We start from the raw sequence: 57,437 nt of genomic DNA, 5'->3' as shown, positions 1-57,437 counted from the left end.
GATTGGCTCTTGGGCAGCGGCGATTTTGTCGTTACACTGCGCGACCTTTTTCAGGCTCAGGCGGTTTTGCCGTCTGAGTTGCGCTGCCCCTGCCAGAGTGGGGCTTCGCGGTCGGTATTGCATGACGCTTAACGTCACTGCCGGCCAGTTTTTTGTCCTCCATATGAGGATTGCCGGTGGCCAAAAAAGCCGCATCCTTCGCCGCCCTTGGTGGCTTGGTATTTTCCACCGACGCAGGTCGTCACTGCCCAGACTGTCGTCAGCCAGTGGACGCCTGTACCTGCAAACAAACCCAGATCCCTGCCGGTGATGGCATTGCTCGCGTGCGTCGCGAAAGCAAAGGCCGTGGTGGCAAGACGGTTACGACGATAACCGGTGTGCCGTTGGCTGAAGACGCGCTTAAAGAGCTGGCCACGACGTTGAAAAAACGCTGTGGCACTGGCGGTGCGTTGAAAGACGGCATCATCGAGATCCAGGGCGATCACGTTGAGTTGCTGTTGGCCGAACTGATCAAACTCGGGTTTACAGCCAAGAAGTCCGGCGGCTAGCAGCCTCTGTGAAAACCACCGTTTAGCACTTCTGTTGCCCGATGCCGGGCTGACAGCTGCTGCTTGTCATGGTTTTCACAGAGCCTGTTATGACGGGTTTCTAAACTCCGCGCTGTTGCCGGGGTCTACCCAGCACAGACGAATCGTCACGTTCACGCCTTAGACTGCGCCAGCCTGCTTTCAGGTTTGGCTATTTGACTTATTTATAGGGGACTTCGATGTCCGTACGACGCACACGCAAAGACGATGGCAGCCAATGGACAGTTGCGGACAGCCGCAGCGTTTATGGGATTCGCCATTGGGGGGCCGGGTATTTCGCGATCAATGAAGCCGGTCGCGTAGAAGTCCGTCCGAACGGCCCGAACAGCTCGCCCATCGATTTGTACGAGCAAGTCGACAACCTGCGTAAAACGGGCCTGTCCTTGCCATTGCTGGTGCGTTTCCCAGACATTTTGCAAGACCGTGTACGTCAGTTGACCGGCGCGTTCGATGCCAATATTGAGCGTCTGGAATACCAGAGCAAATACACTGCGCTGTACCCGATCAAGGTGAACCAGCAAGAAGCGGTTATCGAGAACATCATCGCCACCAAAGACGTGTCGATTGGTCTTGAAGCAGGCTCCAAGCCTGAGCTGCTGGCAGTGCTGGCGCTGGCCCCAAAAGGCGGCACCATCGTTTGCAACGGTTACAAAGACCGCGAGTTCATTCGCTTGGCGCTGATGGGCCAGAAGCTGGGTCACAACGTTTTTATCGTGATCGAAAAAGAGTCCGAAGTTGATCTGGTGATCGAAGAAGCGGCCTCGCTCAAAGTCAAACCCCAGGTTGGTTTGCGCGTGCGCTTGTCGTCGCTGGCATCGAGCAAGTGGGCAGACACCGGTGGTGAAAAATCCAAGTTCGGCCTGTCGGCGGCACAGTTGTTGTCGGTGGTTGAGCGCTTCCGTGTTGCGGGTCTGGATCAAGGCATTCGCCTGTTGCACTTCCACATGGGTTCGCAGATCGCCAACTTGGCGGACTACCAGCACGGCTTCAAAGAAGCGATTCGCTACTACGGCGAGCTGCGCAACCTGGGCCTGCCGGTTGACCACATCGACGTGGGCGGTGGCTTGGGCGTGGATTACGACGGTACTCACTCGCGTAACGCCAGCTCCATCAACTACGACATGGACGATTACGCCGGTGTTGTGGTGGGCATGCTCAAAGAGTTCTGCGACGCGCAAAGCCTGCCACACCCGCACATTTTCTCTGAAAGTGGCCGCTCCCTGACGGCTCACCACGCCATGTTGGTGGTGCAGGTGACAGACGTCGAGAAGCACAACGACGATGTGCCGGTCATCGAAAACAAGGAAAGCCTGCCCGAAACCGTACAGTGGCTGGTTGACCTGCTGGGCCCGACCGACATTGAAATGGTCACCGAAACTTACTGGCGCGCCACTCACTACATGAGCGACGTGGCGGCTCAGTACGCGGATGGCAAAATCACGCTATCTGAAAAGGCGTTGGCCGAGCAGTGCTATTTCGCTGTTTGCCGTCGCCTGCATAACTCGTTGAAAGCCCGCCAGCGCTCGCACCGCCAAGTGCTGGACGAACTCAACGACAAGCTGGCTGATAAGTACATCTGCAACTTCTCGGTGTTTCAGAGCCTGCCCGACACCTGGGCCATTGGCCAGGTGCTGCCAATTCTGCCGCTGCATCGTCTCAACGAAGAGCCGCTGCGCCGCGCCGTACTGCAAGATTTGACCTGTGACTCTGACGGCAAGATCAAGCAATACGTAGACGAGCAGAGCATCGAAACCAGCTTGCCGGTTCATGGGCTGAACGAAGGCGAAGACTACCTGCTGGGTATCTTCTTGGTTGGCGCCTATCAGGAGATTTTGGGCGACATGCACAACCTGTTCGGTGACACCGACTCGGTGAACATCTACCAGAACGCTGATGGCAGTGTTTACCACGCCGGTATTGAGACCCACGACACCATCGAAGACATGCTGCGTTACGTGCACTTGTCGCCGGAGGAGTTGATGAACCACTACCGCGACAAAGTGGCCAGCGCCAACATCAGCGTGAAAGAGCGCACCCAGTATCTGGACGCTCTGCGTCTGGGCCTGACCCGCTCGTCTTACTTGTCTTCGTAATACGTTTGAAGCCTGAAAAAACGCCGTCCCGATGGGGCGGCGTTTTTGTGGCGCTTACCAACGCGGTAGTCGCTGCCAAAGGCTGCGATGGGCTGCCCCGGATTTCAAACGAAGCGTCTTCGGCCCTTATCGCAGCCTTTGGCAGCGACTACACGTTTAGGGTTTATGAGTTAAACCACTGATCCTTGCGCTGCATCCTCCAGGCATAAAGGCCGAGCGTCAGGCTGCGCAACACCATAAACAGCAGAAAACTTATCCACAGCCCGTGGTTGCCAAAACCGTGCAGTGCCCAGGCCACAGGCAAGGCAAGCATCACGCTGAACACCATCGCATTACGCATTTCTCTGGCCCGTGTGGCGCCAATAAACAGCCCGTCTAGCAAGTAACTCCATACCGCAATCAGCGGCAGCAGCGCCAAATATGGCAAGTATTCGAAGGCGGTTTCGCGCACGTTTGGAATGTCGGTTTGCAGCTCGATAAACAGGTGGCCGCCCAATAAAAACAGCAATGCAAATCCCAGGCTTGCCAGCAGCGACCAACCACAGGCCACCACCATCGAACGCCGCAGCGCGTTACGGTCTCGCGCGCCGATGGCGTGCCCGCACAAGGCCTCAACCGCATGGGCCAAACCATCCAGCGCGTGTGCTGCCAGCAGCAAACCATTGAGCAGCAGCGCATTGGCAGCTACTGTCGCATCGCCCAGACGGGCGCCTTGCAAGGTGATGGCAAAAAACACCGATTGCAGCATCAGGCTGCGAATGAAGATGTCTCGGTTAACCCCCAGCAGTGGCTTCCAGTTTTGCCACAAGCGCAGCGCGGCCCACATCACTTTGCCGGGGTACACGCGCAGCGCGCCGCGTGTCAGCCACAGGCCTAGCAAGGCGCCGCTCCACTCAGCGATGACCGAGGCCCGCGCCGAGCCGACAACGCCCCAGTCCAGCCCCAATACAAACCACAGGTTCAATGCGATGTTCACCACGTTAGTGGTGAGCAAAATGGCCAAGGGTGCCCGAGCGTTTTGGGTGCCCAAAAACCAGCCCACCAACGCATAGCTGGCCAGTGCGGCGGGCAAGCCGAACAGGCGGGTGTGGAAGAAGTCCAGGGTCAGAGCATGCAGCTCCACAGAAGGCTGCATCACACTTAACGCTACGCCGCTAAAAGGGATCGCAATAACCCCGAGCAACAGCGACAACAACCCGGCCAGCAATAGTCCTTGCAGCAGAATTTGGCGCAGTGCCGTGCCATCGCCACGCCCGGCGGCTTGGGCGGCGAAGCCCGTGGTGCCCATGCGCAAAAAGCCCATTGCCCAAGCCAAAAAGATGTACATGCTGGCCCCGACTGCCACGGCTCCCAGTTGATGGGCGTGGGGCAAGTGGCCAATGACCGTGCTGTCGACCAGTGCTACCAGCGGGACGGAAATGTTGGACAGGATCATTGGCGCGGCCAACGCCCACACCCGTCGATGGGTTGCACGGTCGCGCCAATCAGCAAGTAGGGAAGACATGTCGACTCCTTCAGGGAGCGGCATTGTAACGAGATCTGTTGCCTGCGAACCAAACCCTGTTTATCGGGTCAATCTGACCGACGCGCCTGCTGTTCAGGGCACGCTGTTATATAGTCGTCCCCCTCACTGCCACGTAAATGAGTACACCATGCTTAACAAAGGACTGTTCCTGGCCTGCGCGCTGGCGCTGCTGAGCGCTTGTGATTCTTCATCCTCCGCCAAGCCTGATGCCGCTTTAGCGCCTGCTGCCACAGCACAAGCCGCCAAGCCAGTGCAGGACGTCAAGGTGCTGGCCGAGCGTTATGCCGGGCGCGAATTAAGTGTGGTGGATGTGTCAGAAGTGCAGTTGGACGGCGCGAGCACCTTGTCGGTGAGTTTCTCGGTGCCGTTAGACCCCGAGCAGAACTTTGGCGACAAGCTGCACGTGGTCGATGCCAAGACAGGCAAGCTTGATGGCGCATGGGAGCTGTCAGATAACTTGATGGAACTGCACCTGCGCCACCTTGAGCCGCAGCGCAAATTGATCCTCACCGTTGACGCTGGTCTGCGTGGCGTCAACGACAGCCAACTGGCGGCCGAATACGTGAGCCGCCTTGAAACCCGAGACCTGCAACCCACGGTAGGCTTTGCCAGCCGTGGCAATTTATTGCCCACCCGTTTGGCCGAAGGGTTGCCCGTTATCGCGCTGAACGTGGACAAAGTTGATGTTGAGTTCTTTCGCGTCAAACCCGAATCGTTGCCTGCCTTTCTCAGCCAATGGGGTCGCAACAGCAGCCTGCAAAGCTATGAGGCCAAAGACCTGCTGAGCATGGCTGACTTGGTGTACGGCGGCCGTTTTGACCTGAACCCGGCACGCAACACGCGTGAAACGTTGATCTTGCCCACCTCGGGCATTAAGCCTTTACAGCAGGCGGGCGTGTACTTGGCGGTGATGAAGGCGTCGGGCAGTTACAGCTATTCAACGCCTGCCACGCTGTTCACCCTCAGTGATATCGGGCTTTCCGTACACCGTTATCAGAAGCGTCTGGATGTGTTCACCCAAGCGCTGGAAGGTGGCAGTGCGCTCAATGGCGTGGAGCTGGAGCTGCTCGACGGCAAAGGCAAAATGCTAGCCCAAGGCAAAACTGACAAAGCAGGCCACGCTGAACTGGCTTTGCCCCCCAAGGCTGAAGTGTTGGTGGCGCGTCAGGGCGATCAAACCAGTGTGTTGCGTTTGAACACGGCGGCGTTGGACTTGGCCGAATTCGACATCGGTGGCCCGCAAGCGCATCCGCTGCAATTTTTTGTGTTTGGCCCGCGTGATCTGTATCGCCCCGGCGAAACCGTGCTGCTCAATGCGCTGCTGCGTGACCGTGATGGCAACCCGGTCAAGCCGCAGCCAGTCAGCGTCGAAGTGCGTCGCCCAGACGAGCAAGTCAGCCGCAAATTTGTGTGGTCGCCCGATGCCTCGGGCTTCTATCAATACCCGCTGCAATTGGCCGCCGAAGCCCCGACCGGGCGCTGGCAGTTGGTGTTCGATTTGGGGGATGGTAAGCCTCAACTGTACGAGTTTTTGGTTGAAGACTTCCTGCCTGAGCGTTTGGCGTTGGAACTTAAAGGCAGCGACACCCCGTTGCGTCCGGATCAAACCGCAGAGATTCACGTCAATGGTCGCTATTTGTACGGCGCGCCAGCGGCGGGCAATCGCCTGAGTGGCCAAGTGTATGTGCGTCCTTTGCGTGAGGCAGTCAAAGCCTTGCCGGGGTATCAATTTGGCTCGGTGACCGAAGAAGAGCTGACTCAGGACTTGGAGTTGGACGAAAGCGTTCTAAACGCTCAGGGCGAAGAGACCATCAGCCTTGAAAGCAAGTGGAGCGATGCCAAGTCGCCCCTGCAACTGATCGTACAAGCCAGTTTGCAGGAGTCCGGCGGGCGCCCGATCACGCGTCGATTGGTGCAGCCGGTATGGCCCGCAGATCGCCTGCCGGGTATTCGCGGCTTGTTTGACGGCACTGAAACCGATGGCGATGGCCCGGCAGAGTTTGAACTGCTGGTGGCAGACAACCAAGGCAACAAGCTGGCCGCTGAAAACCTCAAGGTGCGATTGGTGCGCGAGCGCCGTGATTACTACTGGAACTACTCGGACAACGATGGCTGGAGCTATCACTACAACGAGAAGTTTTTGAACCTCAATGAAGAAACCGTCAACCTCAAGGCCGGAGCAACCGCCAAAGTTAGCTTCCCGGTGGAGTGGGGCCCCTATCGCGTTGAAGTAGAAGACCCTAAAACCGGGTTGATCAGTAGCCTGCGCTTCTGGGCTGGTTATCGCGCCCAAGACAACGCCGAAGGCGGCGCAGTGCGGCCCGATCAGGTCAAGCTGGCGCTGGACAAAGCTGCCTACGCCGATGGCGACACGGCCAAGGTGACCGTCACGCCGCCTGCTGCGGGCAAGGGTTACTTACTGGTCGAGGGCAGCGACGGCCCATTGTGGTGGCAAGAAATTGAAGTGCCCGCAGAAGGTAAAACCTTCGACATCAAACTTGACCCAAGCTGGGCGCGTCACGATTTGTACGTCAGCGCGCTGGTGATTCGCCCCGGTGAGCGCAAAACCAACATCACCCCTAAACGTGCGGTCGGCGTGCTGCACCTGCCGCTGGATCGCACTCAGCGCAAACTGGCGTTGACCTTGGACGCGCCTGAGAAAATGCGCCCCAAGCAACCGCTAAAGGTAAAAATCCACGCTAAAAACGCCGACGGCAGCGTGCCCAAACAGGCGCATGTACTGCTCGCCGCGGTAGACGTTGGCGTGCTGAATATCACGGATTACCCGACGCCTGATCCTTACGCGAGCCTGTTTGGGCGTAAGGCCTATGGTGCCGACCAGCTCGATATTTATGGGCAGTTGATCGAAGCCGGGCAGGGCCGCTTGGCCAGTTTGGCGTTTGGGGGTGATGCGGCGCTGGCCAAAGGCGGCAAGCGCCCAGCGACCAGCGTGACCATCGTTGCGCTGCAAAGCGCCCCCGTCACTCTTAACGAGCAGGGCGAGGGTGAGGTCAGCATCGACATCCCGGACTTTAACGGCGAGCTGCGTTTGATGGCGCAAGCCTGGACCGAGGATCGCTATGGCATGGCCCAAGCCAAAACAGTAGTGGCAGCGCCGCTGGTGGCAGAGTTAGCCGCGCCGCGCTTTATGGCCGGTGGCGATGAGACCCGGCTGGCGCTGGACTTGTCCAACCTGACCGACAAGCCGCAAACCCTGAATGTGAACCTGAGCACCGAAGGCCAGCTCGACCTGTTAAGCCCGCACACCCAGCAGGTCACGTTAAGCCCCGGCCAGCGCAGCACGTTGCAGATCCCGGTTAAAGCGCTCGGTGGTTACGGCACCGGTTTAGTCAAAGTGACCGTCAACGGCCTCGACCTGCCAGGTGAAACCCTTGCCCCGTTTACCCGCGAATGGACATTGGGGGTGCGCCCGGCGTACCCGGCGATGCTCAAGCATTACCGCGCCGTACTCAAAGATCAGCCGTGGAGCTTGCCTGAAGGGGAGTTGCAAGCGTTTGAACCGGCTGGGCGTGAAGCGTTGTTGAGTGTGTCGAGCCGCCCGCCGCTGAATCTGGGCGAACAAATTCGCGCGCTCAAAGCCTATCCGTATGGCTGCTCTGAACAAACCACCAGCGGTTTGTACCCAGCGCTTTACGCCGATGCCGCCTTGCTCAAACGCTTGGGCCTTGAAGGGGAATCTGACGCGGATCGTCAACGCAAAATCGAACTGGGAATCGAGCGCTTGCTGGGCATGCAGCGCTACAACGGCAGCTTTGGGCTGTGGGGCGCAGATGGTCAGGAAGAGTACTGGCTGAGTGCCTACGTGACTGACTTCTTGCTGCGTGCTCGCGATCAAGGCTACGCAGTGCCGCCCGAAGCACTGAAAAAAGCCAACGAGCGTCTGCTGCGTTATGTGCAGGAACGCAACCTGATCGAAGCCGACTACAGCGACAACCTTGAGCACACGCGTTTTGCAGTGCAAGCCTATGCCGCGTTGGTTTTGGCGCGCAGTCAGCAAGCGCCGTTGGGTGCGCTGCGCAGCATTTTTGAGCGTCGCAGCGATGCGCGTTCAGGTTTGCCGTTGGTGCAACTGTCGATTGCCCTGCAGAAAATGGGCGACCAGCCGCGTGCCGATCAGGCGCTGGTGGCAGGCTTGGCCGTTACCCGTAAAGCCAACGAATGGCTGGGTGACTACGGCAGCCCGCTGCGCGATCAAGCGCTGATTTTGGCACTGCTTGAAGAGAACAACTTGATGAGCGGCCAGCGCGAACAACGTGTGTTCGACTTGTCGGACCAACTGGCAGGCAGCCAGTGGTTGTCGACTCAGGAGCGTAATTCTCTATTCCTGGCGGGGCGTGATCTGCTGAGCAAACCCGAGGCCAACTGGAGCGCGCAACTTACCAGTGGCAGCCAAACCCGCGAGCTGAATAACAGCCAGCCGGGCCTCAAGCTTGAAGGGCTATTGCTGGCGTCGCCGCTCTCCTTGCGTAACGAGGGCAGCGAAGCGATTTATCAGCAACTGACCATTTCGGGTTATCCACAGCAGGCACCTGCGGCGGGTGGCGAGAACATGAGTATTCGTCGTGATTACTTGGGCATGAACGGCGAGCCGCTCAACATCAAAGCGCTCAAAAGTGGCGATCTGGTGTTGGTGCATGTGGCTGTGACGGCCAAGCAACAGGTGCCAGATGCGTTGGTGGTTGATTTGCTGCCAGCAGGGCTGGAGTTGGAAAACCAGAACCTGGGCCAAAGTGCTGCGAGCCTCGAAAATGCCAGCAGTCAGGTCAAGCAATGGCGTGAGTCGATGCAAAACGCCAGCGTGCAACATCAGGAATATCGTGATGACCGTTACGTGGCCGCGTTGAAACTGGACGGCTATGGCACCACGCACTTGCTGTACTTGGCTCGCGCTATCACTCCTGGCACGTATCGTGTGCCGCCGCCGCAAGTGGAGTCGATGTACCGCCCCAACTGGCAAGCCGTAGGTGAAGCGCCGGGCGAGATGGTCATTACGGGCCGATAAAAACTGAGTGCAGGCTGCGTTTTTCGCGTTGGAGATCGCAGCCTGCGCCAGGTCTACACAAGCGTGTGTTTTAGCTAATGATCCAGCTAAGCACCCACAGGCCCAACAGCAACCAAATTACCCCGCCAATGATTGAGGCCCTTAAAAAGGCCCGCACGGCGTTGTACAGAAACAGCAGCCCGACGACCAAAATGGCGATGCTGATGATTGAGGTGTCCATGCCCAACGTGCGTCCCAGCCCGTCGATAAAGTTGCCGCCCGCATGGCTCAGGCCATTGAAAATGCCACTTAACCCTTCAACGATAAAACGAATGATCGCCCCGAACATCTGCCCCAGGCTCTCGAAAAATCCTTCAACTTGCATGTGTGTGTCCCGATGAGTGAGGTGGCCACTGTGCCAGAGTTAAGCCTTTGGCTGCTATGTATGAAGCGTAGTTCCGTAAAGGGGCACGTTGCGTGGGTGTGACGTTTAAAAAAGTGCTGCGCTGGGCGGGCGCAACCGGGGTGTTGGTGTGCGCGTTGGTGTGGCTGGCCGACCAAATCTGGCCATTGCCTTTACCCAAGGACGACTTGGCCCGCGTAGTGCTGGCCGAAGACGGCACGCCGCTGTGGCGTTTTGCCGATGCCAACGGAGTGTGGCGCTATCCGGTGCAAACGAGTGAGGTGTCGCCTTATTACCTTGAAGCGTTGCTGACCTACGAAGACCGTTGGTTCTTTCAGCACCCCGGTGTTAACCCGTTGGCGCTGGGCCGTGCGGCGTGGCAAAACCTGAGTGGTGGGCGTGTGCTGTCGGGGGGCAGCACGTTGTCGATGCAGGTCGCACGCTTGCTCGACCCCCATGAGCGTACCTTGCCCGGCAAGTTGCGCCAGTTGTGGCGTACTGCGCAGTTGGAATGGCATTTGTCTAAGGACCAGATTCTCAATCTGTACCTCAATCGCGCGCCGTTTGGTGGCACGCTACAAGGCGTTGCGGCCGCCAGTTGGGCTTATTTGGGCAAGTCGCCGCAGCAATTGACCCGCTCCGAAGCGGCGTTGTTGGCGGTGTTGCCGCAAGCGCCGAGTCGCTTGCGGCCTGACCGCCACCCGCAGCGTGCGCAAGTGGCACGTAACAAGGTGCTGCGCCGCTTGGCTGAGTATCAGGTGTGGCCGCAATCCGTTGTCGATGAAGCCTTGGAAGAACCCTTACTGCTGGCGCCACGCTTGGAGCCCAGCCTTGCACCCTTGCTGGCGCGGCGCTTGAATCGCCCCCACAGCCCACCGCTGATTCGTACTACTTTGGATGCCAACTTGCAGCGCCGTCTTGAAGACTTGCTGCTGGGTTGGCGCGCTCGTCTGCCCGATCACACCTCGGCTGCGATTGTGGTGGTCGAAACTGAAAACATGGCTGTGCGCGCTTATTTGGGCTCGGTAGACATCAACGATGCGCGACGCTTTGGCCATGTGGACATGATCAGCGCCCTGCGTTCACCGGGCTCGACCCTCAAACCGTTTTTGTACGGCATGGCGATGGATGCCGGGCTGATTCACTCCGAATCCCTGTTGCAGGACGTGCCACGACGCTATGGCGATTACCGGCCGGGCAACTTCTCGATGGGCTTTAGCGGCCCGGTGTCGGCCAGCGCTGCGTTGGCCACATCGCTTAACTTGCCGGCCGTGCAATTGCTTGAAGCCTACGGGCCTAAACGCTTTGCTGCGGACATGCGTAACGGCGGCGTACCGCTTAGCTTGCCTGCCTTGGCCGAGCCTAATTTGGCGTTGATTTTGGGCGGCGCGGGCAGCCGCTTAGAGGACTTGGTCAGCGGCTACAGCGCCTTGGCCCGTGAGGGTAAAAGCGCCAGTTTGCGCTTGCAACCACAAGACCCATTGCATGAACGGCGCATGCTGTCGCCGGGATCGGCGTGGGTCATCCGGCGCATTTTGAGTGGGCAAGCGCGCCCGGATCGTGACCCGCGTGCCGAGTTGGTGCAGCGCCCGTTGCTGGCGTGGAAGACCGGCACCAGTTATGGCTTTCGGGATGCGTTGGCCATTGGGGTTGGCCCGCGTTATTTGATCGGCGTGTGGATTGGCCGCCCGGATGGCACGCCGGTGCCGGGGCAATTTGGCCTGGCGTCGGCTGCACCACTGATGCTGCAAGTGCATGACGTGTTGACCAACCGTGATGCTCAGCGCGGCATTGTTGCCCCGCTGCAGCCAGTACCGGGCAATGTTGGGGTGGCAGCTATTTGCTGGCCTTTGGGCCAGCCGTTAAACAAGAACGATCCTAATTGTCGCCGTCAGCGTTTTGCCTGGACGCTGGATCACACCACGCCGCCGACCTTGCTCGCGGCGGATCAACCGCTGGGGGTGGGTTTGCGAGAAAACATCTGGGTCAATGACCAAGGCCTGCGTGTAAGCCCGCAATGCCCTGACGCTCAGGCCCGTGAAGTGGCCTTATGGCCTGCACCGCTTGAACCTTGGTTGCCACGCATTGAGCGGCGTGACTCGCGGTTGCCTAAGGCCTCCACCCAGTGCCCGCCCCCGGCACTGCATTCGGTCACACCGCTGTCGATTGTTGGTGTGCGCGATGGTGATCAACTGCGCAGGCCAGCGGCAAGCCAAGCGTGGCTGCGACTTAAGCTGTCAGCCTTGGGTGGGGACGGTCGCCGCTGGTGGTTCCTCAATGGTGCGCCGCTGGGTGAAAGCGCGCAGCAGGATGGGCTCAGCACCCATCTTAAACAGGCTGGACGTTACGAAATCAGCGTGCTGGACGAAGGCGGACAAACCGCACGGGTTGAGTTCAGCGTGGTGGAGTGAAACTCGCCCGGCGTTCCTGTTGAATTGCGCTTTTAGGGTTTGCGAAGACTGAGCCGCCTTCATTCGCGGCTACAAATTGTGGTTATAACTTTCGTGGAGCGCGCGAACTTGCGAGTTGTTGATGCTGTGCTTAATCGATTCATGCCGTGTTTTAAAGCCGTGAACTTTATTAAGTATTAATCCGAATGAACAAGGCGTACGCGCTTATATAAGGGGTTAATACCAAGTTGTGAATTGTTCGCTTAGACCCTTGGGGTTGTTATGTCTGCAACGGATGGAAGTATCTCTGACGTCAGAGCCGAGAACTTTCGAACTCAGGTGTAACAGGTGCAAGGAATTAATCATGAACACTCAACTGTGGTTAAAAACCAGTACAGCTTTATTTCTAGTTCTGACTGTCAGCTTGTCGGGTTGCAGCAGTGGTGGTGGCGGATCGAAAAGCCATGTGTCCGCAAGCACGCCCGATGACGGCACAGGTGGCGGAACCGATGGTGGCACAGACGGCGGAACTGGCGGTGGCACAGGCGGTGGAACTGGCGGTGGCACAGGCGGTGGAACTGGCGGTGGAACTGGCGGTGGCACAGGCGGTGGAACTGGCGGTGGCACAGGCGGTGGAACCGATGGCGGAACTGGTGGTGGCACAGGCGGCGGAACTGGCGGTGGCACAGGCGGCGGAACTGGTGGTGGCACAGGCGGCGGAACTGGTGGTGGCACAGGCGGCGGAACTGGCGGTGGCACAGGCGGCGGAACCGGTGGTGGCACAGGCGGCGGAACTGGCGGTGGCACAGGCGGTGGAACCGGTGGTGGCACAGGCGGCGGAACTGGCGGTGGCACAGGCGGTGGAACCGGTGGCGGAACCGGTGGCGGAACTGACGGTGGAACCGGCGCGGGCGTGACGCCATTAGTGACAGGTCAAGTCGTCGGGCAAATAGGCACTGCGTTGGGGGGTGTTGGCAGCACAGTCAGCGGTTTGGGTGACACCTTGAGCACGGTTCCCGTGGTTGGCGTGGCAGGTGGTTTGGTGACCAATACTGGCAACGCCGTTTCGTCTGTCACAACAGGCGTAACCGAAGGGCTGGGTTCGCTGGGCACCAATAAAGACTCATTAGGCATCACCGTGGCAGGTGTAACCAACGCCGTGAGTGATGTGGGTAAAGGCGTATCGTCGTTGGGTACGGGTGTCACGACTGTCCTCGACAGTACCCCGATCAGCCAAATTCCGATCGTGGGCGGCGTAACGGGCAAAGTAACGGACGTAGCAGGCGGGCTCGTGGACAAGGTGGGCACTACCGTGACCATGCTCGGCAACACGCTGACTGCGTCTACAACCACAGGGCCTTTGAGCAAAGTCACGGGCGGTGTGAATGACAAAGTGCTGGTACCAGTCATCTCATTGGTCGAAAACGTGACTGGCAAAGTGGGCACCACAACCGGTTTGGGCGCACCAGTGGACGGTGTTTTGAACAAGGTCGGCAGCGTCGTGGGAGGGCTGGGTGACAAAGTGGCAGCAACTGGCAACGGCAACCCCGTTACCAGCTTAGTGGGCGGTGTACTTAACGGCGTGGCCGGTGTGACTGACAAAGCGGGTGGTTATGTGAACCCGGCGCCTACCACCGGTGGTGGGACAGGCGGTACAGGTGGCAGCGGTGGCTTGCCAGGTATTGGCGGTGCGGGCTTGCTTGAAACCGTCGGTGGCGTGGTTAACGGCATCAGCACAGGTTTGGCAGCCGGGAGCACCAGCGCAGTGGTAGACGCGGCAGGTGCCAATGGCAATGCCATCGGTAATACCGTGGCATCCATCGGCGGCGCGCTGGGTGGCACGGGTGTAGCAAATAATGCGGCGGGCGCACCGCTGGCGGCCGTGACGACCACTGTAGGTGCGGCGTTGAACCCGGTCACCAGCGCGGTCACCACAGTCACACAAAACGTGGGCGCTGCCACAGGCCTTGGGGCTCCTGTAAGTGGACTGCTCAATCAAGTGGGCAGCGCGGTGAGCAGCGTCGGGGTAAAAGTTGATGCAGGCAGCGCTAATCCAGTGGTCAGCGCAGTCGGCCAAACCGTCAACACCGTGGGGGCAACGGTCGGTGCAGTGGGCGGTTTGTTGAACGGTGGCACTTCGGCAGGCAGCACCACTGGCGGTACTACTACGGGGGGCTTGGGTGGTTTGGGCGGGGTATTGGGTGGCCTGGGCAATCTGGGCAAGAAAAACTAACGAATTGCACCTGGCCAGTTCGACGGCCTCACCTACAGCGCCTACGCTTGGTTGAGACGAGAGATTCCGCTGAATCTCTCGTCTTTTTTTATGTGCAGGATGTAGGGCATTCACCCGGGTAGCCTCACTCAAAGATGACGCGCCCACCTCGTGACATTGCTGTTGTGGACCATGGAGCGTCATATGCGTACTTACGTACCTTTGTTGTGCTTAGTTTTAACCCCTTATGTCAGTGCCGAACCCCTTCCGCGTTACCTCAACAGCAACGACACCATGCAAACCTTGCCCACGCCTAACTTGCCGGTAGACGCCTATCGCCCGCAAAAATCTGCGTTGCAATTACCCAAGCCGGGCACTGCCCAGCCCCAGCCGTTGGAGATGGGAACCAAGCTGACGATTCGTAAGTTGCAGATAGAAGGCGGCACGATCTACCCGCTTAAAGAACTGGGCGAGGCCTATCAACCGCTGTTGGGGCATGAAATCACCTTGAGCCAGTTGATTGAGGCCACGCGCAGCATCACCCAGCGCTATCAGGCTGACGGCTACCTGTTGTCGTATGCCTTTTTGCCGCCACAAGACTTTGACCAAGGTTTGGTGCGCGTGGTGCTGGTTGAAGGGTACATCCGTGATTACCACGTGGATGGCGATGTGGGACGTGTAAAAGGTTTTATTGATGAGTTGGTCGACAAGCTCAAGGCCGAGCGCCCGCTGACCCGCAAAACCTTCGACCGCTACGCCACATTGATGGGCCGCTTGCCGGGTGTGACCTTACAAGCGCAAGTGCCACCGCCGGGCACCACCGACGGGGGTTCCACCATGCAAATTACTGCCAGCCGCAAACCTTTCACCACCAGCATGAGCCTGACCGAGGGCAGCCGCGACAGCACCCAGGCGCTGTTTGGTGTGAGCAGCAACTCGCAAACGGCAATGGCTGAACAGTTGAGCTTAAGCGGGTTGTTCCCGCCGGGTAACGACAAAGAGCATTACTACCGTATCGATTACAGCCAGTTCCTGAATGCGGAAGGCACGCAGTTGAGTTTGTACGGCGCACGTTATCGCAGTGATCCGGGCACCAACATTGCGACCAGTGACGGCTTTGAACTCAAGCCCCATCGCGAGAACGACCGGTTTTCGATTGGCGTCACGCATCCGTTGATTGCAGCGCCGAGCCAGTGGCTCAGCCTCGGCGCTCGGCTATATGGCGTTGATGACAACACGGACTACGAAGTGGTCGGCTACCCGCTGAGCATCACCGAAAAAACCAACGTGCGGGCACTGGCGTTTGAAGGCGACTGGCGCAAGTCCGACGCCAAGCAACTGCGCATTGTCAGCGCCGGGCTATACCAAGGTATCAACGGGCTGGGTGCTAAAAGCGAAACCAGCCTGACCAGCAACCATTACGACCTGGACTTCTTCCGGCTGCGTTTATCTGGCGTGCAGAGCGACACCTTTTTTGACAACTGGCAGGGCGTAGCGTCTGCCGCGTTGTACTGGAGTGACGACAGCCTGGCAGACAGTGAGCGTGCGGTTTTTGGCGGGCAAAACTTTGGCCGTGGCTACCCCGACGATCAAGCTTCCGGAGACAAAGGCTGGGGCGTGGCCTACGAAGTGAACTACAGCTTTAATCGTGACGGCGCATGGGTGAAATTGCTGCAACCTTACGTGGTGCTGGATCGGGCCAAAACCTGGTTCAACGAATTACCCTTGAGGGGATCGGACATGTCCTCGGCAGCAATGGGGCTGCGTTTTGGTGACAAGCGTTATTACAACATCGCCCTTGAAGTGGCCAAGCCCATGTCTGATATGGCACTGGACAGCTTCAATCGCCGACCGCGTTATACGCTGAGTTTTAGTTATCAGCTTTAGGTGGATCAATCTGCTGTTATTTGGCCTGCTTTGCAGGCCATCGCAGCCTTTGGCAGCTCGGATAGGCGTTAAGGCCCAACCAGCTGCAATCTAGGCTTTGGGAAGAGGTTGTTCAGGGTGTCGAGCAGGCGCACGTGGTAGATGGGTTTGCGAAACAAGTCCAGCACCTGCAAGCGCAGCAGGTCGCTGACGTCGTCCATGTCGGCGTGCCCCGAAATGACGATTACAGGCAGGTGTTGACGTAAGGTGTGTTCACGCAGGCGTTTGATCAGCGAGATGCCGCTTTCTTCTGGCATGCGCAGGTCAGTGATCACCAAGGCCACATCCGGATGTTTGGTGAGTTGTTGCAGGGCGACTTTGACTGAGGTCGCCGTGAAGCAACAAAAGCCTTCGCCCTCCAGCAGCTCGGCCAATTCCAGAAGTGCGTCCTCTTCGTCATCCACCAAAAGAAGCTGTTGCCGGGACGAAGAGGGGCTCATTTGAATGTCCTGTTACGCAAAAAATAGAGGTGTGGTTCTTTTTACGCTGTATGCGAGCACCTTCCTCTAGGATGCCGGTGCTGTTGCTGCGGTGCCCAAGCCCGTGGCAATTTTGTCGAACATGCTTTTGACCACGACCGAAAGAGGCGTCATAAACGTAACGATTACCACGGCACACATGCCCACGATAATTGCGTACTCAATGCCTGAGGCGCCTTCGGTGCGCTTTATAAACTGCTTGACCTGATGTGCGCAAAACACTTGGGTCGGCACATACACTTTCAGAACAGTATTTAAAAACATCTGACTTCTCCTTAGTGCGCCGAGGCGGGCACTGTGTAACGTTGGTGCTACATAATTCCCTTCTGCCACCACAGCATTGTCAACAAAGTACCAACCAACAACTGTAAGAAAGGACTAATCACAAAGTAGTAGTCAAATACTGAAATCGAAAAAGCCAAATAAATCAAAGGCGCTCGAATTAACTCCCAGAAATATTCGAGCCAGTAATGGCATTTTGTCCTACCTGCGCTACCTTCAAATAGCGAAATGGTTGCAACACCGCCAAGCGTTCATAGCTACCTGATTGCGAATGATTTTTTGTCTGCGGTACGCAGTGGGAAAGGATTGCTTTTATGAACAATCGACGCAGTTTTATTTTGGCCGCAGTCCTGTTTTTGGGAGCGATTGCTGCCGGTTATTGGGGGCTAGTGGTCACCCGGCAACAGCCGGTTGCAGCGGTGCCGGTGACCCAAGTGGTGGAGCAAAGTGTGGCCACTGTTGAGGATCAAACCCGCAAGCCCGTGGTGGTTTTAACCCGTGATGTTGCCCCTCATGTGGCCCTGACTGCCGAAGATTTGGCGCTGGAAAAATTACGCACAGTGCCTGCTGGCAGCCTTACCTCTATCGATCAAGCAGTAGGACGCACGCCGTGGCGTGCTTTAAATGCAGGTACTTGGCTCAACCAACAAAGCTTTGAAATCGGTGGCCCGCTGGCGCGCATGATTCGCCCTGACGAGCGAGCGTTGGCGGTGGCCATCGATGAAGTGACAGGCGCTGGCGGGCAACTGACCCCCGGCGATTACGTCGATATTTTGCTGTTTTTGCGCCAGGAAGCAGCCAACCCTGAGCAATCGGCTCAGGTGATATTGCCCGCTGTGCGCGTATTGAGCGTGGGGGATGAGCTGGGTTTGACCAGCGACGGCCAGCCGGTGAGCCCGCCGTTGAATGCTGAACAGGCGTTGCAGCAGACGCAGCGTCGGGCCAGCGCCCGCACGGCAGTGCTGGCGGTACCAGAGCCGCTGCTGAATCAATTGATGCTGGCAACCAATGCCGGCACTTTGCGTCTGGCTGTACGCAGTGCTCAAGAGCAGCGCTTGAGCAAATACTGGGCGGGCGAAGACGCGGCTTCGAGCAACCTCCAAACAGCCAAGCGCAGCCTGTATCAGTTCAACCAATTAGCAATGGCCGGCCCGATAAGAGCGCCTGTCAGTAGCAACCCTGGCGGTGCCCCTCGTGTGCGTGGCATTGAGATCATTCGGGGTAATCAAGCGGCGCCACAGCCGACCCAATAAAAATCCTGATCTGCAAGGAAGCCCAGCATGAGTCATCGTTGCGTGCCGCTGTTTAAACGAGCTGTCTGGACTCTGATGTTGAGCGGTTTACCTCTGGAAATGGCCTTCGCTGCGCCTGCCAATTGCGCGGCCCTTGGTCAATTGCCTGCGGTACTGGAAGTCGCCCAAGGGGCGCAGCAAGCCCTTGATTCGCCCGTCAGCATTACCCGCATTGCAGTGGGCGACCCGGCTATTGCGGATGTACACGCCAATGGCGACAGCGCTTTTCTACTCACCGGCATGGCGCCCGGCACCACCAGTTTGACGGTATGGACAGCGTGCTCGAAATCGCCACGTCAAAGCATGGTGTTTGTCAGAGGCAAGGCCACGGCCGGGTTCACTAGCACCTCATTAGCACCCTCTGAAGACCCAGAGTTGCCCAGCCAGGTACAAACCGATATTCGTTTTGTGGAAGTCAGCCGCACCAAACTTCAGGAGGCCAGCACCTCTATTTTTGGGGCCGGCAGTAACTTCTTGTTCGGGGGGCCGGGCACCATCATCAGCAATGCGGCGGGTGTGATCACCGGCGGCCTGCCAGCCGACAACAAAACCTTCAACATTGCCTTCGGAGGCGGGCGGGTCAAAGCCATGATCAACGCGCTGGAAGGCAGTGGTTTTGCCTATACCTTAGCGCGGCCTAGCCTGGTGGCACTGAGCGGGCAGAGTGCAAGCTTTTTGGCCGGCGGCGAAGTGCCGATTCCTGTGCCTAGCAGCGGCAGCGATAACGTGTCCATTGAGTACAAAGAGTTTGGTATTCGCCTCACGTTGACGCCGACCGTGGTGGGGCGAGATCGCATCTTGCTCAAGGTGGCGCCTGAAGTCAGTGAGCTGGACTACAACAGAGCGGTGACGATTGCCGGAACACAAGTGCCGGGTCTGACGGTTCGCCGTACCGATACCAGCATCTCGTTGGCCGATGGCGAGAGCTTTGTGATCAGTGGTCTGATCAGTACCACCAACAGTTCGCAGGTGGATAAGTTTCCAGGCTTGGGTGACATTCCGATTCTGGGGGCGTTTTTTCGCTCATCCAGCATCAGTCGCGAAGAGCGCGAACTGCTGATGATCGTGACCCCGCACTTGATTCAACCTTTGGCCGCCAATGCGCAATTGCCTTCGTTACCCGGCGAAAAACTGCGTAACTACGAGCCCAATTGGTATCGCCAGTACTTTCTCGAAAACGGCAACTTCAACCGCCGTAGCGGGTTATCGCAATGAGCCAGAACCTAAGTCAAACCTTCCTCGCGCTCACGCGTAACAACACTGACCTTGAGTGGTTGCAAGGTGCACTCGCGCCCTTGGGGCAAGTGGTGGGCGCGGGTAATAGCACGCTGGACGAGTTGCTGGCGCTGGTGGATGTGACCTTCGCCGGGCTGGTGTTTGTAGGGCTGGACCGCGAGAAGGTGGTGGCCCAGTGCGCATTGATCGAGGGCGCGCTAGAAGCCAAGCCGATGCTGGCGGTTGTGGCATTGGGTGATGGCATGGATAACCAGTTGGTGCTCAATGCAATGCGCGCCGGTGCCCGGGATTTTGTCGCCTACGGTTCGCGCTCCAGCGAGGTGGCGGGGCTGGTCAGGCGCTTAAGCAAACGTTTGCCAGCCGCCACGCCCAATGCTCAGTTGGGTGGTCTGACGGTGTTGTTTGGCGCGCAGTGCAACGCCGATGGCGCCTTGCTTGCCAGTCATTTAGGGCTGGTGGTGCAAAAAAGTGATCAACAAACCTTGCTGCTGGACTTGGGGTTGCCCCGTGGCGATAGCTTGGCGATGTTGGGCCTTGAAAGTTCGTTCTACTTTGGCGATGCCTTGCGCCATTTGCGGCGCCTCGACAGCACCTTGATCGACAGTGCATTCACCACGGCACCCGGCGGCTTGCGCATTTTGTCGTACAGCGACAGTGATGAGCCCCTTGAACAAACCAGTGCAGCCGAGTTGTACATGTTGCTCAGTTCTTTACGTCAGCACTTTCAACACATTGTGGTGAACCTCACGGGGCAGGCCGATAGCGAAGCCTTGCGCACGTTTGTCAGCCATTGCGACAAGTTGCTGTGGTACGCCGACCAAAGCGTGCTCGATTGTCAGCGCAACCTGACCATCCTCAATGCGTGGCGGGCCAAGGGCATGAAGCTTGAACATGCGCGCTTGCTGGTTGATCGCTACCTGCGCGGCGTGGCACCCGATGCCGATGCGCTGGCCAAGAGTTTTGGGCTTGAGGTGCTGACAACCTTCCCGTTGAGCGCCGAGTTACGGATGAATGCCAAAAATCAGGCCACCACCTTGTTCGAGCTGGCCCCGCGTGAACCGTTGAGCCAAGGCCTTAAAACCTTGGGCGAGCGACTGGCCAAGCGTTCGCAAGGGCTTGAGAAACCAAGCACAACCTGGTTAACACGCCTATTGGGGGCCAAATGAGCAGCGAAAAACTCTTTGGCTCGGGCCTGCAAGGTAAAGACGGCCCCGCCGGTCATGACGGCCTGAAACTGGTGCTGCATCGCTACATCATCGATGCCATCGAGGAAACAGGGCAAAACCTGCTGGAAGACTCACGCCACGCGTTGGCGCAATTTGTCACCGACAAAGTGGCGGAGTACGTGTCGCGTCTTCACTTGGCCATCTCACGCTATGAGATGGAGCGGCTGGCCGAAGAAATCGTCGATGAACTCACCGGTTTCGGCCCGCTTGAAGTGCTGCTGCGCGACCCGGCGGTGACAGAAATTCTGGTCAACGGCCCGCACCGGGTGTTTGTGGAGCGCGACGGCATCTTGCATCAAAGCGAGCTTCGTTTTATCGACGACCATCATGTTGAACGGGTTATGCAGCGCATTTTGGCGCCGTTGGGCCGACGCTTGGACGAGTCTTCGCCGATGGTCGATGCGCGGATGCCCGATGGCAGCCGAGTGAATGCCATCATCCCGCCGATTGCGCTGGATGGCCCGTGCCTGTCGATCCGAAAGTTTCGCAAGGACATGCTCAAAAGCACTGACTTGATGGCGATGCAAACCATCGATCAAGCGATCTTCGATTTTATTCAGGAGGCCGTGAGCAAGCGCTGCAACATATTGATCAGCGGCGGCACAGGCACGGGTAAAACCACGCTGCTCAATATCCTCAGCCAACTGATTAACCCTTACGAGCGGTTGGTCACCATCGAGGACGTGGCCGAGCTGCAACTGGGTCACCCGCACGTAGTGCGCCTGGAAACCCGGCCACCCAATGCCGAAGGGCACGGTGAAGTCAAAGCCAGCGACTTGATACGTAACGCCCTGCGGATGCGGCCCGACCGCATCATTCTTGGCGAAATTCGTGGCGTGGAAGTGCTCGACGTGTTGACGGCCATGAACACTGGTCACGACGGTTCAATGAGTACCGTGCACGCCAACAACGCGCAAGACGCCTTGCTGCGGCTGGAAACACTGGTGGGCCTCACAGGGCGCACGGTTGCTGAAAAGACCTTGCGCCAGATGATCTGCGCGGCGCTGGACGTGATCATTCAACTTACGCGTATGCCAGACGGGCGCCGATGCGTCAGTGAAGTGCTCGAAGTGGTCGGAGTACGGGACGATGTGTACGTCACCAACACCTTGTTTCGGTTAGATCGACGCAGCGGTTTTGGCTTTATGCGCGAAGCGCTCAACCCGGCAGGCGACAAGTTGCGTCGCGAGCCGATTGCCAATTCCTTCGGCTGAGGCGCCGCCCATGATCCCGGCCCTATTCCTGTTTTTGATCAGTGTGCTGATGTTGGGGCTGGCGTTGAGCATTATTTATCGAGCGTTGCGTGACCCGGCGAAGGGACGAGTCATGGATCGCTTAGCTCAGGGGCAGCCGCAACAAACCGGTAAAACAGCCGGGTTGGTTTGGCTCGATCGCGCGTTTTTGCAGGCGGGTTTGGGGCGGCCGTCGAAGCGTATTGGGCTGTGGCTGGGGTTGTGGTTGGTGGCGGTGGTCATGGGCGCGTTGCTCGGCGGGTGGTTGGCACTGTTGGCCTTGCTGGTATTGCCGCCGCTGTTGTTACGTCTGTTTGTGAGCTGGCGCTATTTGCGTCGAGTGAGGCGCATGGTCGAGCAACTGCCGCAGTTACTGGACCATTGTGTGCGCAGTCTTAAAGCCGGACGAACCTTGGCCGATGCGGTGCTGCACGCGATAGACGCGTCAAGCGACCCGCTTAAAACGGCCATCAGCCGGGTGTCACGCAATGTGCAGTTGGGCGTCAGTTTGCCCGAAGCGGTTCAGGACTTTGCCGAGCTGTATGAGCGTGATGAGTTTCGGTTGTTCGCCTTGGGTTTGAAGGTCAACCACCGCTATGGCGGCAATGCCAGCGAGCTGCTGGAAAACCTGATCGTGTTGATTCGAGAGCGCGAACAAGGTGCGCGCCAGCTCAAGGCCATGACCGGCGAAACGCGTATCACGGCGTTAGTGTTGGCGCTGTTGCCGTTGATTGTCGGTGGCTATTTTATGTTCACCAATCCTGCCTACCTGATCGGTGTGTGGAACGATAAGGGAGGCCAGCAATTGCTGCTGACGGCCTTTGCGATGCAGGTTGTTGGGTGCTTGGCCCTGTGGCGCATGGTTAGGAGCATCTGATGGCCTTAGTGATTTGTGTGTTTTTACTGCTGGGAGCGCTGGCGTTGGTGATTAACGCCGGGGTGCAGCGGCGGCTGCGTGAGCAACGGGTGGTGCAACGTCTGCAAGGTGAAAAAGCCGACTCACACAAGTTGCGCGGTTGGATGCGGGCTGTGGGTGACAGCAAATTTGGCCAGCGTTCGGTCAGCCTGGACACCGAAACCCAAACCCTGCTCAACCGTGTGGGGTGGCGCACGGCTAACCAGCGCTCGTTGTTTGCGGCGTTTCAAGTGGGCACGCCATTGGTGCTGGCGGGGTTGTCATTTTTGGGGCATGAGTTGTTTTTTCCGCACTCAGGCAATCTGCTCATTGTGTTGATATTTGCCTTAGCCATTGGCTACTTGTTGCCCAAACGTGTCTTGGCTTATGCCGCGAGCCAGCGCCAGACGCAGGTGGCGATTGAGGTGTCGACCTTTATTCCGTTGCTGCGCATTTTGTTTGAGTCAGGCATGGCGGTTGAGCAAGCGTTGCGCGTGCTGAGCCAGGATGCACGGCAATTGCTACCCATACTCACTGGCGAACTGCGTGTGCTGCTGGCTCGTGTGGACTCAGGGCTGGAGCTGACCCAAGAACTGAAAAAGACTGCGGCCTTGCTGGCGGTCGATGAATTCAATGACACCTGCGTGATTCTTCAACAACTGATTCAACAAGGTGGCGGTGCAATGAAGTCGTTGCAGGCGCTCAAAAACTTGCTCGATGACCGGCGCCTGACGCGCATGCAGGAATACATCTCAAAAATGTCGGCCAAAATGTCGGTAGTGATGATGTTGTTTTTGTTTCCTGCGTTATTGATTGTGTTGGCCGGGCCGAGTTTTATCGCGGTAGCACGAGCGTTTGACTTTTGATGGGGAGTATTTGCATGAAAGCTGTGATCGCCGCGTTTGGGCTGCTGATGCTGGGCGGCTGTGCAACAGGGGGCGCCAGTAACCCGCCGTGGTTGGCCCTGACTGACAACAGTTGCGCCAAGTTGAGTGGTGATCAGGAACTGTCGATGAACCTGGCAGACGACATGGCCAAAGAGGGCAAGCTGCACGCCAGTTTGGCCAACCTGCAAAGCCTGCCTCAGCGTTATGGCCAAGTGCAGTTGCGTAAGGCGCGGATCTATCGGCAACTAGGGCGCAGTGAGGCCGAGCCTTTGTATCGCGGTTTATTGGGCACATGCTTGGCCGCCGAAGGTGAGCATGGCTTGGGCCAACTGTCAGCGGGGCGTGGCGATAACGCGCAAGCGTTGGCGTACCTGGAGCGAGCCGCGCAAATGGCCCCCACCGATGACAAGATCCGCAACGATCTGGGCGTGGTGTACCTCAACTTGTTGCGCGTGGACGATGCTCGTTTTGAGTTCCTGACGGCGCTAGAGCTGAAGCAGGATGACTCATTGGCGGCGTTGAATTTGGTGACCTTGCTGATCTATCAAGACAACTGGAAGCAGGCCGCCGAACTGGTGTCACGTGCAGGGCTAACGCCTGAACAAGTGAGCGACGCTCAAGCGCGTGCTCACGCATTAAAAACCCCGGCCAAGGTGGCCAGCAATCAAGTGGCGGCGATCAAGTAATCGCGCGGGAGGCGGGTCATGAAACTCAAATTGCGTTGGAGCTTTTTGCTGTTGGTGTTGCCATTAAGTGCTTGGGCCATTGAGCCGGGGCCAGCCTCCAGATACCAACAAGAAACCGAAAACTGGCTACAGATTCAGGTCAGCGGCAAAGCCCGCTCGCCGGTGCCACAAGTGGCGACGTCTCAGGAGCGTGAGCAAAGTCTGCAACGTTGGTTAGACAGCTATAAGCACCCGATTCCGGAGTACTACAAACAGGACGAGGGCGGTAAAGCCAAGTCCAACTGAAGTGTTCACTGCCGGGTGGTGTAATGCTTAGGGCGGATGGTTTTTATGGCGTGTGTATATCCATTTCATGAGCCTCGGCTTTCTACGGGTTCCGCCCTGAGTTCGATCCCGCCCCGTGTGCACGCCGTGAAGGGAGACTTTTTGCTTACTTTTGAGGCGTTTGTCAAAAGTGAGCCGCCGTAAGGGTGGAACCCATAGAAAGCCGTGGCGTACCCAATGGATATGCCGTAAATCCAAAAGATCGCAGCCTGCGGCAGCTCCTACAGTCACCCTGCGCACAAGGGCTGGGCTTAATGCGCTCGGCCTTCCGAAGGGGCCTGTAGATCAAAAGCAAATTAAAAAATAACTGCTGCCACCCAATAGTCCAGACGACTCAAAAGCCCCTTGCCAGCCGGCCGAATGTAATCGTTGCGCAGTGGGAAGCCCGGCAGGAGCCGGGTTAGCGTTGTAGGGCATGGATGCCCGTACGACGCGGCCCACGGAGCGGCGATGGAATGAGGGAACCCGCAGCGCAGCAAGGGCCAATGGAGGGGCAAGGCTTTTTGCTTACTTTTGAGGCGTTTGTCAAAAGTGAGCCGCCGTAAGGGCGGAACTCGTAGAAAGCCTTGGCGCACCCAACGGATATGCCGTAAATCCAAAAGATCAAAAGATCGCAGCCTGCGGCAGCTCCTACAGTCATCCTGCGCACAAGGGCTGGGTTTAATGTGCTCGGCCTTCCGAAGGGGCCTGTAGATCAAAAGCAAATTAAAAATTAACGGCTGCCACCCAATAGTCCAGACGACTCAAAAGCCCCTTGCCAGCCGGCCGAATGTAATCGTTGCGCAGTGGGAAGCCCGGCAGGAGCCGGGTTAGCGTTGTAGGGCATGGATGCCCGTACGACGCGGCCCACGGAGCGGCGATGGAATGAGGGAACCCGCAGCGCAGCAAGGGCCAATGGAGGGGCAAGACTTTTTGCTTACTTTTGAGACGTTTGTCAAAAGTGAGCCGCCGTAAGGGCGGAACTCGTAGAAAGCCGTGGCGCACCCAACGGATATGCTGCAAATCCAAAAGATCAAAAGATCAAAAGATCAAAAGATCAAAAGATCAAAAGATCAAAAGATCGCAGCCTGCGGCAGCTCCTACAGTCATCCTTAATGCGCCGTCAGCCGATGCTGTTGAGCGCTGGCGCTGGGGGACAGCGCTAGCGCCAACTGCGTGCGGTTATTCATGTGGGTCAGGCGCAACACCTGTGACACATACAGCTTCACGGTGTTTTCAGTGATGCCCAGATCGCAGGCAATTTGGTAGTTGGTTTGACCTTTGCCCACCAGTCGCGCAACGGCCAGTTGGCGTGGCGAAAGCTGTTGAAAAATACCGGGCATCTTTGGGCACTGTTCGTCGTCCGCTGGCGCGCTGGCCGAGGTGTTGTCCGCGACTTGGGGCGGGCGTCGCACTAATTCCATGTCTTGATACAGCTCGTCGATAGACTCAGCCAAAAACTGTAGTTTTTGGTTCAGGTGGCCTAAGTGATCACTCTTTTGCCGCTCGCGCAAAATGGCTTCCTGACGTTGCAACCCTTCGAGCAGTTCATTCAGATCAACAGGCTTTTGGTAATAGTCAGCAATGCCGATGCGCAGCGCTTTGATCACGTCCTGTTTATCGGCTCGGCCTGTCAACAAGATGCATTCGAAGGCTCGTTGCTTGCCCGCGATTTTTTGCAACTGCTGGGCCAGCTCGATGCCATCCATTTCGGGCATGTGCAGATCGCACAGCACCAGGCCGATGAGTGGGTCTGCTGTAAATGACTCAATGGCCTGCCGGCTGGACTCACAAGGCACGCAACGGTAGCCACTGCTTTCCAGAAACTCACAGAGCTCTTCTACGATTAGCGGTTGGTCGTCAACCACGAGCACTTTTATTGGGGTGTTGGGCGTATTCACACGATTCTCCATCCTGAGTAACGCATCAGGAACAACGACCTCTCACTCATTTGAGGTGAGCCTGTTTAAACGTAGTCGTACTTTATGACTATGTACATGGCGTTAATCCTTTCTTCGGACTAGGTCAGGAGGAGCACGGTCAACGCAAAGCCACACAACAAAAAGGGTGCGAAGGGCAGTTTTTTTGACGGTTGATCGATATTGCCAAATGAATGGTGGCTAACTCGTTGATTGAACACGGGCGTTATTTTTGACGCGATCAGCATCCACATCACGGCGCACAACCCAGCGCCTATAAACGTGCCTAACACCATCAGACGATCGGTCGCCAGCGCGAGGGCGATCAGCAGTTTTACGTCACCTGCGCCCAGCTTGTTTAAGGCATAACCGGGCAAGGTTAAAACCAGCACAATCAACAAGGCCCAGCCCGCTTCAACGGCGCTGGCGCCGAGCCAGCTGTGACCGTTGAACACCAGATACAGCAACGCTAGAACGCTGCCACCTAAGGTCAACAGATTGGAGATCTGGCGTTGATAAAGGTCTTGCGCTGCACAAGCGGCAAACCAGATAAACAGGACAAGTAAATGCATCGCGTAATAAACGTCCCTTTTTGATGAATGATCCTATGCTGATACTACGTGTGGTTGTCAGGGTAGACGCAGTCATGAAAGTAGGCCTCCCTAGAAAGCAGAAAGGCGCCGCCGCGATTGAGTTCGCGCTGGTGTTCGTGATTTTTTTCGCGGTGCTGTACGGCGTGCTTAGCTACAGCTTGCCGATGTTGCTGATGCAGTCATTCAATCAGTCGACCGCAGAAGCCGTGCGCCGCAGTGTGGCGTTAGACCCAACGGTGTCGCCCAGCACTTACAAAGCCGATGTCGAGGCGCGTGCCCTTAGCGTGCTGACCGATCAACTGGCGTGGATGCCCAGTGCATTGAAATCCGGTGTGGTCAAAAAGGCCGTGTACGACGCCGGCGTATTGACCGTGACCGTGACCCTGCCCGCCACCGCGCTGGCAGCGATCACACCTGTGCTCTATTTGCCGGGTAATATCACGGTGCCACGTCTGCCCGCCACATTGTCGGCGCAGTCGAGCTTGCAGTTTTGATGTCGGGTGACGGTTTTTTGGGGCGCTTTCTAGGGCGGGCCAATCAGCCATTGGCGCCGCCTGAGAAGGCACAGTCTGCTTCGGGCGCATGCCTTCAGATACTGCTGAATCAACAAGGCGCGGTGCTGACTATCAGTGGCGCTAAAGGTTACGGCCTGGCAGTGGCCGTCAGCAATGAACAGCCGCGGCCTTTGCTTGATTACGTTGTGCCGGGCAGCACGCACGCGCTTGAAGGCGAGCCCGCCGATTGGGTGGGGCAAAGCCTTGATCTTGATTTCGTGTGCATTGGCCCGCGAGTGTTGCGCACCCGAGGCTGGATACAATTGCATCCCGATGGCTGGCTGTTGCAGGTGCTTGATATCAGCGATTTGCTGCATGAGCGTGAGTTGGGGCAGTACCGCGCGCAATGCCAGCAACTGACCCGGCGCGCCAGTGAGCAAATTCGTCAATGCAGCTCAACGCTGTTGCCTGAAGTGATGCGCGAGTCGTTACAGCAAATGGCCCAGCACTGGCAGGTGCCGTGTATGGCATTGGCGCTGGCGGATGAGTCGGCGTCGGGCTGGACACTCTACAACGCGTGGCATGCGCTCGATGCTCCCCAACTCTGGACGTGCGGCCAAACGCTGGGCAGTGGGCTGGGTAATCTCAGTGGGCATGTTCCTCATCGTCTGGTGCCCCAGTACCGCATAAATGACGCCACTGGGCTCAGCGGTTTGTTTGGTAATGCCGAAGGCTTTTTAGTGCCGTATAGCGATCAGCAAGGGCTATCGGCCTGGTTGTTGTTTGGTTTTTATTCGGCATCAGCGCGTGCGCCGTTAATGACCGACAGTGATTGGCTACAAGTCTGCGCTGCCTTGGCGCAGCCATTGCTGGCGCGTGCTCGGGCGCAGCGCCATGCCCAACAATGGGAGCGTATGGACGCCCTGCAAGGTCTGCTGGGCACGGGCTGGTGGGAATGGTTGCCCAGTAGTGAGCAACTGCAATTGGCCCCGCAATTGGCCCTCAGTTTGCTGCCCGATCATGAATCGCCCGTGCTCGCCCGTGAGTCTTGGCTGGCGCTGTTTCACCCGGCTGATCGTGATGAACTCAGTAGCCGTTTCAATGAACTGCTTGAACACGGCAAATCCCTGACGCTGTGTGTGCGCACGCTTGCAGTAGAAAACAGTACGCAGTGGTATCGGATTCAAGGCCAAGTCGTGGGCACGGGGGCGTCGCAGCGCATTGTGGGTTTTATGCTGGATGTCAGTGATATCAAAAACCAGCAGCTACAGGCGCAAGCGGCACATGCGCGGCTGGACAATTTGGTCGCCAGTTCACCTGCCGTGATTTACGTGCAGCGTTATGCAGAAGGGGCGTTACTGCCGACGTTTTTCAGTGACAGTTTGCAGCCCTTGCTGGGCTGGACGCTGGAGGCGTGCACCGGGCCTGCGCTGGTTGAGTGGATTCACCCCGATGACCGCGAGCATTATTTTGAGCGCACACGCCAACTGCTGCGTGTAGGTGCTGCGCGGGCGCGTTACCGCATGCGAGACCAGAAGGGCGATTACCACTGGTTGCTGGATGAGGCCAAGTTGTTGCGTGACAACCTAGGGCTGCCGGTCGAAGCCGTGGGGTTGTGGCTGGACGTTACCGAGGCGACGCAGGCGGCGCAGCGGATTAAACACAGCGAAGAGCGCTACCGCATTCTGGTCGAAGACTCCCCGGCCATGATTTGTCGTTACTTGCCCAACCTGACGCTGACCTTTGGCAACCAGCCGTTGGCCAATTACCTGGAGTGTTCGCCTGAGCAATTGCCCGGTATCAACTTGAGCAGTTGGCTGTCGGATGAGCAGCATCAAGCGTTTATGCAGCGCTTGGCCACATTGACCCCTGAGTTTCCTGTCAGCACGGCAGAAATCAGCCTGCAATTACCGGGGCGCGAGCATGCCTGGTGGGTGTGGTCGGACAGAGGTGTTTTTGATTCACAGGGCCACTTGCAGGAAGTGCAGGCCGTGGGGCGTGACAACACCGAAGTGCGCCGTGCCCAGCAGCAACTCACGCAAAGCGCCAAAATGGCCACCCTTGGCGAAATGGCCACGGGGCTGGCCCATGAGATCAACCAACCGCTGAACGTAATGCGCATGGCCATCGTCAACGTGCTCAAGCGCTTGAGCAATGGGGATGTGCAGATTGACTACCTGCAAGAAAAGCTCACTCGCATCGACGCTCAAGTTCAGCGTGCGGCAAAGGTGGTCGATCACATGCGAGTGTTTGGCCGTCGCTCTGAAATTGAACAGCAACTGTTCAACCCGGCCGAGGCACTGGAAGGCACCTTGTCTTTACTGAGTGAGGGCTTGCGCGGCAAAGGCGTAGACGTTCGTAGCCAAGGCATGGCCTGCAACGTTCATGTGCGTGGGCATGTTGATCAGCTGGAGCAAGTGTTGATCAACCTGCTGGTCAACGCCCGTGATGCACTGCTGAGCAAGCGTGAGGCTGATCGCGACCTGCAACCCTGGATCGAACTGAGTGCCCAAAGCGATGCAAATTGGGTACGACTGTGGGTGCAGGACAACGCAGGCGGCATCGACCCGCGTTTGCTGGAACGTATTTTTGAGCCCTTCTTTACCACCAAACCTGTGGGTGTCGGCACAGGCTTGGGGTTATCGGTCAGCTACGGAATTATCGACAACATGGGCGGGCGGCTCAGCGTCAGCAACACCGAGCACGGGGCCCGGTTTTGCGTGGAACTGCCAGTGGCCGCAGCAGCCGATCAAAGTACCAATTGAGCACGACCACCTTGATTGCAAGAGAGGTTGGCGCCGACTTCGGCGTTGCCCAAGCTAACCCCCAGAGCCGATAGCAAAGAGTTAAGTACGGGGTCGAGTAAAGGGGACAGCATGCCTTGTATGGCGGTGACTAAAAAACCTGAAATATCACTTAACAGGCCAACGACCCCCGCCAATGCGTCCGCCGCTATATTTCCGGTCTTTGGGTTGAACGCTGTTATCTGAACGCCATTGAGCGTGTTGCCAAGGCTGTAAAGGATGTCTTTTGTCGGCAGACTCTCGAAGTCAGTGGCCTCATTGATGTTGCGCAGTGCAGGTGCTTTATAAGGAATAACTCCAGAACGTGATCCGACTGAGGTTTGCACTTTTATGCTTAAGCTCCCTCCGCCTTCTATTTGCTCTGGCTTTAAAGGAAGACAGCCAAGTAGCAGTGAGCATTTGGGTGTGTCGATGCTTATTAGCTTAATGGGGTCTACATCAATGGTTGGCTTGGTGTTGTCATTGATGGAGGGCGCAGGTGTGCCAGCCGGGATCTTGCCGATACTGAGCTTGGCGAGTGATGTCGAAGCATTAACCGTGAGCGTTTTAGAGGCGTTGCTGGCGCAGCTGTAATCCGAGACATAGCTTTGCGCACTAGCGGCTTCCAGGTGAATGTCGAGGTCGGAGGCAATCCGCAGAGTGGTTTGATCGCAGTAAACGGCCAAGCACAACACGTCACTCAATACACCGAACAAGTTCAAGTGCAAAAGTTTGTTTACGACACTGGTGAGAGGGCTAAGTATATTTGAAAGCGCAGAGGTTATCTGAGACAAAGTCTTAAGCACGGGAATACTGATATTTACGTCAGTTCTAACTTGGGCGGTTCTGACAAATATTTTGTTAGGCCCCAGCGGGTCTTTCTTTGCCAGCGCAGGGTTGCCAACAACGGAGAGCTGAGGTGGCTCAATGACTTTTAGCTTTACACCAATAGTGGCTACAAACGGAATTGCGATGGTTGAGTCTACTGTCGCTGTGCTTTTGCCATTCGAAAGCTGAGCAAATGTTTGAAGCAGATCGTAAACCTTGAGTGTTGAATCCAATCCGGCACTGGGTGTTCCACTTTGGATATTCAAAATATCGCCTAGTTTAACGAGCTGAGTGTTACTGCTGATAAGGGCTATTTTTTTGAGACTGTTGACCGCAACGGTGGTTGCGCTTCCACCTTTTTCTAATACTGTGATGGCTGCATTGATGAGTTTAGTGGGCGTAACGTCAGCTTTTAGTAACTTGTCATAGTTACCAACATCAACACCTACATTGATTGCGAGTTGGTTGAGATAGCTAAGTAAATTGATATCAGTGCTTGCCAGCCCTTTCCACGAAGCAACATCAAGGTTTAGTGTTCCGCCCAATAGGCCACCAATAAGACCATTGAGAACGGTTGACTTGCTGCTATCGATGGTTCCCAGTGTGGTGCGGATTGTCAGCATCGCCAAGGGGGCACCGGCTGTAGCCCCCACTGCACTCGCGGTTAATTTCGTATTAAGGCCAAACCCGCCACCTGAGTACAAATTCCATATACCACCGGCGACGCTGGTAGGCACAACGGTGGTTGTAATCACCCGAATGGCTTCGGCTTTGTTGAGGTCGGCGCTGAAGGTGCGCAGTTTGTCGCTGCCGGTCACCAGCGTGCCGCAAGTGGTGCTCACCGTTTGGGTGCTACCGGGGGTGAAGGTATTACGGGTGGCGCTTTGGTTGGCATAACTGGCGGCGGTGGGCGTGCTGCCCAGGCATGTTCCCCCACGGCTGACAGCTTCCAGCGCTGCCATGTCGGCTACCCGTTGCAGCTTGCGCTGCTCCATATACAAACGGCCGCTGTCGACGACCAACAGCATAAATACCAGTACCAAACCCAACGTCAGGGCGGCCATTAAACCAATGGCCCCGCGTTGCTGGGTACGGCTGTTCAAGCGCATGCCACGCAGTTGGGGAGACATCGAGCACTCCTTTGCGGGCTACTGCCCAGCGCTAACTCTCCAAAGTTGAAATGGAGTGTAGTCAAGGGCCAAGGAGTGCGCTGGCGAGTTGCCAGCGCTGGCGACTGATGGCGTGGCGCAAGGTTATGTCTAACCGCTAGCGCGGATGTTTGACGTTACGGTGGCTGCGCCGCCGGACGTCGCCTCGTTCTACTCGGCAGCTGCTACGGAGTGCATTTTGTAGCAGCTGCCGAAGGCTACATCCGGTCGCGAGCACCCACACCAGCATGGCGCATCACTTCGGAGGGTAGGTGCTCAAGATCTTAGTCACGGCTTCGCGAATTACCGCGCTACGCTCAGCGGGCGTCGGGCTATTGTCGACGATCTTTTCAGCACTGCCGCGCCACACCAATTTGCCGCTTTTGGCATCCATCAAGTCGATTTGAAGGGTGCCCACCTGATACACGATATTGCGTGTTTCGTTGTACATCGGAGCGCCCCAATAGCCTTCCCACGGGCCACCCCAATAACCGCCACTCCAAGGTCCGCCCCACGGGCCTTGGTAGCCGTAGTTGGTCACCACTTGTTCTTGACGGTTGGCCACGATCAAGTAGGTTTGCACCAGCAAATCCGGCTTACTGCCCGCCGCGACCGGGCGCAGGCCGCGTTGATCCAGTTCACTGCTCACCGCCTGAAGAATTCGTTGTTCGGTCAGGTCACTTTTGAGCATTGGACTGTTGGGCCGGTATTGCAGAGCAGGGTCTTTGAAGGCCCAAGTTTTAAATGCGGCAAAATCAACAGCGGGGTTGTAATCGTGAGTGACCTGCATGGTTTCGCAGGCGCTGAGCAACAGGGCCAAGCCCAGTAATGCGATGCGACGTAGCATGATGAATTCTCCACTCCAACAATCTGTCTTAATGAGGAGGATAAGCCTGCGCTGCTTTGTTCAGTGATTCGCGCAAAGCGTCAGCGCGTTCACTCAGGCTGCCTTTGCTGCTGGTTTCTGCACTTGAACTCCACACCTGCTCACCGGTTTTGCCGTCATACAGATTGAGCCGCACCACCATCACTTCGACTTCATAGGTGCGCACGATCGGTACGGTGTTGTACATCCCGTAGCCGTTGCCATAACGCCCGTAACGGTCGCCATAGACACCTGCGTAACCGGCCCCATAACCATAGTCGTCCTGCACCTGTCGTAGACGTTTTTCTGTGTGTAAATCTGCACTCACCCACACATCAGGCGCACGGTTGGGTTGGGCAGGCCGCAAACCACGCTGATCCAGGGCGTTGCTCACCGCTTCGGCGATTTGTGCAGAGTCTGCCCAGCTCGACCCCACGGGCGTGCGGCCATTGAGCCAGCCCCAACTTTGGTAACGGCCATAATCGCGCGGCGGTGCCGGGTAGGCGCTCAAGTCCAGCGTATTGGCCGCTTGCGCCGGGGCCGCTGGCATCGGCATCGAGCTGGCGGTGTAAGGGTTGGGGCTTTGGCATGCCGCCAATCCGAGGCTTAAAACGACTAAAGCAATACGACCAGACATGGCGTGCTCCTCACGCGGGCGATTTAAATCGGGCGGCAGACCCAATGCAGATAACGCCCCAGCCCGGCAAAGGCGGGATGCCGACGATGAGCCAGCTCCATCTCAACCAGTGCGTCCAGTTCGGCGCGGGCCTGGAACTCAACCGGCATGTAGTCGTGAAACACCCGCACGCCACTTTGGGTATGGACGTGCCACATGCCTTCAAGCGCCGTCGCTAGCTCGCGAGGGTCCAGCGGTTGTTGCGGCGTGAGGCTTTGCTTTTCGCCTGCCATGTCGTTCTTGCGCATTTTGCGGAAGTGACCCTTAAGCAGGTTGCGATAAATCAAGGCGTCGCGGTTGTAAAACGCCAGCGACAGCCAGCCGTCCTTTGTGGTCAGTTGATGCAACACCGGCAAGATGGCGTGAGGCTCCGCGAGCCATTCGAGCACGGCGTGGCACAGCACCAGATCATAGGGTTCGGTTAATTGCCCCAGCAACTCTTGCCACGATGCTTGAATAAAGGTGCCGGTTTGGCCCGCATCGGCAAAGCGCTGGCGGGCGCCTTCGAGCATCGGTGCGGCGGGTTCGGCCAAGGTCACGTCATGCCCTTGCTCTGCCAGCCACAACGACATATGACCCAGCCCTGCGCCAATATCCAGCACGCGCAATGGGCGCTGCGGCAATGACTCTTTGAGGTCGGCTTGAAGCACTGCCAAACGAATGGCGCCTTTGGCTCCACCGTAAATTTTTTCGGCGAAACGAGTGGCCAGTTGATCGAAGTGACGGTCGCTCATGAGGTGAAACGCCTTTCGTTGTCGGCCAACTTGCTGCGCACCACTTCGTTCATGTCTAGCCCCAACTCGCTGCATAACAGCAGCAGGTACAGCACCACATCGCCAATTTCCTGGCCTGCGTGGGCCAGTTTGTCAGCGGGGAGTTGGCGGGATTGGTCTTCACTTAACCATTGGAAAATTTCGACCAGCTCGGCCATTTCGACACTGGCAGCCATCGCCAGGTTTTTGGGGCTGTGAAATTGTTTCCAGTCGTTATTATCGCGGATGCGATGCATGCGTTGTGTGAGTTCGTCGAGGTTCATCGGGGCTGTGCTCTCCAGAAGGGGCAAAGCTTGCGACTGAACGCCAATTGGCGCAAGTGAAACACAAACCTCTTCGCAGCCTTCGGCTACTCGCCAAGGGCGTCAGCTAATCGGTCGCCAATTTCCGCTCAAGTGAGTTAAGTCCCCATGCCCGTTGAGCTGGAAGTCACCACTGGAGCCTGCCGCGCTGCTGAGCAAAATCACTTCGCTGGGCAAACGGACTGGTTTTTTGAACGTGACACTGATTTCGATGTTAGCGGCGGGCAAGTGCGAATGGAGGGCCGCCAATGCGCGAGCCTTGAGCCACAACCCGTGGGCGATGGCCTTGGGCATGCCAAACAGCCTGGCGCTGGCCGCACTCAAATGGATCGGGTTGTAGTCTCCCGAGACCTTGGCGTATTGGCGGCCAATGTTTGCCGGGGCGAACCAGCGGGTCAGTTCGGTCAGTGCAACGGGGGGCACACTCAGGGGGGCAGGCACTTCGCCGGGCAGCTCAACACCTTTGCACAACAACGTACTTTCGGCCTCCCACAAAGGCCCGAGCAGATCATCGACTTGGGTGACGAGATCAAAAGTCGCCCCCTTGGCGTGTTTTTGCAGGTTGTGCGCATACACGCCGATACGCAGCTGATTAACGCTACCCATTGGGCGTAAAACGCGGACGCGATTCGTCAGATGAATCAGGCCCAAGAGAGGGAAGGGGAAGTCGTTGTCAGTCAGCAATTGCATTTGCAAGCCGAAGGCGAGCACATGTGGATAGGTTGGGGGCAGTAATGGGCTCGGCACCAACGCGCAGACTTCGCGAAAGGCTGCCAAGGGTTTGGCCTGAACATCGACCCAGCAGCGCAAGCCCTGTTCTGGCAAAACGTTGCCGGTGATTTTGCGTTTGGCAGCGGCATGGGCATACAGCGCAGGCAAATGCGGCGCAGTGTTGAGGTCGTGCCAACTTATGGTCATGTGCTATGCCCCCAAAATGCTTTGCCCACATACCCGCAGCGCTTGCCCACTGATAGCACCCGAACCCGGTTGGCCAAGCCAGGCCACAGCTTCGGCGACGTCTTGAGGTAAGCCACCTTGGCCGAGCGAACTCATGCGGCGTCCGGCTTCACGCAGGGTAAAGGGAATATGCGCAGTCATTTGCGTTTCGATAAAACCCGGTGCGACAGCGTTGATGCTAATCCCGCGTTCGCTCAACAGCCCAGCCCAAGCCTGAGCCAGGCCAATCAGCCCGGCCTTGCTGGCAGCGTAGTTGGTCTGACCGCGGTTCCCGGCGATCCCGCTGATGGAGGCCAGCAAGACCACGCGGGCGTTATCGCGTAGCGCGCCGCTGTCGAGCAAGGCCTTGGTCAGCACTTGGGGCGCATTGAGATTGACCGCAAGCACAGCGTCCCAAAACTCGGGCGTCATGTTGGCTAAGGTTTTGTCCCGGGTGATCCCTGCGTTGTGAACCACAATATCGACACCGTCCGGTAACTGCTCGATGAGTTGCGCGGGAGCGTCTGGGGCGCAAATGTCCAACGCAATGCTGCGTCCGCTCAAGCGAGCCGCCAGCGCGTCCAGATCATTTTTGGCGGACGGTACGTCGAGCAAAACAACCTCGACGCCATCTCTGGCCAGGGTTTCGGCAATCGAAGCCCCAATGCCCCGAGCAGCGCCGGTAACCAGCGCTTTGCGTCCCGCCAGTGGGCGAGTCCAGTCCTGAACCTGAGCGGCGCAGGGTTCAAGGCGCAGCACTTGGCCGCTGACAAAAGCACTTTTGGGCGACAAGAAAAACCGCAGCGCGCCTTCAAGTTGGGCCTCGGCGCCTTCGCCGACGTACAGCAGTTGCAAGGTGCTACCACTTCGTAGTTCTTTGGCCAGGGAACGGCTAAAACCCTCAAGGGCGCGTTGGACGCTGGCGGCAAATGGGTCGCGCTGAGTTTCAGGGGCGCGGCCCAGAATGACGAGATGCGCGCAGTGCTCAAGGCTGCGCAACAAGGGTTGAAAAAACTCGCGCAACTGTTTGAGCTGATCGGTGTGAATCAACTCGCTGGCGTCAAACACCACGGCTTTAAGTTTTGGGCCTTGGCCCGGAATCCACGGGTTAGCAACCAATGGTTCAGGGCCATAGCTGAACACAGCATCAGTCAACTTACTGGCGAACACGTTGACCTGAGCTGCCAGCGCCCCGCCCCCAAGTAGTAAAGCCCCTTCAACGGGACGTAGCCGGCCGGCTTGCCAGCGTTCCAGTCGCACCGGTGCCGGCAGACCCAATGCGCCGACCAGACGATGGCCGATGGATGAGTTGGCGAAGTCGATATAACGGTCTGACATGGAACACTCTCCGACAGATGGGGTTCAAAGGGTTGACCACAAACATGTCATGGTCGTTCGATATCAGCTACAAGGCCTACGCTGATAACGATCAATGGCCTTGAAAGAATAGGGAACATCTTATGAGTCTGCGGCGAGTAGCAATTATTGGCGGTAATCGGATTCCGTTTGCGCGGTCCAACAGCGCGTATGCAACCGCCAGCAATCAGGCAATGTTGACGGCGGCGCTGGAGGGGCTCATCGAGCGGTATAACCTGCATGGTCTGCGCATGGGGGAAGTGGTGGCAGGGGCAGTGCTGAAGGATTCGCGCGACTTCAGCCTGACCCGTGAATGCGTGTTGGGTTCGCGCTTATCGCCGCAAACACCTGCGTATGACTTGCAGCAAGCCTGCGGCACCGGCCTTGAAGCGGCGTTGTTGGTGGCCAATAAAATTGCGTTGGGGCAGATTGAATGTGGCATTGCCGGTGGTGTTGATACCACCTCGGATGCGCCGATTGGTCTGAATGACGGGCTGCGCAAATGGTTGTTGCAGTTCAACCGAACCAAGGCGCCACTCGACAAGCTCAAAGCCCTGTTGCAATTGCGGCCTCACTTCCTGAAGCCAGAGTTTCCGCGTAATGGCGAACCGCGCACCGGGCTGTCGATGGGGCAACACTGTGAATTGATGGCCCAGGCGTGGAACATCCCTCGCCAAGAGCAAGATGAGCTGGCGTTGCACAGCCATAAAGCGCTGGCTGCGGCCTACCATCAGGGCTGGGAAGACGACTTGCTCACGCCGTTTATGGGCTTGGTGCGTGACAACAATCTGCGCCCAGAACTGACGCTGGAAAAACTCGCCGCCTTGAAACCCGTGTTCGAGCGCAGCGCCAAGGGCACGCTGACAGCTGGCAACTCCACGCCGCTGACCGATGGGGCGTCGGTTGTATTGCTGGGCAGCGAAGCATGGGCCAAAGAGCGCGGGCTGCCGGTTTTGGCGTATCTGCGGGATGGGGAAACCGCCGCAGTAGACTTCGTTCACGGTGCAGAAGGTTTACTGATGGCTCCGGTGTATGCCGTCCCACGACTGTTAGCGCGTAATGGTCTGAGCTTGCAGGACTTTGACTACTACGAAATTCACGAAGCCTTTGCTGCGCAGGTGCTATGTACCTTGAAGGCTTGGGAAGACGCCGACTACTGCAAGAAAAGGCTTGGGCTGGATGCACCGCTGGGCTCAATTGATCGCAGCAAACTGAACGTTAAAGGCAGCTCACTGGCTGTAGGCCATCCGTTTGCCGCAACGGGTGGGCGGATTGTGACCAACATGTCCAAATTGCTCGCCACGGCCGGGCAGGGGCGAGGTCTGATCTCGATCTGCGCGGCGGGCGGTCAAGGCGTGACGGCGATTATTGAGCGTTAAGCGGACAAGCTCAAACCTGCGGCAGCGACTACGACATTCGCATTGGACTAACGGGCAGGTGCGGTGAGGGGGCTTTGCTCAGCGTTTTGTTGCCGATTGCGGTTGGCGTAGTGCTCGGCCATGACTGAGCACACGATCAGTTGCAGCGGGTGGTAGATCATGATCGGTAACAAAATGAGGCCCAGCCCAGGGTGAGCGCCAAAGATCAGCGCGGCCATAGGCGCGCCAGCGGCCAGTGATTTTTTGCTGGCGCAAAACACGGCAGCGATTTCATCGCGGGTGCTGAATTTCAAGGCGCGGGCGGTGCGAGTGGTCAGCCACAAAATCACAGCCAATAACACGGCACTGCCGATCAGGGCGCTGAAAATCACTGAAGTGCCCTGTTGTTGCCACATGCCTGAAACCATCGAATTGCAGAACGCCGCATACACCAGCAACAGAATCACCACTTTGTCGACGATGCTGGTGTAACGCTTGTGGCGGGCGAAAAAGCGCCCACACACCGGGCGCATCAATTGCCCCAGAACCAGCGGCAGCAACAGCATGGCGCACAGATCAAGCAGGGTTGAGCCCAAGTCGATACCGCCTGAGCCGCTGCCCATCACGAAACTTACCAGCAACGGTGTGAGAAAAATCCCCAGTACGCTGGAGAGACTTGCATTGAGAATGGCTGCCGGCACATTGCCGCCCGCGCTGGCGGTCAACGCCACTGACGAGGAAATGGTTGAAGGCAGCGCACACAGGTAGAAGAACCCCAGCATCAAGAGCGGCGGGATGTGCGTACTTAGCAGTGTGTTGGCGAGTACCCATATCAACGGGAACACGACAAAGGTGAACCCCTGCACCATCACGTGCAGGCGAATGTTCTTCAGACCATGACTGATTTGTTCGCTGGACAGGTTGACCCCGTGTAGGAAGAACACCAAAAACACACCAATGTTTATCACCCATTCTGCGTGCATAGCGCCGCCGGTACTGCCGAAGTGTGGAAACACATACGCCAGAAAAGTTGCCAGCAACATGCCGCACAGGAACCAGTCGGTGAACAGTCGTTTGAGGTGTTTGAGCACAGGCATCGCAGGCACCGGGATATTGTAAGAATTAGTAACTTAGCCTAACGTCGAGCCTCACTGACGTCTTGCGACATAAGGCCAACCAATGCCGTCAAACGGACAACGAGGGGCACCCCGCGAAATTCCTGCGCTCGATACCTTGCCGCGGCCGTTGTACGCCCGCGCAGAGAGTTTGGGGGCGGGCTCGTGGACGCCGCGCCATCGGCATGATTGGGTGCAGTTTTCGTACGCCATCAGTGGCGTGTTGGGTGTGCATACCGACGAAGGCAGTTTCTTCGCCCCGCCGCAGTGGGGGATTTGGATTCCTGCCGGGCTTGAGCATGAAGTCATCACTTCCATGCGCGCAGAAATGCGCAGCCTGTATGTGCGCCCAGATGTTTGCCCGTGGGCATCCGGGCATTGCCGTGTGCTGGAAGTCTCGCCGCTGGCCCGCGAGCTGATTAAAAGTTTTTGTGCATTGGCGGTTGAATATCCCGAAGGTGGCAGCCCTGAGCAGCGATTGGTTCAGGTGTTGCTTGATCAATTGGCAGGCTTGCCTCAGGTGGGCTTCTCGCTACCCTTGCCGCGTCATGTGCGCTTGCTGGCTTTATGCAATGAGTTGATCGAGCGACCTGACGCGCAAGTGACATTGAGCCAGTGGGCCGAGCGCTTGGGAACGTCAGAAAAAACCCTGATGCGTTTGTTCCCGCGGGAAACGGGCTTGAGCTTTCGCAGTTGGCGTCAGCGCATGCGATTACTGTCGTCGTTGCGTGTACTGGAGGAGGGTGGCAGTGTGACAACCGCTGCCCTGTCGTGTGGATATGACTCCACGTCTGCATTCATTGCAGCGTTTAAAAAAATGTTTGGTTTCACGCCCGGCGAGCTATTCAGACATTGATTCGCTCTTTTTGGGAGGCAGCCTACATAAATTGAGCTTGGCTCTAGTAGGGTGCACAGGTGCCCATGACTGGATTAGTCGATGCTTGAACGTTAGCGCTCGTCTATCATCCAAAACGTTTGACGCAGGACGCGGCTTTCGAGATTTATCGGCACATGGAGTTGTGTGCAAGCGACTCTGAACGCGGTCACCCTCTCCCCGAGATGAGCGGATTGCCGTATAACGAGTGACATTCGCGTGTTTGGTAATAAAGGACCCACAATAAAAGCTGATGAAGACTCCAAAACGCTTAGAACCCCTGATCGAAGACGGTCTGATCGACGAGGTGCTGCGCCCACTCATGAGTGGCAAAGAAGCAGCTGTATACGTAGTGCGCTGCGGCGAGGAGCTGCGATGCGCCAAGGTTTACAAGGAGGCTAACAAACGAAGTTTCCGTCAGGCTGCCGAATATCAGGAGGGTCGCAAGGTTCGCAACAGCCGTCAGGCCCGAGCGATGGCCAAGGGCTCGAAGTTCGGTCGTAAAGAAACCGAAGACGCTTGGCAGAACGCCGAAGTGGCAGCGTTGTTTCGTTTGGCGGGTGCCGGTGTTCGGGTTCCCAAGCCATTCGACTTCCTGGAGGGCGTGCTGTTAATGGAGTTGGTGGCGGACGAGTACGGCGATGCCGCGCCACGTCTGAATGACGTGGTGCTGGAGCCAGATCAAGCCCGTGAATACCACGCGTTCCTGATTCAGCAAATCGTGCTGATGCTCTGCACAGGCTTGGTGCATGGCGACTTGTCCGAGTTCAACGTGCTGCTGACGCCTACGGGCCCAGTGATTATCGACTTGCCTCAGGCAGTGGATGCGGCGGGCAACAACCACGCATTCAGCATGCTAGAACGTGATGTGGGCAACATGGCTTCTTACTTTGGGCGCTTTGCTCCAGAGCTTAAGACAACCAAATACGCCAAAGAAATGTGGGCGCTTTACGAGGCGGCTACGTTGCATCCGGGTAGCGTGTTGACGGGCGAGTTTGAAGAGCCCGAGGAGTTGGCAGATGTCGGCGGTGTAATCCGCGAGATCGAAGCTGCGCGTCTGGACGAGGAACGTCGTCAGGCGGTGCGTGCTGCTGATGACGCGCCACCCAGCAAAACCGAAGAGCCGCCTCCACCGTGGATGCAGTAATTCGATGAATAAAAAATCCGGCTCAGGCCGGATTTTTTATGTCAGTAGCAATCGGCCATTATTCTGAACGTTGGAGTTGTTAATGGAGCAATACGCAAAAAGAATCAATGGAGGGTGCCTAATTGGAGGCCCGCGTGAGCTGTCTGAAGGCGATGGTTTTTTGAGTTCAAGCATGGGCTGCGTCGAGTCATGTTGATTGTTTTATTAGGTGTGCTGGTAGGTTTGTTGCTGGGTTTGACGGGGGCGGGCGGAGGCATTTTGGCCATCCCGGCTTTGACGTTGGGCTTGGGTTGGACGTTGGTTGAGGCAACGCCCGTCGCCTTGTTGGCCGTAGGCGTCTCGGCGGCCGCGGGTACGCTTGATGGTCTGCGCAAAGGTTTGGTGCGTTACAAAGCAGCGGCTTTAATGGCCGCAGCCGGGTGGATTGCCTCCCCGCTGGGGCTCTATCTGGCCAAGTTGCTGCCTGGCACGGTGCTGATGGGGCTGTTTGGCTGCGTGATGATGTTCATTTCACGGCGAATGTTCAGACGGGCTCAAATGCCCTGCGCGCAGGACGAGGCCCAAAACGCGCGAGAAAAGAACTGTCAGGTTAATCCTTGTACCGGGCGTCTGGAGTGGAATAGGCGGTGTACGACGACGCTGGTGTCTATCGGCGCAACGTCTGGGCTGTTGACCGGATTGTTGGGGGTTGGCGGCGGGTTCTTGATTGTGCCCGCCTTCAGGAAGTTCAGTGATGTGCCCATGCACGGCATTGTGGCCACTTCGTTGATGGTGGTGGCGCTGGTGTCACTGGGTACTGTGGGCCACTTGCTTTATCAAGGCGTCAGCCTGTCGGGTGATGCGGCGTTTTTTATCGGCGCGACGCTGGCCGGCATGATTGCTGGGCGTTTGGTCGCGCCTAAGGTTTCAAGCCAATTGATGCAGCAAGGGTTCGCGGTGCTCTGTGGCGTTATCAGTGTATTGATGATTAGCCAAGTGCTTATCGGTTAGCTGTAGCGGGGGCATTACTTGCACAGCAGCTCCCCGCCGCCAAGTCCTTGAGGATTGGGCAGTCAGGGCGGTGATCGCCTTGGCAGTTCTCGACCAGGTTCTGCAAGGTGTCACGCAAGCTGGTCAGCTCATGGATTTTTTGATTCAGTTGATCAATGTGTTGGCGTGCCAGATTTTTCACATCGCTGCTGGCCCGCTGGCGGTCCTGCCAGAGGGTGAGCAGTTTGGCGACTTCGTCCAACGAAAACCCCAAGTCGCGGGCGCGTTTGATAAACGCCAACGTGTGCAGGTCGTCGTCGTTGTACAGGCGATAGCCGCTTTCGCTTCGATGGGCGGGTTTAAGCAGGCCAATGGATTCGTAGTAGCGAATCATCTTGGCGCTGAGCCCACTGTGCTTGGCGGCTTGGCCGATATTCATGACGCGGGCTCCTTACTCAAGGTCCTTGGGTTTCCAGAATTTAAGCAACAACGCATTGCTGACCACGCTAACGCTGGAGAAGGCCATCGCTGCACCTGCCAGCACCGGGTTCAGAAACCCAAAAGCGGCCAGCGGAATGCCCACGGCGTTGTAGATGAACGCCCAAAACAAGTTCTCGCGAATTTTAGCGTAGGTTTTACGGCTGATTTCCAACGCCGCAGGCACTAATCGTGGGTCGCCGCGCATCAGCGTAATGCCCGCTGCGTGCATCGCCACGTCAGTACCGCCGCCCATCGCGATGCCAATATCGGCAGCCGCCAGTGCGGGGGCATCGTTAATGCCATCACCGACCATTGCCACTACACCGGTCTTTTTAAGCTCAGCCACTGTGGCGGCTTTGTCGGCAGGCAGCACTTCGGCGTGTACGTCTGTAATACCCAGTGCTTGAGCCACTACCCGCGCACTGCCGCGATTGTCTCCCGTGAGCAAGTGGCTGCTGATGTGACGCTCGTTCAGTTGCTTAATGGCAGACAGAGCGCCCGTTTTGAGCGTGTCACCAAAGGCAAACAGCCCCAGCACTTGCGGCGTCGGGCTTTGTTCGATCAGCCACGACAGGGTGCGGCCTTCGGCCTCCCAGGCGGTGGCGGAGTCGGCAAGGGTGCCCGCACTCAAACCGGTTTCTTCCAGCAAGCGCCGATTGCCCAGCGCCAAACGACGGCCCTGCAGCGTGCCGGCAATACCGCGTCCAGTCAGCGATTGGCTGTCCGTGACATCGGGCACGTTCAGGTCACGAGCGGCGCAGGCGTCCAACACGGCTTTGGCCAGTGGGTGTTCGCTGCCGCGTTGCAACGCGCCTGCGGCTTGCAACAGTTGGGCTTCGTCACCGTCCAGCGCACTGAAGTGGGCGATTTGCGGGGTGCCAGAAGTGAGGGTGCCGGTTTTGTCGAAGACCACGGCGCTGACTTCATGGGCGCGCTCCAGCGCTTCGGCATCTTTGATCAAAATCCCGTGGCGGGCTGCAACCCCGGTGCCGGCCATGATCGCGGTGGGTGTTGCCAAACCCAGCGCACATGGGCAAGCAATAACCAAAACGGCGACAGCATTGATCAGTGCGGTTTCGATCGGAGCGCCATAAAACCACCAGCCCAATAAGGTGGCGAGAGCAATCAGCAGCACCACCGGGACGAAAATCTGGCTGACCTTGTCCACCAACTTTTGGATAGGCGCCTTGCCAGCCTGTGCGTCTTCAACCAAGCGGATGATGCGTGCCAATACTGTTTCTGTGCCCAGCGCCAAGGTTTTGATGATCAAACGGCCTTCGCCATTGATGGCGCCGCCTGTGACTTTATCCCCAGGCTGTTTGGGGACGGGCAGGCTTTCGCCGCTGATCAGGGCCTCGTCTGCATGGCTTTGGCCTTCGACCACTTCACCGTCTACCGGGAAACGTTCGCCGGGTTTAACCAATACCCAGTCGTTCAGACGCAGATCACTGATGGCTACGTCTTGCTCTTGCCCATCCACCACGCGCAAGGCGCGCTCGGGGCGCAGCGCTTCAAGGGCGCGAATGGCACTGGCAGTTTGGCGCTTGGCACGGCTTTCGAGGTATTTGCCCAGCAGCACCAAGGCAATCACCACAGCAGAGGCTTCAAAGTACAAATGCGGCGTGGTGCCGACAGGCGTGACGGCCCATTGATACAGGCTCAGGCCATAGCCAGCACTGGTGCCGAGGGCGACCAGCAAGTCCATATTGCCGGCACCGGCTTTGACGGCTTTCCAGGCGGCGACATAAAACCGGGCGCCGAGAATGAACTGCACAGGAGTGGCGAGCGCGAATTGTGCCCATGCGGGCAGCATCCAATGTGTGCCGAAGGGCATAAGTACCATCGGCAGCACCAATGGCAGCGCTAATACAATTGCCAGCACCAGTGCCCAGCGTTCGCGCTGCAAGCGCTTTTGCTGATCATCTTGAGTGGCTTGCTCGCTTTGTTTGAGGCTGGCGGAGTAGCCAGCTTGGCTGACAGCGTTTATCAACAGGGCCGGATCAACCTGCCCCAACAATTGGACATGGGCGCGTTCGCTGGCGAGGTTGACGCTGACGTGTTTGACGCCGGGTACTTTGGCCAATGCTTTTTCGACACGGCCAGCACATGAGGCGCAGGTCATGCCGCCGATGTTCAGTTCCACGCTGTGGCTTGGCACGCTGTAACCCGCTTGCTCCACGGCCTCAATCAAGGCTGGCAAACTGTCAGCCGGGGCTTGAACACGGGCTTGTTCAGTGGCCAGATTGACGCTCACGGAGGTGACCCCTGGCACTTTGGCCAAGGATTTTTCGACGCGTCCTGCGCAACTGGCACAGGTCATGCCAGCAATCGGTAGATCGAACTGGGTGGGCACGAGCATTGCTCCTTAAGAAGTTATCCGTCCATAGAATCGACCTTGACCCAGTGGCAAGGTCAAGGCTTCTTACCGTTGTGCTTGGCCCTGTCTTAGGCTTTGTACGAAATGTATCTGCGCTCGGTTATGCGGCGTTAAAAACAGGTTCGGAATGCTCATTTACAACCCGTAAATTCTGCTTTATCGCCTGTTTTAGTCTTGCCTAACCGTCGCTCGAAAACATGTCGTACAGGCTTTAGTACTCCAGTTTGGCGGGTTTGAGGTACATGCCGTCTTTGCCGAGCGCGATACGGTATTTGCGTACATCCCCGGCCTTTAGTGTGAATTGCTGCGCAGGCGGCACTAACATGCCAGGCAGACACCCCGGTGATTGCCCTGGCAGCAATTTCAGTCGAATGTCGACAGTGGCGGCGGGCAAGTTAAAAGATAGGGCTTGCTCCTGAAACAAGCGCCCGGCCAGTTGGTCATCTATATAGACGCCGACTTCACAACTGGTTGGCACCTCAAGACGCTCGCGGGAAATAATCAATACCCCGTAGTCCTGATCGGCGTTTGCCCACAGCGGTAAGCTGGCAAGACCTAAAAGGCTGACTAGGCTCAAAGCGGTCCAGCGCATGGCTAATATCCTGTTTTAAATCGTGAGGCGTGCAGCTTGGCCGAGCGCAAGACAGATTGCCAGTACGCTGACGCAACTCAAGGCTTGACCTTGCCACGATAGCAAGGTCAAAACTGTCGGCATCCCAACCAAGGAGGCGTGACCATGCAAACGTTCAAAGTAGAGGGTATGACCTGTGGTGGCTGTGCAAGCTCTGTGACTCGCGCAGTGCAACATGTGGATAAAGACGCAAAAGTAAAAGTGGATCTGGCCTCTAAAACGGTTGAGGTTGAGAGCACCTTGCCCTCATTGCAAATCATTGACGCGATTACCAATGCCGGGTTTGACGCGCGCACCGCTCACTAAGACTCGCCGTGCCCCCTTACAAAGGGGGCACGGGGTTATTTCATATACACCGCGAACTCAGGATCTACGATGGCTTTGCACTCGAACCCGGCCTTCGGCAACTGTTGCGGGTTCTGTTGCCTACTCCCAAGGCTCTATTAGCTAGCTCGCTATCTTTATGTTCAAGGTGTCTAAGCACGGCTAGACTACCGAGCTGCACTGACTGCAGTTCGACTGGGATACCCGATGAACTTTAGAACCATCCTGATTCTTGGCGCTTTGAGCGCTTTTGGTCCCTTGGCCATCGACTTTTACCTGCCGGGTTTTCCGGCAATGGCTCAAGCGTTTGCGACCGATGACAAACACATACAACTCACGCTTGCGGTGTATTTCCTGGGCTTGTCCATCGGGCAGTTGGTCTATGGGCCAATCGCTGACCGTTTTGGACGGCGCGTGCCGTTATTGGTGGGAGTGGTGTTGTTTACCACTGCATCCTTGGCCTGCGCGTTCGCTCCCACGCTGGAATGGTTGATCGGCGCACGCTTTGTGCAAGCGCTGGGCGGATGTGCGGGGATGGTGTTGTCCAGGGCGATTGTCAGTGATAAATGCGACGCCGTTGGCTCTGCCAAAGTCTTTTCGCAGCTGATGCTGGTGATGGGGCTAGCGCCGATTTTGGCGCCAATGCTCGGTGGCTTGCTGGTGAATCTGTATGGCTGGCAGTCGATTTTCTTCACGCTGACCGGTTTCAGTGCGCTGGCGGCTCTGGCTGTGGCGTTGGGTTTACCCGAGAGTTTGCCAGCCAATGTGCCGCGCCAACCGTTGTCGGGCGCACTGCGCCAATACGGTCGGTTGCTTATGGATCGCGAGTTCCTTGGGCACGCGCTGACTGGGGGGATTGCAATGGCCGGGATGTTTGCTTACATCGCGGGTTCACCTTTCGTATTTATCAAACTGTATGACGTCCCTGCTGAGCACTACGGCTGGCTGTTCGGCAGTAATGCCGCGGGCTTTATTTTGGTGGCTCAGATCAACGCTCGCATGCTGGCCAAGCGCGGCCCGGCATTTTTGCTGTCGCGCATGGTGTGGGTGTATCTGGCCGCAGGCTTGACGCTATTGGCTGTTAGCTCTTTGCACACTCAACAGCTGTGGCCGTTGCTGCTTCCGCTGTTTGTCTGCATTGCCAGTTTGGGCTGCATCATCCCTAACGCATCGGCTTGTGCCATGAGCGGGCAAGGTGCTCGTGCTGGCAGTGCTTCGGCCATGCTCGGGTGTTTGCAGTTCAGTGTGGCGGCAGCCGCCGCGTGGCTAGTGGGTGTATTGCACGATGGCAGTGCAATGCCAATGGCGATGGTCATCAGCCTGTGCGGGCTGGTGTCAGTGGCAATAGCCGTGGCAACCCGGCGGTTGTATACCGCACGGATCGCCGCTCAAGATTCGAACTGATCTAGCCAGCTAAGCGTTCAGGCAGTTTGTGCGGGGCTTGTAGGCGAGTTCGCAGCGTATCGACAAAGGCCCGGGCCTCAGATTCGCTGCGAAAGTTAACGGCTTGTTGGTCGAGTTGAACCTGCCACTGGCAGTCACGGGATCTTGCTAACGCCTTTATCAGGATTTTCATTTCTGGCCTCCTTAGGTTCGCAAAGGAGGCCAGTGTATGCCCGAAATCGCCGATAAATATGACGGGCATCAAGTCTCTGACTGACGGTTGAAAAATGGCCAGATCAGTCCCTCAGCCGCTGCTGTCAGAAACCTTCGAGCACAATCTTGCCTTTGGATTTGCCGCTTTCCAGCAGTGCATGGGCGCGGCGCAGGTTGGCCGCGTTGATGGTGCCAAAGTGCTCGCCTACGGTGGTGCGCAGCGTGCCCGCATCAATCAGTTCGGCGACGCGGTTCAGCAGGTGATGTTGCTCGATCATGTCCGGGGTTTCGAACAGCGAGCGGGTGTACATAAACTCCCAGTGCAACGACAGGCTCTTGCGCTTGAGCTTGATGATGTCGAGTGCTTTGGGATCGTCGATCAATGCCAACTTGCCTTGGGGGGCAAGGGCTTCGACCAGTTGATCTAAATGCTGATCAGTCTGGGTCAGGCTGGCCACGTGAGTGACAGCGTCGATGCCTTGGCGCTTGAGTTCTTCACTCAGTGGTTGGCTGTGATCGACGATCACGTCGGCGCCTAATTCACGAACCCATGTTTGGGTATCTGGGCGCGAGGCGCTGCCGATTACCTGTAGCGCCGTCAGTTGCTTGGCCAACTGAGTGAGGATAGAACCCACGCCCCCTGCGGCGCCAACGATCAACAGGCTTTGTTGCTTATCGGTGTTGCCTTGTTTGATACCCAAGCGTTCAAACAGCAACTCCCATGCCGTGATAGCGGTCAATGGCAGCGCGGCGGCTTCAGCGAAACCGAGGCTTTTGGGCATGTACCCGACAATTCGCTCATCGACAACGTGGCGCTCGCTGTTGGCACCGGCGCGTGCGATGGAACCAGCGTAGAACACCTTGTCCCCCACCTTGAACAGACTAACGTCGCTGCCCACTGCTTTGACCACGCCAGCCACATCCCACCCCAGCACTTTGGCGGAGCCAGCTTCTGGTTGCGCGTTTTGGCGTACTTTTGTGTCCACCGGGTTCACAGAAATGGCCTTGACCTCTACCAGCAAATCCCGCGGGCCAGCGAGCGGCTCGGGCAGCTCAATATCTTGCAGAGCCAGCGGGTCTTGAATCGGCAGTGAGTGATAGTAGGCGACAGCTTTCATGGGGCACGTCCTGAAGGTGGAAACAAAGTGGGCCGATGATTCGCTATTTCGCCCAATGATAAAACCGGCTAAAACAGCAGGCTCTTTCAATATTTTTTTGATAATCGACGGATTTATCCACAATGCTGCGTTTTGATGACCTGCAATTGTTTGTGCGCGCTGCTGACTTAGGCAGCTTGTCGGCGGCTGCGCGGGTAATGGATATGTCCCCCGCAGTAGCCAGTGCGTCACTTAAACGAATAGAAGCCCAGTTGGGAGCGCGCTTGTTGGCGCGCTCGACCCGCAGCTTGCGTTTAACGGCTGAAGGGCAAGGGTTTCTCGATTACGCCCGTGCGTCATTAAGCAGTCTGGATGAAGGGCGGCGCTTATTGGCCCGTGGGCAGGAGCAAGTCAGTGGGGTACTGCAGCTTTCTGCGCCGTCAGACTTCGGGCGTAATTTGCTGTTGCCGTGGTTGGACGAGTTTCAACGCGAGCACCCGCAACTGACGGTACGCCTGCTATTGGGCGATCGCATTGCGGATTTGTTTCGCCAGCCTGTGGATATTGCCTTGCGCTACGGAGAGCCAGAGGACTCCAGCTTGGTGGCGTTGCCGGTCGCTCGTGAAAACCGTCGAGTGTTGTGTGCCTCTCCAGCCTATCTGGCACGCAAGGGGGAGCCGCGTCAGCTTGAGCACCTGCTGCAACACAATTGCCTGTTGTTCATGCTGGGTTCTCGGATTCATGACCATTGGCAATTTCATGATGGGAGGCGTGAACTTGGGCTTACGGTGAGTGGTGATCGGTTCAGCGATGATGCGGATGTGGTGCGCTTATGGGCTGTGGCTGGCGCCGGGATCGCTTATAAGTCTTGGCTGGACGTGGCGGGGGATGTGCAGGCTGGGAGGCTGAAGGTGTTATTGCCCGAGCTTGAATGTGAGCGCGCGCCATTGAACATGCTGTGCGCACATCGTGCGCAGCTGAGCAAGCCGGTGAATTTGTTGCGCGATATGCTCAGTGAACGCTGTGCAACGTTATCTGAAGCGCGGAACTGATAGAGGTTGGCGAAGGCTGCGATCGGTTGAAGGTTATGATCGCAGCCAAGGGGTTCACACCATTTACGGCTTGATCAAACGCGCATCCAGGCTGTTTTGAGCCAAACGCTTGGCTTGATCCTGGGTCATGCCCAAGTGAGTGTGCAGTGCGTGGAAGTTCTCAGTCATGTAACCGCCGAAGTAGGCCGGGTCATCGGAGTTGACGGTGACTTTCACCCCACGCTCCAGCATGTCGAGAATGTTGTGCTGCGACATGTGGTCGAACACGCACAGCTTGGTGTTGGACAGCGGGCACACGGTCAGCGGGATCTGCTCGTCGATGATGCGCTGCATCAAGCGCTCGTCTTCAATTGCGCGTACGCCGTGGTCAATGCGCTGAATTTTTAGCAGGTCGAGGGCTTCCCAGATGTACTCAGGCGGGCCTTCTTCACCGGCATGGGCAACTGTCAGAAAACCTTCGTCACGGGCACGGTCGAACACGCGCTTAAACTTGCTCGGTGGGTGGCCCATTTCGGAGCTGTCCAGACCTACAGCGATAAACGCTTCACGAAACGGTAGCGCTTGGTCCAGTGTTTTTTCGGCTTCGTCTTCGCTCAAATGGCGCAAGAAACTCAGAATTAAACCGCTGGTGATACCCAGTTGTTGCTCGCCATCTTTGAGTGCGCTGGCGATGCCATTGAGCACCACTTCAAACGCAATGCCACGATCGGTGTGGGTTTGCGGGTCGAAGAAGGGCTCGGTGTGAATCACGTTTTGTTCTTTGCAGCGCAGCAGGTACGCCCAAGTCAGGTCGTAGAAATCCTGAGAGGTGCGCAATACATCAGCACCTTTGTAGTAAAGGTCGAGGAACTCTTGCAGGTTGTTGAAGGCATACGCTTTACGCAGGGTTTCGACGTCATCCCAAGGCAGTGCGATTTTGTTGCGCTCAGCCAGTGCGAACAGCAACTCAGGTTCCAGAGAGCCCTCAAGGTGCATGTGCAATTCAGCTTTTGGCAGGGCGTTTAGCCAGTCATACATAACAATTTTTCTCATCAAATCAGGTACAGATGGCGGTATTCTACAGGCGCTCGACGACGCAACTTGTAAAAAAACGCCCGCCATTTGTCGCGGGGCAGGGGCGGCGTTTTTACGCCGCCGTGCCTAACAGCTACCAAGCAATGGTCTGACCTTTGTAGTCGATGAAGTAATGGCCGCCTTTGCCGGCATAGGCATTCACTTGCTCGACCAGGCCGCGGGTGCTGGTTTGGACGTCAATCTCTGCACCTTCGCCTCCCATGTCAGTTTTTACCCAGCCCGGATGAAGCGTGAGCACTGTGGGCCGATCTTCTGCGAGCTGGCTGATAAAGGTGTTGGTCATGGAGTTGAGCGCAGCTTTGCTGGCTTTGTAGAGGGCTAGTTCTGGTGCGTCAGGGGCGGTGATGCTGCCAAGGCCTGAACTCATAAAGGCCAGAACCCCACTGTCTTTGCGGATTTTGCTCACGAACGCTTGAGCCACATTAATGGGCGCCACACTGTTGGTTAAGAACAGTTGGCCGATTTCAGTCAGGCTGGCGTTGCCAGAGGTTTGGTCTTCCGGGCCTTTGATGCCTGCGTTTATGAACACCAGATCAAAGACTTCAGTGTCTAATTTTTTGCTCAGGGCCTTAATAGCTTTCTGATCGTCTATGTCCAGCTGTTCAATTTGAACGAGTGTTAGAGCGCTTAGTTTTTCGGCTTTGCTTAGATCTCGGACAGTGGCGGTGACTTGCCAGCCATCGCTCACCAGTTCATTCACTAGGCCCAAGCCCAGCCCACGTGAAGCGCCAATGATGAGTGCTTTTTTTACTGTCATGAGTCGCGTCCTTTGAATGTTAAAAGGGAGTCACCGTAGAAGCTTTTACGCCTTCAATGGCCAGATGCCCAGTGCATGGGCTGGTTAAAAAACGTACAAAATCAAGCAGCCTTTACGGGGTGCGCATTCCCATTGGGTTTGCACGGGTTATCCACAGGTTGTTCCACAGGAACTGTGCGCAACCCTTTTGCTTGGGTATAAGCACCGAGCGGTTGGGTTCGAACCGTGATAACCGAGCATAAGACACTGTTTCAACTGCAATTTAGTTTGCATCAAGGCTTATTGATTAAAAAGCGTACAAATCTGTCCAGGGCATGCGGGCTGCGGGCTACAGCTGTGTGTGCTCAGGTTATCCACAGTTGGGTGCACAGTGGCTGTGGGCAACTCAATGAATGGGGTGAAGGATTAATTTTCGTCACTTTCAAGCGTTTTTCGTTGCAGTAAAATCCTGCCGCGACTGAGGTCGGCTAGCTGCTGTTGCAGCGTCAAAATGTGCTCTTCGCCTAATGCGAGCTGCAGCTCTACCCCGTTAGCAGTGAACGACTCGCCAACCAGCAAGCCATTTAGTTCGTTCAGGCGCAGCTTGACCAAGGCGAGTTCGCTGAAGCTGCAAGCGCAGTGCAGCGAGACGCGGCTTATGAGTGGGACTTTTTCGGCATTTTGCAGACATTTATTGGCACCGCCGCCATACGCCCGCGCGAGCCCGCCCGTGCCAAGCTGAATGCCGCCGTACCAGCGGATGACCACTACGGCGACTTGATCACAGTCCTGGGCTTCGATGGCGGACAAAATCGGGCGTCCAGCCGTGCCACCGGGCTCACCATCATCGCTGCTGCGGTATTGGGCGCCGAGCTTCCAGGCCCAGCAATTGTGAGAGGCGCTCAAATCGCTGTGCTGCTCAATAAAAGCCTGTGCTTCCTGGGCATTGGTAATGGGGGCTGCATAGGTGATGAAGCGGCTTTTGCGGATTTCTTCGTGAAACTCACACAGACGGGTCAGGGTTGAAGGCATAGGGATTCCAGATCATTCGGTGTAGGCGTCTGCAGTGTATTGGTGAGGCTTTTTCACGTTAGCGCGTGGCTTCTAGGCTCTCAAGAAAACTTTCCAGTACCAGATGTGGGCGCCGACCTTTACGGGTGACGGAGGCCAGGCTTAAGTCATAAAAACGGGTTTTTGGCTTTAGCGGCCGCAACCGGCCTTGTTGCACCCAAAGGCTGGCGTAATGATCAGGTAAGTAGCCGATGTAACGTCCCGTGAGGATCAAAAAAGCCATGCCTTCACGATCTGACGCGCTGGCGGTGCAGTTGAGTGCTAGATAGTGAGCCTGAATCTCAGAGGGCAGGCGAAAAGTGGGTGCTATCGCGTCCTGATCATTGAGTCGCTCATCGTCCAGTTGCCGATCATCTACATAGAAAAGCGGATGCCCTACCGCGCAATAGAGTAGGGAGCGCTCACTGTACAGTGGTTGATATTCGAGCCCTGAAAGCGCGCTGGCTTGTGGGACCACGCCGACGTGAAGGCGCCCGTCGAGCACCCCTTGTTCGACTTCGTTAGGGGAGATCATGCGAATCTGTATCTGTACGTCAGGGCCGCGTTCTTTAAGTTGGGCCAGTGCGTGGGTGATGCGCATGTGGGGGAGGGTGACGAGGTTATCGGTCAAGCCGATAGTCAGTTCACCCCGCAGATGTTGATGCAGGCCATTAACTTCGGTACGAAAGCTTTCCAGTGCACCCAATAACTGCAGCGATGACTGATACACCTCGCGGCCTTCTTCTGTCAGCGAAAACCCGGCCCGCCCACGTTGACACAGGCGTAAACCCAGGCGCTGTTCGAGGTCGCTCATTTGTTGACTGATAGCTGAGCGGCCAATACCCAATACGGTCTCTGCTGCTGAAAAGCCACCGCATTCCACCACGCTGCGAAAAATGCGCAGCAATCGAATATCAAAGTCGCTGACTTGGGCCAGTGCGTCGGGGCGGCGGCTGCTCATAGTTTAGTAATCGCCTAACTAAAGGTTAGAAGAGTTGGATTTCATAGACTTTATAGCCGTGGCAATTTAGCTGCAAGAACGCTTTTGATCCCACGCTGCTTTCTGCTTTGCGAGGTTTTGCCAATGAACATGCCCGAAAACGCCGAATTGAACGTGACCAGCCAGCTTAAGCTGGATGCTCACTGGATGCCTTACACCGCCAACCGTAACTTCCACCGTGACCCGCGCTTTATCGTTGGCGCGAAGGGCAGCTATCTGACTGATGATAAAGGTCGGCAAATTTACGATTCGTTGTCAGGCCTCTGGACCTGCGGCGCAGGGCATACTCGCACTGAAATTCAGGAGGCCGTGGCCAAGCAATTGGGCACTCTCGATTATTCGCCTGCGTTCCAGTACGGCCATCCGTTGTCATTCCAATTGGCAGAGAAAATTACCGAGCTGACGCCGGGGAATCTCAATCACGTGTTTTTCACGGACTCGGGTTCTGAGTGTGCGGATACGGCAGTAAAGATGGTTCGTGCTTATTGGCGCTTGAAAGGCCAATCGACCAAAACCAAGATGATTGGCCGGGCCCGTGGTTATCACGGTGTGAATATCGCGGGTACTAGTCTGGGCGGTGTAAACGGCAACCGTAAGATGTTTGGTCAAGCGATGATGGACGTTGATCATCTGCCGCACACATTGCTGGCGAGCAATGCGTTTTCTCGTGGGATTCCTGAGCTGGGCGGTATTGCTCTGGCGGATGAACTGCTCAAATTGATCGAGTTGCATGATGCTTCAAACATTGCAGCTGTTTTTGTGGAGCCGATGGCGGGCTCTGCCGGTGTGTTGGTGCCGCCGCAGGGGTATCTGAAACGTCTGCGTGAAATCTGCGATCAGCACAACATCCTGTTGGTGTTCGATGAGGTGATTACCGGGTTTGGTCGTACAGGCTCAATGTTCGGAGCCGACAGCTTTGGCGTCACACCGGATCTGATGTGTATCGCCAAGCAAGTGACTAACGGCGCAATCCCTATGGGGGCTGTTATTGCAACGAGCGAGATTTATCACACGTTCATGAATCAGCCTACGCCCGAGTACGCCGTTGAGTTTCCACATGGCTACACGTATTCGGCTCACCCGGTGGCATGTGCTGCGGGCATTGCGGCACTTGATCTGCTGCAAAAAGAAAACTTGGTACAAAGCGTGGCTGAAGTTGCCCCGCATTTTGAGAATGCGCTGCATGGTTTGAAGGGTGTTAAAAACGTCATTGATATTCGTAACTACGGTTTGGCGGGTGCGATTCAGATTGCGCCACGTGATGGCGATGCAATTGTCCGTCCGTTCGATGCGGCCATGAAGCTGTGGAAGGCTGGCTTCTATGTGCGCTTTGGTGGTGACACGCTGCAATTTGGGCCAACGTTTAATAGCAAACCTCAAGACTTGGATCGCCTGTTCGATGCGGTGGGTGAGGCGCTGAATCAGATTGACTGATCCCTTCTATATAGAAGAAACATTTTCGACTTTTGACAGGCGCTTAATGTTTGCGCCGTAGATACGTTATTTGGAGCCCCAATGAGCACGATTCAACATTTGATCAATGGCGAGATGGTGAGTGATGCTGGTCGCACTGCGGATGTATTTAACCCGTCGACTGGCAAGGTGATTCATCAAGTGCCGTTGGCCAGCCGCGAGACCATTCAGAAAGCTATTGATACAGCCAAGGCGGCATTCCCTGCGTGGCGTAATACGCCGCCAGCCAAGCGTGCTCAAGTCATGTTTCGCTTCAAGCAGCTACTGGAGCAGAACGAAGCACGCATCTCTCAGTTGATCAGCGAAGAGCATGGTAAGACGCTCGAAGATGCCGCCGGTGAGTTGAAGCGTGGGATCGAGAACGTGGAATACGCCTGTTCGGCTCCTGAAATCTTGAAGGGGGAGTACAGCCGCAACGTAGGGCCGAATATTGATGCGTGGTCGGATTTTCAACCAATAGGCGTTGTTGCGGGTATTACGCCTTTTAACTTCCCTGCAATGGTTCCGCTATGGATGTACCCGTTGGCCATTGTGTGCGGGAACTGCTTCATCCTTAAGCCGTCGGAGCGAGACCCAAGTTCGACCTTGTTGATCGCACAGTTGTTGCAAGAAGCGGGCTTACCTAAGGGTGTTTTGAGCGTGGTGCATGGCGACAAGGCGGCGGTGGATGCCTTGATCGAAGCGCCGGAAGTGAAGGCATTGAGTTTTGTGGGGTCGACTCCGATTGCTGAATACATCTACGCCGAAGGCACTAAGCGCGGCAAGCGCGTCCAGGCACTGGGTGGTGCGAAGAACCATGCGGTGTTGATGCCTGACGCAGATCTGGATAATGCGGTCAGTGCATTGATGGGCGCTGCTTATGGTTCATGCGGTGAGCGCTGCATGGCGATTTCGGTTGCTGTGTGTGTCGGTGATCAAGTCGCAGATGCACTTGTTGCTAAGTTGGTGCCACAGATTGAGGCTCTAAAAATTGGAGCAGGCACTTCGTGTGGTCTGGACATGGGGCCACTGGTTTCGGGGCAGGCGCGCGACAAGGTTAGCGGCTATGTTGCCGATGGCGTGGCGGCGGGTGCGGAGCTAGTAGTGGATGGCCGTGGATTGAGCGTTAAGGATCACGAAGAGGGGTTCTTCCTGGGCGGCTGCTTGTTTGATCACGTGACGCCTGAGATGCGCATCTATAAAGAAGAGATCTTTGGGCCGGTACTGTGCATTGTTCGGGTCAATAGCTTGGAAGCAGCGATGCAACTGATTAATGACCACGAGTACGGCAACGGTACGTGCATCTTTACCCGTGACGGAGAGGCCGCACGGTTGTTCTGCGATGAAATCGAAGTGGGAATGGTGGGAGTTAACGTACCGCTGCCGGTGCCGGTGGCCTATCACAGCTTTGGTGGATGGAAGCGCTCGCTGTTTGGTGACTTGCACGCTTATGGGCCGGACGGCGTGCGTTTCTATACGCGTCGCAAGGCAATTACTCAGCGCTGGCCACAGCGTGCGAGTCATGAGGCTTCGCAGTTTGCATTTCCAAGTTTGTAATGCAGGCTTGAACACTGTCTCTATATAGATAGTAGAACAGAGGCCAGTCGCAAGGCTGGCCTCTGTTTTTGGGGTTTTTAAAGCGATATGACAGAAATATGAAAACAGTGCTTGACCTAGAATTCTAACGGCCTATAATTCGCCCCACTTCCGGCGCAGTCGAAACGGAAAACTCCTTGAGTATCAATGAGTTGTACGGTTTTCGGCAGTATCAGCTTC

The 57,437-nt window shown here is 56.9% G+C and carries 48 protein-coding genes; 25 read left to right on the top strand and 23 right to left on the bottom strand.

The window, feature by feature from the left end; translation table 11 throughout:
• The first annotated feature begins 176 nt into the window (after positions 1-176).
• A complete protein-coding gene (locus ACZRJQ_RS17405) occupies positions 177-548 on the top strand; it encodes a translation initiation factor Sui1 (protein WP_463979567.1) in 372 nt (123 codons plus the stop codon).
• A gap of 218 nt (positions 549-766) precedes the next feature.
• A complete protein-coding gene (gene speA, locus ACZRJQ_RS17400) occupies positions 767-2,680 on the top strand; it encodes an arginine decarboxylase (protein WP_463979566.1) in 1,914 nt (637 codons plus the stop codon).
• Positions 2,681-2,843: 163 nt separating this feature from the next.
• Here the strand turns inward: speA and ACZRJQ_RS17395 are convergent, their stop codons facing one another.
• Entirely contained in the window at positions 2,844-4,184 is a 1,341-nt protein-coding gene (locus ACZRJQ_RS17395; RefSeq protein ID WP_463979565.1) for an MATE family efflux transporter, read from the bottom strand.
• Positions 4,185-4,332: 148 nt separating this feature from the next.
• Here ACZRJQ_RS17395 and ACZRJQ_RS17390 point away from each other — a divergent pair, with 148 nt between their 5' ends.
• On the top strand, positions 4,333-9,228 hold the full coding sequence (locus ACZRJQ_RS17390; RefSeq protein ID WP_463979564.1) for an alpha-2-macroglobulin family protein: 4,896 nt from the start codon (positions 4,333-4,335) through the stop codon (positions 9,226-9,228).
• A 70-nt stretch (positions 9,229-9,298) separates the two neighbouring features.
• Here ACZRJQ_RS17390 and ACZRJQ_RS17385 read toward each other — a convergent pair whose 3' ends face one another.
• Positions 9,299-9,592 (bottom strand): hypothetical protein, encoded by a 294-nt coding sequence (locus tag ACZRJQ_RS17385; RefSeq protein ID WP_463979563.1) that lies wholly within the window; start codon positions 9,590-9,592, stop codon positions 9,299-9,301.
• Between the two features lie 113 nt (positions 9,593-9,705).
• Here ACZRJQ_RS17385 and pbpC point away from each other — a divergent pair, with 113 nt between their 5' ends.
• From pbpC to ACZRJQ_RS17370, 3 genes are all read left to right on the top strand, one after another.
• A complete protein-coding gene (gene pbpC / locus ACZRJQ_RS17380; RefSeq protein ID WP_463979641.1) occupies positions 9,706-12,021 on the top strand; it encodes a peptidoglycan glycosyltransferase PbpC in 2,316 nt (771 codons plus the stop codon).
• A 343-nt stretch (positions 12,022-12,364) separates the two neighbouring features.
• A complete protein-coding gene (locus ACZRJQ_RS17375; protein WP_463979562.1) occupies positions 12,365-14,233 on the top strand; it encodes a collagen-like triple helix repeat-containing protein in 1,869 nt (622 codons plus the stop codon).
• A gap of 183 nt (positions 14,234-14,416) precedes the next feature.
• Positions 14,417-16,099 carry a ShlB/FhaC/HecB family hemolysin secretion/activation protein gene (locus ACZRJQ_RS17370; RefSeq protein WP_463979561.1) on the top strand — a complete coding sequence of 561 codons (1,683 nt, stop codon included), beginning with the start codon at positions 14,417-14,419 and terminating at the stop codon, positions 16,097-16,099.
• 68 nt (positions 16,100-16,167) lie between these two features.
• Here the strand turns inward: ACZRJQ_RS17370 and ACZRJQ_RS17365 are convergent, their stop codons facing one another.
• Both ACZRJQ_RS17365 and ACZRJQ_RS17360 read right to left on the bottom strand, forming a co-directional pair.
• Positions 16,168-16,578 carry a response regulator gene (locus tag ACZRJQ_RS17365; protein ID WP_463979560.1) on the bottom strand — a complete coding sequence of 137 codons (411 nt, stop codon included), beginning with the start codon at positions 16,576-16,578 and terminating at the stop codon, positions 16,168-16,170.
• A 66-nt stretch (positions 16,579-16,644) separates the two neighbouring features.
• Positions 16,645-16,881, bottom strand: a complete 237-nt coding sequence (locus ACZRJQ_RS17360) for a Flp family type IVb pilin (protein ID WP_463979559.1) — start codon at positions 16,879-16,881, stop codon at positions 16,645-16,647.
• A 332-nt stretch (positions 16,882-17,213) separates the two neighbouring features.
• On the opposite strand from ACZRJQ_RS17360, the gene cpaB reads away from it, so the two are divergent.
• The 8 genes from cpaB to ACZRJQ_RS17320 are packed head-to-tail and all read left to right on the top strand — an operon-like array spanning position 17,214 to position 24,638.
• Positions 17,214-18,152, top strand: coding sequence for a Flp pilus assembly protein CpaB (cpaB, locus tag ACZRJQ_RS17355; protein ID WP_463979558.1), 939 nt, complete (start codon positions 17,214-17,216; stop codon positions 18,150-18,152).
• Between the two features lie 27 nt (positions 18,153-18,179).
• Positions 18,180-19,406, top strand: coding sequence for a type II and III secretion system protein family protein (locus ACZRJQ_RS17350; protein WP_463979557.1), 1,227 nt, complete (start codon positions 18,180-18,182; stop codon positions 19,404-19,406).
• Complete coding sequence (locus ACZRJQ_RS17345) at positions 19,403-20,593, top strand: pilus assembly protein (protein ID WP_463979556.1); 1,191 nt, start codon at positions 19,403-19,405, stop codon at positions 20,591-20,593. The genes ACZRJQ_RS17350 and ACZRJQ_RS17345 overlap by 4 nt, the downstream gene beginning before the upstream one ends.
• On the top strand, positions 20,590-21,867 hold the full coding sequence (locus ACZRJQ_RS17340) for a CpaF family protein (protein ID WP_463979555.1): 1,278 nt from the start codon (positions 20,590-20,592) through the stop codon (positions 21,865-21,867). Before ACZRJQ_RS17345 ends, ACZRJQ_RS17340 begins: the two co-directional genes overlap by 4 nt.
• Positions 21,868-21,877: 10 nt before the next feature.
• On the top strand, positions 21,878-22,762 hold the full coding sequence (locus ACZRJQ_RS17335; RefSeq protein WP_463979554.1) for a type II secretion system F family protein: 885 nt from the start codon (positions 21,878-21,880) through the stop codon (positions 22,760-22,762).
• Positions 22,762-23,646 (top strand): type II secretion system F family protein, encoded by an 885-nt coding sequence (locus ACZRJQ_RS17330; protein WP_463979553.1) that lies wholly within the window; start codon positions 22,762-22,764, stop codon positions 23,644-23,646. Before ACZRJQ_RS17335 ends, ACZRJQ_RS17330 begins: the two co-directional genes overlap by 1 nt.
• Positions 23,647-23,660: 14 nt before the next feature.
• Positions 23,661-24,353 (top strand): tetratricopeptide repeat protein, encoded by a 693-nt coding sequence (locus ACZRJQ_RS17325; RefSeq protein WP_463979552.1) that lies wholly within the window; start codon positions 23,661-23,663, stop codon positions 24,351-24,353.
• Positions 24,354-24,371: 18 nt separating this feature from the next.
• Positions 24,372-24,638: a DUF3613 domain-containing protein gene (locus ACZRJQ_RS17320; RefSeq protein WP_463979551.1), complete on the top strand. Its 267-nt coding sequence runs from the start codon at positions 24,372-24,374 to the stop codon at positions 24,636-24,638.
• Positions 24,639-25,768: 1,130 nt separating this feature from the next.
• On the opposite strand, the gene ACZRJQ_RS17315 is transcribed toward ACZRJQ_RS17320, so the two are convergent.
• Positions 25,769-26,569, bottom strand: coding sequence for a response regulator transcription factor (locus ACZRJQ_RS17315; RefSeq protein WP_463979550.1), 801 nt, complete (start codon positions 26,567-26,569; stop codon positions 25,769-25,771).
• 107 nt (positions 26,570-26,676) lie between these two features.
• Positions 26,677-27,147 (bottom strand): prepilin peptidase, encoded by a 471-nt coding sequence (locus ACZRJQ_RS17310; protein ID WP_463979549.1) that lies wholly within the window; start codon positions 27,145-27,147, stop codon positions 26,677-26,679.
• Between the two features lie 74 nt (positions 27,148-27,221).
• On the opposite strand from ACZRJQ_RS17310, the gene ACZRJQ_RS17305 reads away from it, so the two are divergent.
• Both ACZRJQ_RS17305 and ACZRJQ_RS17300 read left to right on the top strand, forming a co-directional pair.
• Complete coding sequence (locus tag ACZRJQ_RS17305; RefSeq protein WP_463979548.1) at positions 27,222-27,662, top strand: TadE/TadG family type IV pilus assembly protein; 441 nt, start codon at positions 27,222-27,224, stop codon at positions 27,660-27,662.
• A complete protein-coding gene (locus ACZRJQ_RS17300) occupies positions 27,659-30,427 on the top strand; it encodes an ATP-binding protein (RefSeq protein WP_463979547.1) in 2,769 nt (922 codons plus the stop codon). Before ACZRJQ_RS17305 ends, ACZRJQ_RS17300 begins: the two co-directional genes overlap by 4 nt.
• On the opposite strand, the gene ACZRJQ_RS17295 is transcribed toward ACZRJQ_RS17300, so the two are convergent.
• From ACZRJQ_RS17295 to ACZRJQ_RS17265, 7 genes are all read right to left on the bottom strand, one after another.
• Complete coding sequence (locus ACZRJQ_RS17295; RefSeq protein ID WP_463979546.1) at positions 30,412-32,403, bottom strand: pilus assembly protein TadG-related protein; 1,992 nt, start codon at positions 32,401-32,403, stop codon at positions 30,412-30,414. The genes ACZRJQ_RS17300 and ACZRJQ_RS17295 overlap by 16 nt on opposite strands.
• A gap of 274 nt (positions 32,404-32,677) precedes the next feature.
• The gene (locus ACZRJQ_RS17290; protein WP_463979545.1) at positions 32,678-33,268 is read right to left on the bottom strand and encodes a DUF4136 domain-containing protein; all 591 of its coding nucleotides are present in this window, start codon (positions 33,266-33,268) and stop codon (positions 32,678-32,680) included.
• A 28-nt stretch (positions 33,269-33,296) separates the two neighbouring features.
• The gene (locus ACZRJQ_RS17285) at positions 33,297-33,923 is read right to left on the bottom strand and encodes a DUF4136 domain-containing protein (protein ID WP_463979544.1); all 627 of its coding nucleotides are present in this window, start codon (positions 33,921-33,923) and stop codon (positions 33,297-33,299) included.
• A gap of 23 nt (positions 33,924-33,946) precedes the next feature.
• The gene (locus ACZRJQ_RS17280) at positions 33,947-34,696 is read right to left on the bottom strand and encodes a methyltransferase (protein ID WP_463979543.1); all 750 of its coding nucleotides are present in this window, start codon (positions 34,694-34,696) and stop codon (positions 33,947-33,949) included.
• Positions 34,693-34,998: a nucleotide pyrophosphohydrolase gene (locus ACZRJQ_RS17275; protein WP_463979542.1), complete on the bottom strand. Its 306-nt coding sequence runs from the start codon at positions 34,996-34,998 to the stop codon at positions 34,693-34,695. Before ACZRJQ_RS17275 ends, ACZRJQ_RS17280 begins: the two co-directional genes overlap by 4 nt.
• 102 nt (positions 34,999-35,100) lie before the next feature.
• Positions 35,101-35,955: a MaoC family dehydratase gene (locus ACZRJQ_RS17270; protein ID WP_463979541.1), complete on the bottom strand. Its 855-nt coding sequence runs from the start codon at positions 35,953-35,955 to the stop codon at positions 35,101-35,103.
• A gap of 3 nt (positions 35,956-35,958) precedes the next feature.
• The gene (locus ACZRJQ_RS17265; RefSeq protein ID WP_463979540.1) at positions 35,959-37,311 is read right to left on the bottom strand and encodes a 3-oxoacyl-ACP reductase; all 1,353 of its coding nucleotides are present in this window, start codon (positions 37,309-37,311) and stop codon (positions 35,959-35,961) included.
• A 122-nt stretch (positions 37,312-37,433) separates the two neighbouring features.
• Here ACZRJQ_RS17265 and ACZRJQ_RS17260 point away from each other — a divergent pair, with 122 nt between their 5' ends.
• Positions 37,434-38,708: an acetyl-CoA C-acetyltransferase gene (locus ACZRJQ_RS17260; RefSeq protein WP_463979539.1), complete on the top strand. Its 1,275-nt coding sequence runs from the start codon at positions 37,434-37,436 to the stop codon at positions 38,706-38,708.
• A gap of 47 nt (positions 38,709-38,755) precedes the next feature.
• Here ACZRJQ_RS17260 and ACZRJQ_RS17255 read toward each other — a convergent pair whose 3' ends face one another.
• On the bottom strand, positions 38,756-39,784 hold the full coding sequence (locus ACZRJQ_RS17255) for a bile acid:sodium symporter family protein (protein WP_463979538.1): 1,029 nt from the start codon (positions 39,782-39,784) through the stop codon (positions 38,756-38,758).
• 82 nt (positions 39,785-39,866) lie between these two features.
• On the opposite strand from ACZRJQ_RS17255, the gene ACZRJQ_RS17250 reads away from it, so the two are divergent.
• The 3 genes from ACZRJQ_RS17250 (at position 39,867) to ACZRJQ_RS17240 (ending at position 42,813) form a co-directional block, all read left to right on the top strand.
• A complete protein-coding gene (locus tag ACZRJQ_RS17250) occupies positions 39,867-40,658 on the top strand; it encodes an AraC family transcriptional regulator (RefSeq protein ID WP_463979537.1) in 792 nt (263 codons plus the stop codon).
• Positions 40,659-40,929: 271 nt separating this feature from the next.
• Entirely contained in the window at positions 40,930-41,823 is an 894-nt protein-coding gene (locus ACZRJQ_RS17245; RefSeq protein WP_463979536.1) for a PA4780 family RIO1-like protein kinase, read from the top strand.
• Positions 41,824-42,012: 189 nt separating this feature from the next.
• The gene (locus ACZRJQ_RS17240; protein WP_463979535.1) at positions 42,013-42,813 is read left to right on the top strand and encodes a sulfite exporter TauE/SafE family protein; all 801 of its coding nucleotides are present in this window, start codon (positions 42,013-42,015) and stop codon (positions 42,811-42,813) included.
• Here the strand turns inward: ACZRJQ_RS17240 and cueR are convergent.
• The 3 genes from cueR to ACZRJQ_RS17225 form a co-directional block, all read right to left on the bottom strand.
• Entirely contained in the window at positions 42,803-43,231 is a 429-nt protein-coding gene (gene cueR / locus ACZRJQ_RS17235; RefSeq protein WP_463979534.1) for a Cu(I)-responsive transcriptional regulator, read from the bottom strand. The two genes, ACZRJQ_RS17240 and cueR, sit on opposite strands and share 11 nt — an antisense overlap.
• A gap of 12 nt (positions 43,232-43,243) precedes the next feature.
• Positions 43,244-45,631 carry a heavy metal translocating P-type ATPase gene (locus tag ACZRJQ_RS17230; RefSeq protein ID WP_463979533.1) on the bottom strand — a complete coding sequence of 796 codons (2,388 nt, stop codon included), beginning with the start codon at positions 45,629-45,631 and terminating at the stop codon, positions 43,244-43,246.
• Between the two features lie 229 nt (positions 45,632-45,860).
• Positions 45,861-46,241, bottom strand: a complete 381-nt coding sequence (locus ACZRJQ_RS17225) for a hypothetical protein (RefSeq protein WP_463979532.1) — start codon at positions 46,239-46,241, stop codon at positions 45,861-45,863.
• A 144-nt stretch (positions 46,242-46,385) separates the two neighbouring features.
• Here ACZRJQ_RS17225 and ACZRJQ_RS17220 point away from each other — a divergent pair, with 144 nt between their 5' ends.
• Both ACZRJQ_RS17220 and ACZRJQ_RS17215 read left to right on the top strand, forming a co-directional pair.
• Entirely contained in the window at positions 46,386-46,586 is a 201-nt protein-coding gene (locus ACZRJQ_RS17220; protein ID WP_463979531.1) for a heavy-metal-associated domain-containing protein, read from the top strand.
• Positions 46,587-46,811: 225 nt separating this feature from the next.
• Entirely contained in the window at positions 46,812-48,008 is a 1,197-nt protein-coding gene (locus ACZRJQ_RS17215; RefSeq protein ID WP_463979530.1) for a multidrug effflux MFS transporter, read from the top strand.
• 1 nt (position 48,009) lies between these two features.
• Here ACZRJQ_RS17215 and ACZRJQ_RS17210 read toward each other — a convergent pair whose 3' ends face one another.
• Positions 48,010-48,180, bottom strand: coding sequence for a hypothetical protein (locus ACZRJQ_RS17210; protein ID WP_463979529.1), 171 nt, complete (start codon positions 48,178-48,180; stop codon positions 48,010-48,012).
• Between the two features lie 124 nt (positions 48,181-48,304).
• On the bottom strand, positions 48,305-49,318 hold the full coding sequence (locus ACZRJQ_RS17205) for a zinc-binding alcohol dehydrogenase family protein (RefSeq protein WP_463979528.1): 1,014 nt from the start codon (positions 49,316-49,318) through the stop codon (positions 48,305-48,307).
• 122 nt (positions 49,319-49,440) lie between these two features.
• Between ACZRJQ_RS17205 and ACZRJQ_RS17200 the strand changes: the two genes are divergently transcribed.
• Positions 49,441-50,349, top strand: coding sequence for a LysR family transcriptional regulator (locus ACZRJQ_RS17200; protein ID WP_463979527.1), 909 nt, complete (start codon positions 49,441-49,443; stop codon positions 50,347-50,349).
• 63 nt (positions 50,350-50,412) lie between these two features.
• Here the strand turns inward: ACZRJQ_RS17200 and ACZRJQ_RS17195 are convergent, their stop codons facing one another.
• From ACZRJQ_RS17195 to ACZRJQ_RS17180, 4 genes are all read right to left on the bottom strand, one after another.
• Complete coding sequence (locus ACZRJQ_RS17195) at positions 50,413-51,366, bottom strand: adenosine deaminase (RefSeq protein ID WP_463979526.1); 954 nt, start codon at positions 51,364-51,366, stop codon at positions 50,413-50,415.
• 130 nt (positions 51,367-51,496) lie between these two features.
• On the bottom strand, positions 51,497-52,180 hold the full coding sequence (locus ACZRJQ_RS17190; protein ID WP_463979525.1) for an SDR family oxidoreductase: 684 nt from the start codon (positions 52,178-52,180) through the stop codon (positions 51,497-51,499).
• A gap of 405 nt (positions 52,181-52,585) precedes the next feature.
• On the bottom strand, positions 52,586-53,191 hold the full coding sequence (locus tag ACZRJQ_RS17185) for an IMPACT family protein (protein ID WP_463979524.1): 606 nt from the start codon (positions 53,189-53,191) through the stop codon (positions 52,586-52,588).
• Between the two features lie 58 nt (positions 53,192-53,249).
• Positions 53,250-54,170: a LysR family transcriptional regulator gene (locus ACZRJQ_RS17180; protein ID WP_463979523.1), complete on the bottom strand. Its 921-nt coding sequence runs from the start codon at positions 54,168-54,170 to the stop codon at positions 53,250-53,252.
• A 123-nt stretch (positions 54,171-54,293) separates the two neighbouring features.
• Between ACZRJQ_RS17180 and aptA the strand changes: the two genes are divergently transcribed.
• Together aptA and ACZRJQ_RS17170 are read left to right on the top strand one after the other, a co-directional pair.
• Positions 54,294-55,643 carry an omega-aminotransferase AptA gene (gene aptA / locus ACZRJQ_RS17175; protein ID WP_463979522.1) on the top strand — a complete coding sequence of 450 codons (1,350 nt, stop codon included), beginning with the start codon at positions 54,294-54,296 and terminating at the stop codon, positions 55,641-55,643.
• Positions 55,644-55,724: 81 nt separating this feature from the next.
• The gene (locus ACZRJQ_RS17170; protein ID WP_463979521.1) at positions 55,725-57,218 is read left to right on the top strand and encodes a CoA-acylating methylmalonate-semialdehyde dehydrogenase; all 1,494 of its coding nucleotides are present in this window, start codon (positions 55,725-55,727) and stop codon (positions 57,216-57,218) included.
• Positions 57,219-57,437 lie beyond the last annotated feature (219 nt).

The organism is Pseudomonas sp. E315, assembly GCF_055406205.1.
This window is presented reverse-complemented; position numbering and strand designations above follow the sequence as displayed.

Bases quoted from the DNA above. Each gene is read 5' to 3' on its own strand.
- ACZRJQ_RS17280 (WP_463979543.1), bottom strand. From the start codon at position 34,696: ATGAGCGACCGTCACTTCGATCAACTGGCCACTCGTTTCGCCGAAAAA.
- ACZRJQ_RS17310 (WP_463979549.1), bottom strand. From the start codon at position 27,147: ATGCATTTACTTGTCCTGTTTATCTGGTTTGCCGCTTGTGCAGCGCAA.
- ACZRJQ_RS17315 (WP_463979550.1), bottom strand. From the start codon at position 26,569: ATGGAGAATCGTGTGAATACGCCCAACACCCCAATAAAAGTGCTCGTG.
- ACZRJQ_RS17305 (WP_463979548.1), top strand. From the start codon at position 27,222: ATGAAAGTAGGCCTCCCTAGAAAGCAGAAAGGCGCCGCCGCGATTGAG.
- ACZRJQ_RS17250 (WP_463979537.1), top strand. From the start codon at position 39,867: ATGCCGTCAAACGGACAACGAGGGGCACCCCGCGAAATTCCTGCGCTC.
- ACZRJQ_RS17335 (WP_463979554.1), top strand. From the start codon at position 21,878: ATGATCCCGGCCCTATTCCTGTTTTTGATCAGTGTGCTGATGTTGGGG.
- ACZRJQ_RS17255 (WP_463979538.1), bottom strand. From the start codon at position 39,784: ATGCCTGTGCTCAAACACCTCAAACGACTGTTCACCGACTGGTTCCTG.
- ACZRJQ_RS17215 (WP_463979530.1), top strand. From the start codon at position 46,812: ATGAACTTTAGAACCATCCTGATTCTTGGCGCTTTGAGCGCTTTTGGT.
- ACZRJQ_RS17190 (WP_463979525.1), bottom strand. From the start codon at position 52,180: ATGACAGTAAAAAAAGCACTCATCATTGGCGCTTCACGTGGGCTGGGC.
- ACZRJQ_RS17220 (WP_463979531.1), top strand. From the start codon at position 46,386: ATGCAAACGTTCAAAGTAGAGGGTATGACCTGTGGTGGCTGTGCAAGC.
- ACZRJQ_RS17350 (WP_463979557.1), top strand. From the start codon at position 18,180: ATGAGTCATCGTTGCGTGCCGCTGTTTAAACGAGCTGTCTGGACTCTG.
- ACZRJQ_RS17345 (WP_463979556.1), top strand. From the start codon at position 19,403: ATGAGCCAGAACCTAAGTCAAACCTTCCTCGCGCTCACGCGTAACAAC.
- ACZRJQ_RS17395 (WP_463979565.1), bottom strand. From the start codon at position 4,184: ATGTCTTCCCTACTTGCTGATTGGCGCGACCGTGCAACCCATCGACGG.
- aptA (WP_463979522.1), top strand. From the start codon at position 54,294: ATGAACATGCCCGAAAACGCCGAATTGAACGTGACCAGCCAGCTTAAG.
- ACZRJQ_RS17195 (WP_463979526.1), bottom strand. From the start codon at position 51,366: ATGTATGACTGGCTAAACGCCCTGCCAAAAGCTGAATTGCACATGCAC.
- ACZRJQ_RS17180 (WP_463979523.1), bottom strand. From the start codon at position 54,170: ATGAGCAGCCGCCGCCCCGACGCACTGGCCCAAGTCAGCGACTTTGAT.
- ACZRJQ_RS17340 (WP_463979555.1), top strand. From the start codon at position 20,590: ATGAGCAGCGAAAAACTCTTTGGCTCGGGCCTGCAAGGTAAAGACGGC.
- ACZRJQ_RS17385 (WP_463979563.1), bottom strand. From the start codon at position 9,592: ATGCAAGTTGAAGGATTTTTCGAGAGCCTGGGGCAGATGTTCGGGGCG.
- ACZRJQ_RS17365 (WP_463979560.1), bottom strand. From the start codon at position 16,578: ATGAGCCCCTCTTCGTCCCGGCAACAGCTTCTTTTGGTGGATGACGAA.
- ACZRJQ_RS17330 (WP_463979553.1), top strand. From the start codon at position 22,762: ATGGCCTTAGTGATTTGTGTGTTTTTACTGCTGGGAGCGCTGGCGTTG.
- ACZRJQ_RS17205 (WP_463979528.1), bottom strand. From the start codon at position 49,318: ATGAAAGCTGTCGCCTACTATCACTCACTGCCGATTCAAGACCCGCTG.
- ACZRJQ_RS17390 (WP_463979564.1), top strand. From the start codon at position 4,333: ATGCTTAACAAAGGACTGTTCCTGGCCTGCGCGCTGGCGCTGCTGAGC.
- cueR (WP_463979534.1), bottom strand. From the start codon at position 43,231: ATGAATATCGGCCAAGCCGCCAAGCACAGTGGGCTCAGCGCCAAGATG.
- ACZRJQ_RS17270 (WP_463979541.1), bottom strand. From the start codon at position 35,955: ATGACCATAAGTTGGCACGACCTCAACACTGCGCCGCATTTGCCTGCG.
- ACZRJQ_RS17200 (WP_463979527.1), top strand. From the start codon at position 49,441: ATGCTGCGTTTTGATGACCTGCAATTGTTTGTGCGCGCTGCTGACTTA.
- ACZRJQ_RS17260 (WP_463979539.1), top strand. From the start codon at position 37,434: ATGAGTCTGCGGCGAGTAGCAATTATTGGCGGTAATCGGATTCCGTTT.
- ACZRJQ_RS17210 (WP_463979529.1), bottom strand. From the start codon at position 48,180: ATGAAAATCCTGATAAAGGCGTTAGCAAGATCCCGTGACTGCCAGTGG.
- ACZRJQ_RS17375 (WP_463979562.1), top strand. From the start codon at position 12,365: ATGAACACTCAACTGTGGTTAAAAACCAGTACAGCTTTATTTCTAGTT.
- speA (WP_463979566.1), top strand. From the start codon at position 767: ATGTCCGTACGACGCACACGCAAAGACGATGGCAGCCAATGGACAGTT.
- ACZRJQ_RS17265 (WP_463979540.1), bottom strand. From the start codon at position 37,311: ATGTCAGACCGTTATATCGACTTCGCCAACTCATCCATCGGCCATCGT.
- ACZRJQ_RS17275 (WP_463979542.1), bottom strand. From the start codon at position 34,998: ATGAACCTCGACGAACTCACACAACGCATGCATCGCATCCGCGATAAT.
- ACZRJQ_RS17320 (WP_463979551.1), top strand. From the start codon at position 24,372: ATGAAACTCAAATTGCGTTGGAGCTTTTTGCTGTTGGTGTTGCCATTA.
- ACZRJQ_RS17225 (WP_463979532.1), bottom strand. From the start codon at position 46,241: ATGCGCTGGACCGCTTTGAGCCTAGTCAGCCTTTTAGGTCTTGCCAGC.
- ACZRJQ_RS17360 (WP_463979559.1), bottom strand. From the start codon at position 16,881: ATGTTTTTAAATACTGTTCTGAAAGTGTATGTGCCGACCCAAGTGTTT.
- ACZRJQ_RS17245 (WP_463979536.1), top strand. From the start codon at position 40,930: ATGAAGACTCCAAAACGCTTAGAACCCCTGATCGAAGACGGTCTGATC.
- ACZRJQ_RS17170 (WP_463979521.1), top strand. From the start codon at position 55,725: ATGAGCACGATTCAACATTTGATCAATGGCGAGATGGTGAGTGATGCT.
- ACZRJQ_RS17185 (WP_463979524.1), bottom strand. From the start codon at position 53,191: ATGCCTTCAACCCTGACCCGTCTGTGTGAGTTTCACGAAGAAATCCGC.
- cpaB (WP_463979558.1), top strand. From the start codon at position 17,214: ATGAACAATCGACGCAGTTTTATTTTGGCCGCAGTCCTGTTTTTGGGA.
- ACZRJQ_RS17295 (WP_463979546.1), bottom strand. From the start codon at position 32,403: ATGTCTCCCCAACTGCGTGGCATGCGCTTGAACAGCCGTACCCAGCAA.
- ACZRJQ_RS17285 (WP_463979544.1), bottom strand. From the start codon at position 33,923: ATGTCTGGTCGTATTGCTTTAGTCGTTTTAAGCCTCGGATTGGCGGCA.
- ACZRJQ_RS17370 (WP_463979561.1), top strand. From the start codon at position 14,417: ATGCGTACTTACGTACCTTTGTTGTGCTTAGTTTTAACCCCTTATGTC.
- ACZRJQ_RS17230 (WP_463979533.1), bottom strand. From the start codon at position 45,631: ATGCTCGTGCCCACCCAGTTCGATCTACCGATTGCTGGCATGACCTGT.
- ACZRJQ_RS17290 (WP_463979545.1), bottom strand. From the start codon at position 33,268: ATGCTACGTCGCATCGCATTACTGGGCTTGGCCCTGTTGCTCAGCGCC.
- ACZRJQ_RS17325 (WP_463979552.1), top strand. From the start codon at position 23,661: ATGAAAGCTGTGATCGCCGCGTTTGGGCTGCTGATGCTGGGCGGCTGT.
- ACZRJQ_RS17240 (WP_463979535.1), top strand. From the start codon at position 42,013: ATGTTGATTGTTTTATTAGGTGTGCTGGTAGGTTTGTTGCTGGGTTTG.